This is a genomic window from Mesorhizobium sp. M0340 (assembly GCF_040321535.1).
Classification (GTDB): Bacteria; Pseudomonadota; Alphaproteobacteria; order Rhizobiales; family Rhizobiaceae; genus Mesorhizobium.
This window is the reverse complement of sequence record NZ_JAMYRR010000012.1, coordinates 1-56,299: the sequence shown is the minus strand read 5'-3', so window position 1 is coordinate 56,299 and position 56,299 is coordinate 1. Positions and strand designations below refer to the sequence as shown.

Annotated in this window: 53 protein-coding genes and 10 pseudogenes (1 of these 63 cut by a window edge); 41 read left to right on the top strand and 22 right to left on the bottom strand. The window is 60.8% G+C overall.

What is annotated here, in order from left to right:
- The 7 genes and pseudogenes from NKI79_RS18375 to NKI79_RS18345 form a co-directional block, all read left to right on the top strand.
- Positions 1–15 carry the final stretch of a YqaA family protein gene (locus tag NKI79_RS18375; RefSeq protein WP_352495700.1) on the top strand. 426 nt of this gene lie to the left of the window's left edge, so the window shows 15 of its 441 coding nt (coding positions 427–441); its start codon lies off the left edge, out of view; the stop codon is at positions 13–15.
- Between the two features lie 163 nt (positions 16–178).
- Positions 179–1,741: an ABC transporter substrate-binding protein gene (locus NKI79_RS18370; protein WP_352803300.1), complete on the top strand. Its 1,563-nt coding sequence runs from the start codon at positions 179–181 to the stop codon at positions 1,739–1,741.
- Between the two features lie 28 nt (positions 1,742–1,769).
- Positions 1,770–2,711: an ABC transporter permease gene (locus NKI79_RS18365; protein WP_352466317.1), complete on the top strand. Its 942-nt coding sequence runs from the start codon at positions 1,770–1,772 to the stop codon at positions 2,709–2,711.
- 4 nt (positions 2,712–2,715) lie between these two features.
- Complete coding sequence (locus NKI79_RS18360) at positions 2,716–3,627, top strand: ABC transporter permease (protein WP_352803297.1); 912 nt, start codon at positions 2,716–2,718, stop codon at positions 3,625–3,627.
- Positions 3,624–4,637, top strand: a complete 1,014-nt coding sequence (locus NKI79_RS18355) for an ABC transporter ATP-binding protein (protein ID WP_023722128.1) — start codon at positions 3,624–3,626, stop codon at positions 4,635–4,637. The genes NKI79_RS18360 and NKI79_RS18355 overlap by 4 nt, the downstream gene beginning before the upstream one ends.
- Positions 4,630–5,613 (top strand): oligopeptide/dipeptide ABC transporter ATP-binding protein, encoded by a 984-nt coding sequence (locus NKI79_RS18350; RefSeq protein ID WP_023722129.1) that lies wholly within the window; start codon positions 4,630–4,632, stop codon positions 5,611–5,613. Before NKI79_RS18355 ends, NKI79_RS18350 begins: the two co-directional genes overlap by 8 nt.
- A 37-nt stretch (positions 5,614–5,650) precedes the next feature.
- A pseudogene (locus tag NKI79_RS18345) lies at positions 5,651–5,755 on the top strand (YqaA family protein); the annotation flags it as partial.
- A gap of 94 nt (positions 5,756–5,849) precedes the next feature.
- Here the strand turns inward: NKI79_RS18345 and NKI79_RS18340 are convergent.
- From NKI79_RS18340 to NKI79_RS18320, 5 genes and pseudogenes are all read right to left on the bottom strand, one after another.
- A pseudogene (locus tag NKI79_RS18340) lies at positions 5,850–6,841 on the bottom strand (IS481 family transposase).
- 186 nt (positions 6,842–7,027) lie between these two features.
- The gene (locus NKI79_RS18335; RefSeq protein ID WP_023722131.1) at positions 7,028–7,801 is read right to left on the bottom strand and encodes a sulfite exporter TauE/SafE family protein; all 774 of its coding nucleotides are present in this window, start codon (positions 7,799–7,801) and stop codon (positions 7,028–7,030) included.
- A gap of 216 nt (positions 7,802–8,017) precedes the next feature.
- Positions 8,018–8,878 (bottom strand): DUF1259 domain-containing protein, encoded by an 861-nt coding sequence (locus NKI79_RS18330; protein ID WP_352803294.1) that lies wholly within the window; start codon positions 8,876–8,878, stop codon positions 8,018–8,020.
- A 66-nt stretch (positions 8,879–8,944) separates the two neighbouring features.
- On the bottom strand, positions 8,945–9,172 hold the full coding sequence (locus NKI79_RS18325) for a chromate resistance protein ChrB domain-containing protein (protein ID WP_023722133.1): 228 nt from the start codon (positions 9,170–9,172) through the stop codon (positions 8,945–8,947).
- Positions 9,169–9,414: a chromate resistance protein ChrB domain-containing protein gene (locus NKI79_RS18320; protein ID WP_023722134.1), complete on the bottom strand. Its 246-nt coding sequence runs from the start codon at positions 9,412–9,414 to the stop codon at positions 9,169–9,171. Before NKI79_RS18320 ends, NKI79_RS18325 begins: the two co-directional genes overlap by 4 nt.
- 125 nt (positions 9,415–9,539) lie before the next feature.
- Between NKI79_RS18320 and NKI79_RS18315 the strand changes: the two genes are divergently transcribed.
- The 3 genes from NKI79_RS18315 to NKI79_RS18305 all read left to right on the top strand — a co-directional run bounded on the left by NKI79_RS18315 (position 9,540) and on the right by NKI79_RS18305 (position 13,319).
- A complete protein-coding gene (locus tag NKI79_RS18315) occupies positions 9,540–10,517 on the top strand; it encodes a chromate resistance protein ChrB domain-containing protein (protein ID WP_352803291.1) in 978 nt (325 codons plus the stop codon).
- A gap of 9 nt (positions 10,518–10,526) precedes the next feature.
- Positions 10,527–11,936, top strand: a complete 1,410-nt coding sequence (gene chrA / locus NKI79_RS18310; RefSeq protein WP_352466319.1) for a chromate efflux transporter — start codon at positions 10,527–10,529, stop codon at positions 11,934–11,936.
- An 81-nt stretch (positions 11,937–12,017) separates the two neighbouring features.
- Positions 12,018–13,319, top strand: a complete 1,302-nt coding sequence (locus NKI79_RS18305) for an MFS transporter (protein ID WP_502896190.1) — start codon at positions 12,018–12,020, stop codon at positions 13,317–13,319.
- On the opposite strand, the gene NKI79_RS18300 is transcribed toward NKI79_RS18305, so the two are convergent.
- Positions 13,266–13,808 (bottom strand): hypothetical protein, encoded by a 543-nt coding sequence (locus NKI79_RS18300; protein WP_352466320.1) that lies wholly within the window; start codon positions 13,806–13,808, stop codon positions 13,266–13,268. The genes NKI79_RS18305 and NKI79_RS18300 overlap by 54 nt on opposite strands.
- 359 nt (positions 13,809–14,167) lie before the next feature.
- The gene (locus tag NKI79_RS18295) at positions 14,168–15,238 is read right to left on the bottom strand and encodes an NAD/NADP octopine/nopaline dehydrogenase family protein (protein ID WP_352803288.1); all 1,071 of its coding nucleotides are present in this window, start codon (positions 15,236–15,238) and stop codon (positions 14,168–14,170) included.
- Positions 15,239–15,557: 319 nt separating this feature from the next.
- Here NKI79_RS18295 and NKI79_RS18290 point away from each other — a divergent pair, with 319 nt between their 5' ends.
- Genes NKI79_RS18290 through NKI79_RS18255 form a run of 8 tightly spaced genes read left to right on the top strand, consistent with a single transcriptional unit; the run spans position 15,558 to position 22,164 of the window.
- The gene (locus NKI79_RS18290) at positions 15,558–16,529 is read left to right on the top strand and encodes a LysR family transcriptional regulator (protein ID WP_023679362.1); all 972 of its coding nucleotides are present in this window, start codon (positions 15,558–15,560) and stop codon (positions 16,527–16,529) included.
- Complete coding sequence (locus NKI79_RS18285; protein ID WP_352699554.1) at positions 16,526–17,989, top strand: NAD(P)-binding domain-containing protein; 1,464 nt, start codon at positions 16,526–16,528, stop codon at positions 17,987–17,989. Before NKI79_RS18290 ends, NKI79_RS18285 begins: the two co-directional genes overlap by 4 nt.
- Entirely contained in the window at positions 17,986–18,468 is a 483-nt protein-coding gene (locus NKI79_RS18280; protein WP_352622741.1) for a CMD domain-containing protein, read from the top strand. The genes NKI79_RS18285 and NKI79_RS18280 overlap by 4 nt, the downstream gene beginning before the upstream one ends.
- Positions 18,465–19,028 (top strand): peroxidase-related enzyme, encoded by a 564-nt coding sequence (locus NKI79_RS18275; protein ID WP_352803285.1) that lies wholly within the window; start codon positions 18,465–18,467, stop codon positions 19,026–19,028. Before NKI79_RS18280 ends, NKI79_RS18275 begins: the two co-directional genes overlap by 4 nt.
- Before the next feature lie 56 nt (positions 19,029–19,084).
- Positions 19,085–19,825 (top strand): amino acid ABC transporter ATP-binding protein, encoded by a 741-nt coding sequence (locus tag NKI79_RS18270; RefSeq protein WP_352803282.1) that lies wholly within the window; start codon positions 19,085–19,087, stop codon positions 19,823–19,825.
- 24 nt (positions 19,826–19,849) lie between these two features.
- Positions 19,850–20,677, top strand: coding sequence for a transporter substrate-binding domain-containing protein (locus NKI79_RS18265; protein WP_352803280.1), 828 nt, complete (start codon positions 19,850–19,852; stop codon positions 20,675–20,677).
- Between the two features lie 59 nt (positions 20,678–20,736).
- A complete protein-coding gene (locus NKI79_RS18260; protein WP_352803277.1) occupies positions 20,737–21,453 on the top strand; it encodes an amino acid ABC transporter permease in 717 nt (238 codons plus the stop codon).
- Positions 21,454–21,471: 18 nt separating this feature from the next.
- Complete coding sequence (locus NKI79_RS18255; protein ID WP_352803274.1) at positions 21,472–22,164, top strand: amino acid ABC transporter permease; 693 nt, start codon at positions 21,472–21,474, stop codon at positions 22,162–22,164.
- Positions 22,165–22,356: 192 nt separating this feature from the next.
- Here the strand turns inward: NKI79_RS18255 and NKI79_RS18250 are convergent, their stop codons facing one another.
- Positions 22,357–22,839 carry an Lrp/AsnC family transcriptional regulator gene (locus tag NKI79_RS18250; protein ID WP_352620130.1) on the bottom strand — a complete coding sequence of 161 codons (483 nt, stop codon included), beginning with the start codon at positions 22,837–22,839 and terminating at the stop codon, positions 22,357–22,359.
- Positions 22,840–23,018: 179 nt separating this feature from the next.
- Here NKI79_RS18250 and NKI79_RS18245 point away from each other — a divergent pair, with 179 nt between their 5' ends.
- Positions 23,019–24,437: an aminotransferase class V-fold PLP-dependent enzyme gene (locus NKI79_RS18245; protein WP_352803271.1), complete on the top strand. Its 1,419-nt coding sequence runs from the start codon at positions 23,019–23,021 to the stop codon at positions 24,435–24,437.
- Positions 24,424–25,275, top strand: a pseudogene (locus NKI79_RS18240) (MBL fold metallo-hydrolase); the annotation flags it as partial. The gene NKI79_RS18245 and the pseudogene NKI79_RS18240, both read left to right, overlap by 14 nt.
- Positions 25,276–25,965: 690 nt before the next feature.
- Here the strand turns inward: NKI79_RS18240 and NKI79_RS18235 are convergent.
- Positions 25,966–26,220 (bottom strand): annotated as a pseudogene (locus NKI79_RS18235) (IS5/IS1182 family transposase); the annotation flags it as partial.
- 727 nt (positions 26,221–26,947) lie between these two features.
- Here NKI79_RS18235 and NKI79_RS18230 point away from each other — a divergent pair.
- Positions 26,948–27,213 (top strand): annotated as a pseudogene (locus NKI79_RS18230) (ABC transporter permease family protein); the annotation flags it as partial.
- A gap of 378 nt (positions 27,214–27,591) precedes the next feature.
- Here the strand turns inward: NKI79_RS18230 and NKI79_RS18225 are convergent.
- Positions 27,592–28,467, bottom strand: a complete 876-nt coding sequence (locus NKI79_RS18225; RefSeq protein WP_352620153.1) for a LysR family transcriptional regulator — start codon at positions 28,465–28,467, stop codon at positions 27,592–27,594.
- Positions 28,468–28,602: 135 nt separating this feature from the next.
- On the opposite strand from NKI79_RS18225, the gene NKI79_RS18220 reads away from it, so the two are divergent.
- From NKI79_RS18220 to NKI79_RS18160, 13 genes and pseudogenes are all read left to right on the top strand, one after another.
- Positions 28,603–29,004: a DoxX family protein gene (locus NKI79_RS18220; protein ID WP_352620132.1), complete on the top strand. Its 402-nt coding sequence runs from the start codon at positions 28,603–28,605 to the stop codon at positions 29,002–29,004.
- Positions 28,976–29,709: pseudogene (locus NKI79_RS18215) on the top strand (isochorismatase family protein). The gene NKI79_RS18220 and the pseudogene NKI79_RS18215 overlap by 29 nt, the downstream one beginning before the upstream one ends.
- A gap of 197 nt (positions 29,710–29,906) precedes the next feature.
- Complete coding sequence (locus NKI79_RS18210) at positions 29,907–30,248, top strand: acetoacetate decarboxylase family protein (protein WP_352620133.1); 342 nt, start codon at positions 29,907–29,909, stop codon at positions 30,246–30,248.
- Complete coding sequence (locus tag NKI79_RS18205) at positions 30,245–30,631, top strand: acetoacetate decarboxylase family protein (RefSeq protein WP_352620134.1); 387 nt, start codon at positions 30,245–30,247, stop codon at positions 30,629–30,631. The genes NKI79_RS18210 and NKI79_RS18205 overlap by 4 nt, the downstream gene beginning before the upstream one ends.
- A 184-nt stretch (positions 30,632–30,815) precedes the next feature.
- On the top strand, positions 30,816–31,349 hold the full coding sequence (locus NKI79_RS18200) for a cupin domain-containing protein (protein WP_352620135.1): 534 nt from the start codon (positions 30,816–30,818) through the stop codon (positions 31,347–31,349).
- Between the two features lie 358 nt (positions 31,350–31,707).
- Positions 31,708–32,310: an FMN-dependent NADH-azoreductase gene (locus NKI79_RS18195; RefSeq protein WP_352620136.1), complete on the top strand. Its 603-nt coding sequence runs from the start codon at positions 31,708–31,710 to the stop codon at positions 32,308–32,310.
- 25 nt (positions 32,311–32,335) lie between these two features.
- Positions 32,336–33,262: a pirin family protein gene (locus tag NKI79_RS18190; RefSeq protein WP_352803265.1), complete on the top strand. Its 927-nt coding sequence runs from the start codon at positions 32,336–32,338 to the stop codon at positions 33,260–33,262.
- Positions 33,263–33,284: 22 nt separating this feature from the next.
- Positions 33,285–34,366: pseudogene (locus NKI79_RS18185) on the top strand (Atu2307/SP_0267 family LLM class monooxygenase).
- A complete protein-coding gene (locus NKI79_RS18180) occupies positions 34,350–35,219 on the top strand; it encodes an SDR family NAD(P)-dependent oxidoreductase (RefSeq protein WP_352620137.1) in 870 nt (289 codons plus the stop codon). The pseudogene NKI79_RS18185 and the gene NKI79_RS18180 overlap by 17 nt, the downstream one beginning before the upstream one ends.
- A 42-nt stretch (positions 35,220–35,261) precedes the next feature.
- Positions 35,262–35,720: a nuclear transport factor 2 family protein gene (locus tag NKI79_RS18175; protein ID WP_023721579.1), complete on the top strand. Its 459-nt coding sequence runs from the start codon at positions 35,262–35,264 to the stop codon at positions 35,718–35,720.
- A 65-nt stretch (positions 35,721–35,785) separates the two neighbouring features.
- Positions 35,786–36,379 carry an NADPH-dependent F420 reductase gene (locus NKI79_RS18170; protein ID WP_023721580.1) on the top strand — a complete coding sequence of 198 codons (594 nt, stop codon included), beginning with the start codon at positions 35,786–35,788 and terminating at the stop codon, positions 36,377–36,379.
- Positions 36,380–36,427: 48 nt separating this feature from the next.
- Positions 36,428–36,832, top strand: coding sequence for an ester cyclase (locus NKI79_RS18165; RefSeq protein WP_352620138.1), 405 nt, complete (start codon positions 36,428–36,430; stop codon positions 36,830–36,832).
- Positions 36,833–37,586: 754 nt separating this feature from the next.
- The gene (locus NKI79_RS18160) at positions 37,587–38,612 is read left to right on the top strand and encodes an ROK family protein (protein WP_352803263.1); all 1,026 of its coding nucleotides are present in this window, start codon (positions 37,587–37,589) and stop codon (positions 38,610–38,612) included.
- 24 nt (positions 38,613–38,636) lie between these two features.
- Here the strand turns inward: NKI79_RS18160 and NKI79_RS18155 are convergent, their stop codons facing one another.
- On the bottom strand, positions 38,637–39,713 hold the full coding sequence (locus NKI79_RS18155) for an ROK family protein (RefSeq protein WP_352755701.1): 1,077 nt from the start codon (positions 39,711–39,713) through the stop codon (positions 38,637–38,639).
- Between the two features lie 52 nt (positions 39,714–39,765).
- On the opposite strand from NKI79_RS18155, the pseudogene NKI79_RS18150 reads away from it, so the two are divergent.
- Positions 39,766–40,684 (top strand): annotated as a pseudogene (locus tag NKI79_RS18150) (aminotransferase class III-fold pyridoxal phosphate-dependent enzyme); the annotation flags it as partial.
- Here the strand turns inward: NKI79_RS18150 and NKI79_RS18145 are convergent.
- From NKI79_RS18145 to NKI79_RS18125, 5 genes are all read right to left on the bottom strand, one after another.
- Entirely contained in the window at positions 40,587–41,336 is a 750-nt protein-coding gene (locus tag NKI79_RS18145; protein WP_352803260.1) for a hypothetical protein, read from the bottom strand. The pseudogene NKI79_RS18150 and the gene NKI79_RS18145 overlap by 98 nt on opposite strands.
- Before the next feature lie 141 nt (positions 41,337–41,477).
- Positions 41,478–42,170, bottom strand: a complete 693-nt coding sequence (locus NKI79_RS18140) for a hypothetical protein (RefSeq protein ID WP_352620140.1) — start codon at positions 42,168–42,170, stop codon at positions 41,478–41,480.
- Between the two features lie 202 nt (positions 42,171–42,372).
- A complete protein-coding gene (gene speD / locus NKI79_RS18135; RefSeq protein ID WP_352620154.1) occupies positions 42,373–42,774 on the bottom strand; it encodes an adenosylmethionine decarboxylase in 402 nt (133 codons plus the stop codon).
- 88 nt (positions 42,775–42,862) lie between these two features.
- Positions 42,863–44,464 carry a methyltransferase domain-containing protein gene (locus tag NKI79_RS18130; protein ID WP_352803387.1) on the bottom strand — a complete coding sequence of 534 codons (1,602 nt, stop codon included), beginning with the start codon at positions 44,462–44,464 and terminating at the stop codon, positions 42,863–42,865.
- A gap of 16 nt (positions 44,465–44,480) precedes the next feature.
- On the bottom strand, positions 44,481–45,605 hold the full coding sequence (locus tag NKI79_RS18125) for an NAD(P)-dependent oxidoreductase (protein ID WP_352466335.1): 1,125 nt from the start codon (positions 45,603–45,605) through the stop codon (positions 44,481–44,483).
- A 143-nt stretch (positions 45,606–45,748) separates the two neighbouring features.
- Here NKI79_RS18125 and NKI79_RS18120 point away from each other — a divergent pair, with 143 nt between their 5' ends.
- Positions 45,749–46,057, top strand: coding sequence for a S46 family peptidase (locus NKI79_RS18120; RefSeq protein WP_352803257.1), 309 nt, complete (start codon positions 45,749–45,751; stop codon positions 46,055–46,057).
- 27 nt (positions 46,058–46,084) lie between these two features.
- On the opposite strand, the gene NKI79_RS18115 is transcribed toward NKI79_RS18120, so the two are convergent.
- Positions 46,085–46,276 carry a hypothetical protein gene (locus NKI79_RS18115; protein WP_084642947.1) on the bottom strand — a complete coding sequence of 64 codons (192 nt, stop codon included), beginning with the start codon at positions 46,274–46,276 and terminating at the stop codon, positions 46,085–46,087.
- 112 nt (positions 46,277–46,388) lie between these two features.
- Positions 46,389–46,538: a hypothetical protein gene (locus NKI79_RS18110; RefSeq protein ID WP_023721628.1), complete on the bottom strand. Its 150-nt coding sequence runs from the start codon at positions 46,536–46,538 to the stop codon at positions 46,389–46,391.
- A 729-nt stretch (positions 46,539–47,267) separates the two neighbouring features.
- On the opposite strand from NKI79_RS18110, the gene NKI79_RS18105 reads away from it, so the two are divergent.
- The 5 genes and pseudogenes from NKI79_RS18105 (at position 47,268) to NKI79_RS18080 (ending at position 51,650) form a co-directional block, all read left to right on the top strand.
- Positions 47,268–47,567 carry a Y4lK-related protein gene (locus NKI79_RS18105; RefSeq protein ID WP_023722911.1) on the top strand — a complete coding sequence of 100 codons (300 nt, stop codon included), beginning with the start codon at positions 47,268–47,270 and terminating at the stop codon, positions 47,565–47,567.
- Positions 47,568–48,046: 479 nt separating this feature from the next.
- Positions 48,047–48,343, top strand: a pseudogene (locus tag NKI79_RS18100) (beta/alpha barrel domain-containing protein); the annotation flags it as partial.
- 144 nt (positions 48,344–48,487) lie between these two features.
- A complete protein-coding gene (locus tag NKI79_RS18095; RefSeq protein WP_352803256.1) occupies positions 48,488–48,955 on the top strand; it encodes a hypothetical protein in 468 nt (155 codons plus the stop codon).
- A 387-nt stretch (positions 48,956–49,342) separates the two neighbouring features.
- Positions 49,343–50,551, top strand: coding sequence for a M16 family metallopeptidase (locus tag NKI79_RS33250; RefSeq protein WP_502909826.1), 1,209 nt, complete (start codon positions 49,343–49,345; stop codon positions 50,549–50,551).
- A gap of 40 nt (positions 50,552–50,591) precedes the next feature.
- Positions 50,592–51,650, top strand: a complete 1,059-nt coding sequence (locus NKI79_RS18080; RefSeq protein WP_031195349.1) for a class I SAM-dependent methyltransferase — start codon at positions 50,592–50,594, stop codon at positions 51,648–51,650.
- Positions 51,651–52,046: 396 nt separating this feature from the next.
- Here NKI79_RS18080 and NKI79_RS18075 read toward each other — a convergent pair whose 3' ends face one another.
- From NKI79_RS18075 to NKI79_RS18060, 4 genes and pseudogenes are all read right to left on the bottom strand, one after another.
- Positions 52,047–53,465: an FAD/NAD(P)-binding protein gene (locus tag NKI79_RS18075; protein ID WP_352620150.1), complete on the bottom strand. Its 1,419-nt coding sequence runs from the start codon at positions 53,463–53,465 to the stop codon at positions 52,047–52,049.
- Positions 53,462–54,637 carry an FMNH2-dependent alkanesulfonate monooxygenase gene (gene ssuD / locus NKI79_RS18070; RefSeq protein WP_352803252.1) on the bottom strand — a complete coding sequence of 392 codons (1,176 nt, stop codon included), beginning with the start codon at positions 54,635–54,637 and terminating at the stop codon, positions 53,462–53,464. Before ssuD ends, NKI79_RS18075 begins: the two co-directional genes overlap by 4 nt.
- A 33-nt stretch (positions 54,638–54,670) precedes the next feature.
- Entirely contained in the window at positions 54,671–55,918 is a 1,248-nt protein-coding gene (locus tag NKI79_RS18065; RefSeq protein ID WP_352620152.1) for an SfnB family sulfur acquisition oxidoreductase, read from the bottom strand.
- Positions 55,915–56,235, bottom strand: a pseudogene (locus tag NKI79_RS18060) (ATP-binding cassette domain-containing protein); the annotation flags it as partial. The gene NKI79_RS18065 and the pseudogene NKI79_RS18060, both read right to left, overlap by 4 nt.
- Positions 56,236–56,299: the final 64 nt, after the last annotated feature.

The window sequence follows — 56,299 nt, the reverse complement described above, 5'->3', positions numbered from 1 at the left end:
CTGAGCTGGATTTAGCGCCTGTCGAGACCCGCGCCGGCATGGCGACATCACGCGAGACGGCGCTTTCCTTTGCCAAACGCAGCGCTGCGCGCCAACTTGGATTGGCGCCGAATATGTCTATACAAATGGGAATGCATGTGTACAATCGCTACCAATCAATCAGAAATGGGGAACTGAAATGATCACTCTTGACCGCCGCAATTTCCTTGTTTCCACCGCCGGCCTTGCCTTCGCCGCTGCGCTGCCACGCACCGCCTTTTCCGAAACCAACGACACGCTGAAGATTGCCATCGCCGCGGAGACCGGCGATCTCGACCTGCTGCAGAATGTTTCAACGCTGAGCACCTACACCATCGTCTTCGATGCGCTGATCCACTACGGCCAGAACGGCGCGCTTGAGCCGGGACTTGCCACCAAATGGACCATTGCCGACGATCAGCTTTCGATCGCTTTCGATCTGCGTGAAGGCGTGACCTTCAGCGACGGCACGCCGTTCGATTCCACTGCAGCCGAATGGAACCTCAAGCGATGGATGGGGGTGAGCGACTTCTCCTGGATTGGCGTCTCCGATGCGTACGACAGCATCGTCACGGACGGACCAAACAAGCTGACGGTCAAGCTGAAGCGACCGGTGCCGGCCGCACTCCTCGAACTCACCATCGTCCGCCCAGTTCGTTTCCTGTCGCCCAAGGCAGTCGACAAGGATGGCAAGCAGACGGCGCCGATCGGAACCGGTCCATGGATCGTCGAAAAATACGATTCGAGCGGCACCAGCCTCGTTCGCAACGACAAATACTGGGGCGAGAAGCCGCTTTTCAGCCGCATGGAACTGAAGGTGGTTCCCGATGAACTCGCTCGTGCCAACGGCCTCCGCTCAGGCGACCTCGATGTCATCGGTGGCGACTGGGTGGCGACGCTATCGCCGCGCCGCGCCCGTGCGCTGGAAAGCGACGGCATGAAGGTTGTTGCCGAGCCGGGCACCGCGACGATGCTGCTCGGCTATTCGCCGACGTCGAAGATCATCGCCGACAAGGCCGTTCGCGATGCCGTCTATGCATCGGTCGACCGGGCGGCGATCGCCAAGGTCCTGTTCGAGGGCTTTGCCGACCCGGCCGCCGATCTGTTCCCGGCGAATGTGCCGTCGTCGGGCAAGCGGCATGACGTGCCGGTGCGTGACGTGGCGGCGGCCAAGAAGATACTTGCCGACGGGGGCTGGGCAGAGAGCGGCGGCGCCTGGACCAAGGCTGGCTCTCCTCTGACCATCGACTTTCTGGTTTCCGAAGAGTCCCTGCCGGGATCGCGGCGAATCGCCGAAATGATCCAGGGTCAATTGTCCGAGGTCGGTTTCCAGGTCCAAGTCTCCTCGGTGGACAATGCCACCATGCATGAACGGCGTCCGGCCTTCGACTATGATCTCGCTTTCTTCACCACCTATGGCGCTCCCTATGACCCTGACGGGACCCTTGGCAATGCCTTCGTCTCGACGGCGGACAGCGGGCCTGACGGCAAGATCTATGTCTCGGACGCGCTCGACGGCGTAGTCAAGGCTGCGCTCGAGGCGAGCGGCGCCGAACGCGACCTGAAGATGCAGGCTCTCTACGATTGGCTGCACGACAACACCGCCATCTGTCCGCTTGTCGTCAGCCAGCGGCTGTGGGCTCACAATCCGCGCGCAGAGAACTTCTCGCTTCCGGCGACTGACTACGACTTGCCGTTCAAGGCGATCACGCTGAAGGCCTGAAGACTTCGAGCCCGAGTGAGGCCTGACGATGAAACGCACGATCCTGCGACGGATGCTGCTTGCCTGCCTTTTGATCCTGGCGGCATCCGCGCTGACATTCGCCCTGGTTGCGGCGGCTCCGGGCAATGTTGCGGCGCTCATTGCCGAGCGTGCGGCAGGTCCTGGTGCTGACGCGCAAATGATCGCCAAGATCGGCAACGAGCTCGGTCTCTACGACCCGTTGCCGATCCGCTACGGACGCTGGCTTTCCGGCGCGCTGGCCGGGGATTTCGGCATCTCACTGCGAACGGGAAAGCCGATCTCGTCGGAGTTTGCCGCCCGCATCCCGATGACGGCGGCTCTGCTTGCCGGCGGCGGCGTTCTCGCCTTCATTTTCTCGATCACGCTCGGCATTGCCGGCGCCGTCAGCAACGGCGGCATGATGGACAGGTTCCTGCATGCATTTTCGCTGATCGGCGCGTCGACCCCGAACTTCTTCGTGGCGGCGCTGCTGGTCATCGCGTTTTCGGTGATGCTCGGCTGGGTGCCCACCTTCGGCACCAGCGGCTTCACCTCATGGCTTCTGCCGTGGGTGACGATCGCGCTGTTCCCGGCCTCCGTTCTCAGCCGCGTCGTTAGGGTCAACCTCCAGGAAGCGATGTCGCGGCCGTTTGCGACAACGGGCTTCGCAAAAGGCTTTACCAGAACGCAGGTGCTGCTGCGCGAGGCGCTGCCCAACATCGCCATTCCGTTCCTGACGACATTCGGGGCGCAATTCACGCTGATGATCATCGGGTCGATCGTCGTCGAGACGGTATTTGCATTGCGCGGCGTCGGTGCCTTTTTCATCGAGGCGATACGCTTCCGCGACTTCATCGGCATGCAGTCGGTGCTGCTGCTGTTTGTCGTCTTCTTCGTCATGGTCAATTTCATCGTCGACATGATTTGCATCGTCGCGGATCCGCGAATGCGCCGGGCGCGGGGAGCATGAGGCGATGAACATTTCCGCTATCAGGGACATCAAGGACTGGCCGTGGCTGGTGCTGCTCCCCGTAATCGGCGTTGTGCTGATCGGCATCTTCGCTCCTGCTATCATGCCTTACGATCCAAGTGCGCAGGACTATTCGGCGACACTGGAGGGCATGAGCTGGAACCACTGGCTCGGCACCGACTATCTCGGCCGAGACGTCTTCAGCCGCATCGTCGGTGGCGCCCGCATTTCCCTGGTGGCGATGGTGATCGTGCTTGTCGCCGCGTTGGCGATCGGGGTCACGATCGGCTCCTTCGCCGGCTATGTCGGCGGCCGTGTCGAGCTCGTCCTTATCAGCATCATCGATATTGCGCTGGCACTTCCGAGCCTGGTGATCGCGCTGGCGTTGATCGGCATTCTGGGCACCGGCTACTGGTCGATGATAACGGCGCTCACCCTGGCGTGGTGGGCGAACTATGCCCGCATGAGCCGCGCCGTCGTCACCGCCGAGCTGCAGCAGCCCTATATCGAGGCGGCCCGCGTGATGGGCGCCGGCCATCTGTGGATTTTTGTTCGCCATATCCTGCCGCATGTGCTTGCCCTCGTCGTGGTCTATGCAAGCGCCGACGCCGGCGCTCTTGTGCTGGCCATCGCCACGCTCAGCTTTCTCGGACTTGGCGTCGCACCGCCGACACCGGAATGGGGCCAGATGCTGGTCGACGGCATGAGCTACATCGAGGAGGTGCCGCGCCTCGTCGTGCTGCCCGGTCTGGCGCTGACGCTGGTCGTGGTCAGCTTTAACCTTCTGGGCGAAGCCTTCGCATTGCAAAAGGTGCCGCGGCCGGTTCGCGGCGCGACGTTGCGCAGACGCCGAAGGGCGCGCGCTCGCGAAGAAGCCGAGCGTAACGCCGTCGAAACGGGAACGACTTCAGCATGAGCGACGCTCAGCCAATCTATTCGATCGAAGATTTGGTCATCGACCTCTACGCCACCACCGTTTCTGTGCGGGCGGTGGACGGGGTGTCGTTCAACGTCCGTCCCGGAGAAACGGTCGCGGTCGTCGGCGAAAGCGGTTCGGGAAAGACCGTAATGACGCTCGGTCCGCTCGGCCTGCTGCCCGAGGGCGTGACCGTGGACATGAAGGGATCGGCGCGAGCCGACGGAAGCGAACTGCTCAGCATCGGTTCACGGCAATTGTCGGACCTGCGCGGGCGCTATTTCGGCGTGATTTTCCAGGACCCGATGAGCGCGTTGAACCCGATGCTGAAAATCGGCCCGCAGCTGGCCCGCCAGGCGCGCCGCTTCGCCGGCCTGTCGCATGAGGCCGCGCGCAAGGAAGCGGTCTCGCTTCTGGCACGCTCCGGCATTCCGGACCCCGAGGATCGCTACAACCGCTATCCTCACGAAATGTCGGGCGGCATGCTGCAACGCGCGATGATCGCGCTGGCGCTGGCGGCCCGGCCGCGCGTGCTGATCGCAGACGAGCCGACCACGGCGCTGGACGCCACGGTCCAGGCGCAAATCCTGGAGCTCATCCGTCAGATCCAGCGCGAGGATGGCATCGCGGTCGTGCTGATCACGCACGATATCGGCGTGGTCGCTTCCGTCGCCGATCGCGTCATCGTGCTTTACGCCGGCCAGGTGGCGGAGGAGGGGACGGCGATGGATGTGCTGACCCGGCCAGTCCATCCCTATACGCGCGGGCTGCTCGCATCGGTGCCGGATTTTCGCGCCGACGAACGCGCGGCGACCCGCGAGATACCTGGCCTGCCGCCAAACCAGATCAGGCTGGAACCGGGTTGCCGGTTTGCCGAGCGCTGCGAACTGGTCGAAGCCGGTTGCCGGCAGCACCGGCCGCCGCTGCAGACGATATCCGCGTCGACGAGCCCGCACCGTGTGGCTTGCCCGGTCGTGCTGAAACGAGAGGGGATCGCCGTCCATGTCTGATGCCGCGGCGATCGAGGTCAGGGGATTGAAGGTGCATTTCGCCAACCGTTCGGGTGCCGGCGCGGTGCGGGCGGTCGATGGCATAGACCTGACGGTCGCGCGTGGCGCGTTCCACGGCATCGTCGGCGAGTCCGGCTGCGGCAAGACCACGCTGGCCCGTACCATCGTCGGTTTGCAGAAGGAGAGCGAAGGCACCGTGCTGATTGGAGGAAGGAATCGCGCCGAATGGCTGAAATCGGACAGGAAGTCGTTCAGCCGCGAAGTCCAGTTCGTCTTCCAGGACCCGTTGGGGTCGATGAGCCGCCGCCAGTCCGTCTACCAGACACTGGAGGAGCCGCTGCAGATCCATCGCTTCGGTTCATCAGTCGAGCGCCGGCGCCGCATCGCCGAGCTTCTGGATCTGGTTGCGCTGCCTGAGACGGTGCTCGACCGTTTGCCAAGGTCGCTCTCGGGTGGCCAGCGGCAGCGCGTTTCGATTGCGCGCGCGCTTGCGCTGAAGCCGTCCATACTGGTCTGCGACGAACCGCTCAGCGCGCTCGACGTTTCGATCCGGGCGCAGATCGTTAACCTGTTCACGTCGCTGCAGAAGCAGCTTGGTCTGACCATTGTCATTGTCGCGCATGATCTGGCGATCGTGCGCGAGGTCTGCTCGGACGTGACGGTGATGTATCTCGGCCGCATCTCGGAAGCTGGCGTGACCCGGCCATTATTTCGCGAGCCGGCCCATCCCTACAGCCAAGCGCTGCTGTCGGCTGTTCCTTCTCCCGATCCTCGCATCGAAGCCGGGCGCCGCCGGATCATTCTCGCCGGCGATCCGCCAAGTCCCAGCGCGCCGCCTCCGGGGTGCCGGTTCAACACGCGCTGTCCGGTGGCGATCGATGTCTGCCGGGTCGAGGAACCGATGCTGCGATCGGTGCCGCATGGCGGCGTTGCAGCCTGTCATCTGGCCGATAGCGGCCGCCGCCCGGTTATCTGAAAAGATGGCGTTTCTGCCCCCAACGCGTTTCGCGAGGCTGACCGTCATTGCCGGTGTCCTGCGCGAGCTTTTTTTGCTGGTCACTGCCGCCAAGGTCGGCCGTTATCTTGTTCTTGCCGCCGTGACGCTGAGCGTCATCTGACCTCGCGAAGCTTCTCCAACCTGAGCGGGTTAGGCCCTGACTGGTTCGAAGGAGCCAGCCCAAGAGCCACGTCTGATACAGGCGGTCGGGAAGCCTAGATGTTTAGTCCCGGCATTTGCTGGAGCGGATTGAGAGTGAAGCGCTCGGGCTGGGAAGCCCATGCCTTGCAGATGAACTCGTAGGGCGTGAAGCCCTTGAGGGTCTTCAGCCTGCGGCCGAAATTGTAGGCCGCGACGAAGTCGGCAAGATGCCGACGCAGTTGGTCGTGATCGTCGTAATGGAAGCGCTTGACGGTTGCGTCCTTGATGGTCCGGTTCATTCTCTCGACCTGACCGTTGGTCCAGGGGTGCTTTGGCTTTGTGGTTCGATGTTCGATATCGTTCTTGGCACAGGCGTATTCGAAGGCATGAGCCCGGAATATCTCGCCATTTGCGATTGCCTCCTTGATCAGCGGAACGGCCGAACCGCCAGCGCCTGGCGTGGTGAACTGGATGCCGTTGTCGGTGAGAACGGTATGGATCCTGTAGGGGACGGCCGCGATCAGGCGTAGCAGAAACTCTTTGGAAATGGCTGTCGGAGCCTTCTCGTGCAGTTCGACGAAGGCGAACTTCGAGGTCGGTCGATGGCGACGAACATGTGTAGCTTGCCCTGTTCGGTTCGAACCTCCGCGATATCAATGTGGAAGAAGCCGATCGGATAGGCCTTGAACTTCTTCTTCGCCGGCCTGTCGCCCTCGACATCCGGCAATCGGCCGATGCCGTGGCGCTGCAGACAGCGGTGCAATGAAGAGCGCGTCAGATGCGGGATCGACGGCTGCAACGCGTAGAGGCAATCGTCGAGCGGCAGCAGCGTGTAGCGGCGGAAGGCCACAATAACGGCCTCTTCCTCGACAGACAGAACCGTCGATCTCGGCTCCCTGGGGCCGGTGGGCAGATCGGCGGTCGAACTCCGCTTCTTCCACTTCGCTACCGTCTTGGGGTTGACGCCATAGCGCTTCGAAAGCGACCTCAGGCTCGCTTGACTATGTTGTATCGCTCGACGGATCGCCTCTGTCGTTGTGGCGCTCCCATGCAGAACCTGGCCCATAGTGCATCCTTTGATTCGGACGACAATGATGAACCATCAAAGCCCGGGATCAAACATCTAGCCTTTCTTGACGGCGACCTTGTCAAGGGGCCGCGCGCAGTCCTTTCGCCAGCTGCTGCGCGTCGCGGGACCGGCCAACCAAGCTAAGGCACAGCGCGCGAAGGGCTTCAGCCAACGTCGACATTGTTAAGACATTCCTGTGGCCGCGCGCCAGGCCTGCACAACAAAGCTGTGCTGGTTCCAGACCATCAGCGCTCCACTGACAGCCATGAGCGCGACCACAAGGCCGCGGAACTGTCGTCCACTCAGGCGCTCGAGCCAGCGCTTGGCCAGCAGATTGGCAAGCGCAGCGCCCAAACCCGCGGCTGCGCCGTACATGGCCGCCTGACCCCCGAGCGCGCCAAGTCCGGTGAATACCGCGATCTTGACGACATCGGTCACAAACGAGTTCACCGATTTCGTGGCGACCAACGTCTCCTTCTCCGAACCGTAGTTCAGATAGAGCGAATTCAAGACGGGTCCCACCGTGCCCATCAGCGCCGACAACAGCGCGACGATCAGGCCGGCCGGGAGGAACCACCAGCGGCGGGCTCGGTAGCTCCGCTCGCGCGCCCCGCCGCGAAATTCCCAGACTGCACTGATCAGATAGATCCCTATGAGTATCTGGAGCCATTCCGCCCGACTGTTGGCGAAGAGCCAGGAGCCCGCAGCGGCACCGGCGATGGCGCCGGGCAGGTACCAACGGACGAGGCTCCAATCGATGTCGCGCCGGAAGGCCAGGGCGCGGATGGGATTGCCGATGAGCTCGGTCAAGGTGATGACCGGCGCAACCGCCGCGCTCCCTGTGATGAAAGTCACGGCGGGGATCAGCAATAGACCTCCGCCTCCGGCCGAGAGGGTGTTCAGCGTCCAGGTGAGGAACCCCGCCAACGCCAGGAGGCCTAGTCTAATCCAGTCCATCGGATCAGAACGAAGCGGGCCTCCGATCGTTCCGAACGCATCGGTTCGCAAAAACCCGGCCCGCCTTTTGAGTCTCGTGTGCGGTGGAAAGGCGATCTCCGGCGGAATGCTGGTGGCAGAAAGACGCCCTGCCAGAGAACAATTCCCGAGGCGGCGGGAAGAAGGCCGGCGATCGCTCCGAGCCGGCCGAACTCCGCCGTTGGACGGGCCACCAATCTAGCTCTTCTTGACGGCGACCTTGTCGAGGGCTGCGCGCAGGCCTTTCGCCAGCTTCTGCACATCGTCGTTCGCCCAGAAATGCATGAAGAAGAGCCGCGGCTGCTCATCGAGCATGTGGCTATGCAGTGCGGTGATCTCGATGCCGTTGTCCTGCATGGCTTTGATAACCGGATTGACCTCCTTTGCGGTCAGCACAAAATCTCCCGTGATCGCCGCCTTGCCGCCACCTGTCGATTGGAAGTTGATCGCTATTGCCGAGCCCATGGCCGCCGGCACTTCCATTCCATTTTCCTCGACCGGCTTAGCGCGCGGGATCGTGAACTGGTAGATCGCGCCATTGGCTTTGCCCTTATAACCGATGGTTTGGTCGACACCGGCTGCGTCGAAGTCGATCTGCGGAGCGGCTTGCGGCTGGGCGCCGCCTCCCATCGGTGTTTTGCTCAGCGCCAATCCGGCATGAAGCGCTGTGGCGAGCGTAACCGGGTCGCCCTGGCCGAACACGTGCATGTAGAGCGTCATCGGCTCCGCGCGCAGCAGGTGGTTGTGCACCGCGGTGATCTCGATCCCGCCTTCTTCCAACTTCTTCATGACCGGGTTCACCTCGTCCTGCGTCAGAACGATGTCGCCCATGACCATAGTCTGATTTCCCATGGGTTCGAACGCGACCCAGCCTCCGAGCGCAAAGCCGGGTTTCAGGGCCACGCCGTCGAGCGACACCTTCAGGTCCGTTCGTGGCAAGCCCACTCGATAGACGCCATCAGGCGTCTCTGCTCCGGATTTGCCGAGCGCCTTTGCGATTGTTTGCCAATCGGGTGCCGCCGATGCCGGTTGGAGCAGCGCCGACATCGCGATCAGCATTGCTCCGGTCACGAGTTTTGCATGCATGGGGTTTCTCCTTGTGATCTGCCCCCATTGCCCAATTCGTCATGCGGCTGCTGGCTTCGTGGCGGGAGGCCAGCTGTGCGTTTCCGCTTTGCGGCCCGAAGCCCACGCGTAGAGCGCGTCATAGATGACGAAGCCGTGGTTCAGCACCTCATGGTCGTCGGGCGTCAGGTCCCGCAGACCCATGGAGATCGCCAGCAACCCGGCCGATTGCGGCGTCAGGTCATGCCGGTCGGTGTCGGCACCGCGCACGATCGCGGCAATGGTCACGATCGCCGGGTGCGCTCGAGGCCGTATTTCGAGACGAAGGTGTCGACACTGCAGCCGTCGCCGACATGCGTGAATTCGACGCCGGGCACGTCATACGGCGTAGCGCCCGTCTCCTGTGCAACCCGGATCACCTGATCGGGTGGCACGAACAGGAATTCGGACTCCTTGTCGATGAAGCGGGCGATCAGCCAGGGGCAGGCAATGCGGTCGATGACCGGACGTTCGCGGGTAACCCATTTCACGGCCTTGTCTCCCTTGATTTGGCAACAAGCCCAGGCGGCCCACTGCCATAAGGAGGTCAACGCTACGCCCGAATGTGAAATGATACAAGTGTTGCATTTATTTGTGCACGTGATACGGTTCACTTATGAGTGAGGGGGAAACGACGGAACAGCGCTGGCTGCTCCTTATCCATCGGCTGCCGAGCAAGCCGGCCTATTTCCGGGTGAAGATCTGGCGGCGGCTGCAAGGCATCGGCGCGGTCGCGGTAAAAAGCACCGTCTATGCACTGCCGGCCAATGCCGAGACGCAGGAGGATTTCGAGTGGCTCCTGAAGGAGATCGTCGCGGGTGGTGGCGAGGCGATGGTGTGCGAGGCGCGTCTCGTCGACGGATTGTCGGATGCCGAGGTCCAAGCGCTCTTCGATGCGGCGCGTGATGCCGACTATGCGGAGATCGCCAAGGAAGCGCGTGGTCTCGCCGCCGAGATCGGCGCGAACGCCACGCCGGAAAAGCGTGCGGAGACACGGTCGCAGCTCGGCCGAATACGCAAGCGGCTCGCCGAGGTGGACACGATCGACTTCTTCGGCGCCACAGGTCGCCTCGCGGTCGAGGGTTTGCTCGGCGAGCTCGAGACGCATCTCGTGGAGGACCGGCCCATGACCGAGGAGTCAAAGGCGACTGAGCCGATTACTGACCTCAAGGGCCGGATCTGGGTGACACGCCGCGACGTGCACGTCGACCGGATGGCCTGCAGCTGGCTAATCCGCCGCTTCATTGATCCAGACGCCGTCATCCGCTTTGTCCCGGGCAAGAGCTATGCGGCAAAACCGGGAGAGCTGCGCTTTGATATGTTTGACGGTGAGGTCACCCATGAGGGCGACCGCTGCAGCTTCGAGGTGCTGCTCACCCGGGCCGGGCTTGACGACCCGGCGCTGCAGGCCATCGCCGAGATCGTCCATGATATCGACCTCAAGGACGGCAAGTTCGGGCGCGACGAGACGACGGGCATTGCCAGCCTAATCGCGGGCATCGCCATGACGAATAAGGGCGACGAGCAGCGGATCGCGCAGGGCGGCCCGGTCTTCGACAATCTCTACCAGTATTTCCGCCAGAAGCGCGGGTGAGGGGAACCAATGACCAGCGTCCATGCCGTCCATCCGAATGCGCTGGGGGATGAACCTTCGCATTGCATCCCCTTCCGCGAAGCAGTGCGGGTCTGGGCGCGAGTCGCTGCGTTGAGTTTTGGTGGCCCGGCCGGCCAGATCGCGGTAATGCATCGCATCCTCGTTGAGGAGAAGCGCTGGATCGGCGAGACGCGGTTCCTGCATGCGCTGAACTACTGCATGCTGCTGCCAGGACCGGAGGCCCAGCAGCTCGCCGTCTACATCGGGTGGCTCCTGCATAAAACCCGAGGCGGGCTCGTGGCCGGCACGCTGTTCGTACTGCCGGGCGTCATCGCCATCATGGCGCTGAGCTGGATCTATGCGATTTTAGGCAATGTCGGCGCGGTGCAGGCGCTTTTCTTCGGCCTGAAGGCCGCTGTCCTCGCCATCGTGCTCGAGGCGGTTATCCGGGTCGGCAAGCGAGCGCTCAAGAACAAGGTCATGACAGGCCTCGCCGCCGCCGCCTTTATCGGGCTCTTCCTGTTCCATCTCCCGTTCCCGCTCATTGTCCTGACGGCCGGAGTGATCGGGTACGTCGGCGGGCGGGCCGGGCTGGCAGCGTTCATGGCGGGCAACGGCCATGGCAAGGTCGGCGGCAAGCAGGTCGCCGACGCGGAATCGGCGCTCGGCGAAGGCATTCCTGCCCATGCTCGCCCGCCGGTCAGCTGGTCGTTGAAGATCGGAGGTGTGTTTCTGGTGCTATGGCTGGCACCTGTCCTCGGCCTTTTCGTGCTGTTCGGGTCCGGCAATGTCTTCGCCGATATCGCGGTCTTTTTCTCGAAGATGGCGGTCGTGACCTTCGGAGGCGCCTACGCCGTCCTCGCTTACGTGGCGCAGCAGGCTGTCGATACATATGGCTGGCTGAAGCCAGGCGAGATGCTGGACGGCCTCGGCATGGCGGAGACGACGCCTGGCCCCTTGATCATGGTGACGCAGTTCGTCGGGTTCATGGGCGCGTATCGAGCGCCGGGATCGCTTAATCCGCTGCTCGCTGGAACGTTGGGCGGCCTGCTCACCACCTGGGTCACCTTCACACCTTGCTTCCTCTGGATATTTGTCGGTGCGCCGTTCGTGGAAACGTTGCGCAGCAACAAGGCCTTGTCCGCCGCGCTGGCAACCATAACGGCAGCCGTGGTGGGCGTGATCCTGAACCTGGCGGTGTGGTTCGCGCTTCACGTTCTGTTTGGAGCACTGCGCGAGGTCAAAGGGTTCGGCATGACGGTCGATGTGCCCGCATTCAGCTCCGTCAACGTCCCGTCCCTCGTCCTGACATTGGGTGCGCTGCTAGCGGTGTTTCGCTTCAAGATCGGCATGCTCCCGGTGCTCGTCGGCTGTTCGATCCTCGGGCTGCTCTACGGGATGGCAACGGGAGCGATCTAACCCGTGCAGCCAGCGCCGCTTACCAGTGGTGAGGAGGCATTGTTGACGTTACAGTGGCTCGCGCACGGTTTGCGCAAAGCTATTTCGAAGCGGCGCTTCAGGCTCCTTCCTGCCGGTGCTGAGCCGACTGCTGCGAACCTGCTGATATCAAGGGGACTGCGGGCGTTCGGTGACGGTCTGGTCAGCATCCTGCTTCCCGCCTATCTGGCCACGCTCGGCTTCGACGCCTTCGAGATCGGAACCCTGTCGACGGCGACGCTCGCGGGCTCAGCCGTCCTCACCCTGGCTGTTGGGATCGTCGCGCACCGCTTCTCCCGTCGAGCGCTGCTGACCGCAGCGGCTGTCCTGATGATAGCAACGGGGGTGGTCTTCGCTGTCGTTCACGACTTCTGGCCGCTGCTTCTCATCGCGTTCGTCGGCACGCTGAACCCATCTTCAGGGGACGTCAGCGTGTTTCTACCGCTCGAACATGCGCAGCTTGCGCAGAGCGTCACCGACCGCGACCGCACGGCGCTCTTTGCGCGCTACAGCCTCATCGGCTCTCTCGCCGGCGCCGTCGGAGCGCTGGCCGCAGGAGCGCCCGACTTTCTCCGCGACGCCATCGGCCTGGAAATGAAGCAGGCCCTCCAGGCAGCTTTTCTATTTTATGCCTCACTTGGGTTGGCGGCGGTGCTCCTCTATCGGCGGCTGCCGAGTGACGCGCCTGATGCAGGCAAAGTGTCGGCACAGCCATTGCGCAGGTCTCGCTCCATCGTTCTGTCACTCGCAGCGCTCTTCAGCCTCGACGCTTTCGCAGGCGGCTTCATCGTCCAATCGTTGTTGGCCCTCTGGCTCTTTCAACGGTTCGGCCTGTCGCTGGCCGCGACCGGCGCAATCTTCTTCTGGACGGGTGTCCTTTCGGCTGCGTCCTATTTGGTCGCTGTGCGAATTTCCCAGCAGATCGGACTCATAAACACGATGGTGTTTACGCACCTTCCGTCGAGCCTCTGTCTGGTGCTCATCCCGTTCATGCCGAGCGTCGCTCCGGCTATCGCTCTTCTGCTGATTAGAAGCGCGCTGTCGCAGATGGACGTGCCGACCCGCACATCGTACGTCATGGCCGTGGTGACGCCCGAAGAGCGGGCTGCCGCGGCGAGCATCACCGCCGTCCCCCGCAGCCTCGCGGCGGCCGCCAGTCCGGTCCTCGCAGGGGCTCTCCTTGCCGTCTCCAGCTTTGGCTGGCCCCTGATCATCGCCGGTGGGCTGAAAATTATCTACGACCTTCTGCTGCTCGCGACATTTCGCAGTGTTCGCCCTCCAGAGGAGCACGGGGGCGGGAGGAATGACATGTCAGTCGGCCATGATCGAACTGGCAACGACGCGCGGGTTTCCTGGTGGCGTTGAAGGCAGGACCACCAGCCGGACAAATTGCTTACGTCCGCCGGCAACGAGGATGTAGAGACGCGAGAACTCCTCCGTATCGCGATCTTCGGCAATCTTCTCGGCATCCGTACGGGTGAAGAAACTCTTCCGAAATGCCTCTTGATCGATATCGGGAAATGCCAGCGTACACGTCTGCACCGGTTTGCCGCTCATCGTTGCCTTGGTGGTGCCGATGATGGTTCCTGCTGGCAATCCTTCCTCCGCTTCGGCCACCAGCCATGCCTCCAATGAGGTTGGATTAGCGATTGGCGCGAGTTCGGCGAAGCCTGCTTCGGCAATAAGTGTCCACCTGCGTTCGTGCGCGGTCTCTATCATGCGCTCGAAATTGGGACCCTCGGCCAGACAGGTACGGTGAAATTGTTCGACAGCCTGATCCGCATCACTGGCGGCCTGCGCCGGTGACATCGTCAGACCCAAGATGGTCCCTGCCCACGTTAGAAATCGGAACATGTCTATCTCGCGTAGCTGATTGTGGACGAACCACTTATCCTGAACGGGCTACGACACTCGTTGTTCCGGACTGTCGGCGCCTGCATGGCCGGTATCTTGATGGAGGCGCGAAGCGCCTGCGCAGTTGATGCAATGTTCAGGCATCTGGCAACTGATGGAACCATGCCGCACTGGGTTTCGATGACGGACCCTGCTACAGACCCACTCACACCGCCGGGCGGGACCATTTGATCTCGTGCTGAGTTCCTGGAGACATCTCCCGGCGCTCGCCGAGGAACCTGCATGTCGTGCTCGCCGGCAACCAGCCCCGGTGGTTTTTCGGGCACTTGGCCTATGTCCCAGTCCACTGTGGAAACTTGTTAAAATCCCTTACGGCAAAGGTTTTCGAGGTCCGCTTTTGCCATTCCCTCGAAGCCCAGCGCGGGAAGAATATCATTATCTCCCTTAAGATCGCGACCGTAAGCCGCCGAGAATATGGCAATTCCAGATTCATGGAGAATCGCTGAATTTCCGCTGATCTTCCCCAACAAAACGGTCGGCAGCAGCCCGAACGGAACGTCCTCGAGGATATAGCGGCTTTCGATGGTTGACGGGCCGAAGCCGCCGCGGCCTTGGCGATCCATCTCCTGGTTCATTTCCGAAACGGTGGCCATGGGGACGTGAAACGACAATGAAAAATGCTCTTCAACTGTGCGCACGGCAATTCCAAAACGGGCGGCGATCGCCAATCGTTCCGCGTCCAGAGCCTCGATAAAGCGGCCGACAGCCGGGGTGACGTTTCCGGCCTGGCTCCACTGTTCTCCCTTCTCCATGCGTGTGAGATTAAGAAGAGCGATCCCAAGATGGTTCTGCGGATTGAGGTTGCTGAGCGCGATAGCAAGCATGCCGTCGCGCTTGACGAAACGATCGCCGAACAAGCTCGTGCAAAGCTCGAACCCTTGGTCCTGAGCACTGAAAGGCAGCGTCGCGACATCCAGTTTCTGGCGAACGGTTGCAACATCGATTTCAGTCGGTCCGAGCTGGCGGCCGGTCACGAGCGTTGTGCCCCAGACGACGATCGGCAGGCTGACCTTGCGCTTTGCCAGTTGCTTGGAGAGATACAGCGCCCCGAAAGAACTATGCGAGCTGATGATGACCGGTACACCCTCGCTCAGATAAGGAGTGGCAGCATCCATCACCATCTTGTGGCCGTAAGCCGGCAGCGCGATCATCACCACGTCCGCATTGGCAATGGCATCTTTACAATCCTTGGCGATACGCACCGACACCGTTGCCTCGATAGCGCCCGTAGCCGTTAGCGATTCGCCGGTGGCCAGTGCCTTGGTGCGCTCTCCCGACGGCGACCAAAGCATTGGATCGTGCCCCGCCTCCGCCAAGTAGGCAGCAAGGCCGTAAGCAATTGCGCCGGCCCCCAGAATACTCACCCTCATAGGATTTCTCCTGTTCCAGTCTTTATGTATCGCAGCGCGGCGACCGCCATTGCATGCACGCCCAGCAGGCAGGCACAACTCGATCGAAACCTATCGCTTCCTTGAGCCTGGCTACCCATGAAATCGTCATCCATGGGGTTCAGCTGGAACGCGTTCGAGCCACACGGCCGAGACGGCCGGCGACGCTCTGTGGGCTTGCGAATCATTCCGACCGTACGGCGAATCACCGAGGCGTCTCCGGCCATATTATTTCCGCCTTGACATATATCAAATCCGCATGAGACGATCTTATCCATACACAACGCGCATGTAGGCGTAAATGGAAACACGAGATCTACAGGCCTTTCTTGCTGTTGCTGCCAGTGGCAGCATCACCAAGGCTGCCGAGATGCTCGGGTGTTCCCAGCCTTCGGTGACACGCACCATTCAGGATCTCGAGGCGGAGCTCGGCTTCGAATTGCTGCACCGTGTCGGTCGGCGGGTGCAGTTGTCCGAGGAGGGTGTGGCCTTCGAGGAGGAGGCGCGGCGCTTGCTGATGTCCTTCACCGAGCTAGCGGCGCGGGCCAAGATGATTGCCGCCGGCAAAGGTCGGATTCTGCAAATCGTTGCGACCTCTGCGATCGGAACTGGCTTGATCCCGACGGCTATGGCCGAGCTCAACGGTGTCGAGCTTCCAGACGAGACGCATCTCGGGCAGTTTCTCCCCTCGATCGTCGCGCAGGAAGTGCGCAGCGGACGTGCCGAGATCGGGTTTTCGAGCTTGCCGCTCGATACGCCCGGTCTGGATGTCCTGAGGCTCTATTCGGCGCCTGATGTTGCTGCCGTGCGGGAGGACGATCCGCTGGCTGAACTTGACGTCATACCGCTTTCCGCTTTTGCCGGTCGCCGCGTCGCCACATTGCTCAACCCCCTACGTTTCCAGTTGCATGTCTCCAAGGCATTGGCGGCCAGGGGCATCGACACCGGGCCAGTGATCCGGACGAATACAGCATATGGCGCGTTGCAGATCGTTCGGCGGACTGGCGTTGCGGCTGTCATCGATCCTCTCACCGCCTATGGCGTGGCCTTGCCCGGGGTCGTCATTCGCCCGATCGACGTGACCGTTCTTTTCTATTGGGGCGTTGTGGCTGCCGAGAAACGCCCCCTCCGTCCAGTCGCGCAGGCGTTGATGGATGCGGTCGAGGCGGTGGCTGAACGGTCGATCGTCGGCTTCAAGAAACTAGATCCGACCCTCGCTGGCCAATTGGTGAACGATCCTGCATCCGGCACAAATCACGGAACGGGAATATGAAGCATACCCCCGCCGCGCCAACGCCGACAGGTCTTGCTGCGCTCGAAGCACAGCTCGCGCAAGATCTCGACTTTCTCGAACTGCCCGCCAAGCCATGGGTTCCCGCGCGTTCGCACGATGGCGTGCCGGTCCGTGATGTCGTGGTGATCGGCGCCGGCATGTGCGGACTTGCTGGCACGGCAAAGCTGGTGCTGACCGGGATAACCAATGTCGTGGCCTATGATGCGGCTCCGGCCGGGTTCGAAGGACCATGGGTGACCTTTGCCCGCATGCAAACGCTCCGGTCGCCGAAAACCCTGCACGGTCCGTCGCTCGGCCTGCCGCAATTGACGTTCCGCGCCTGGTTCACGGCTCAATGGGGCATTGAGGCCTGGTGGTCGCTGGACAAAATCCCCAAGGGCCAGTGGATGGATTACCTGGTCTGGTATCGCAAGGTTCTCGGCCTGCCGGTCCGCAACAGCGTGCGGATGACCGGACTGGCACCTGTTGGAGATCTGATTGCGATCGATATAGAAGGCGCGGAAACGGGCCGGGTTCTCACCCGTCGTCTCGTTCTGGCCACCGGTCGGTCCGGTTTGGGCGGTTTTGCCGTGCCCGATTTCCTCAGCGGCATCGATCGCGCCTATTGGGCCCATTCTGCCGACGACATCGACTTCGACACGCTGAAAGGCAAGCGTGTCGCTGTCATCGGCGCTGGTGCCTCGTCCATGGACAATGCCGCAACGGCACTCGAGGCGGGAGTCGGCTCTGTTGACATGTTGATCCGGCGCAAGGAAATGCCGCGCATTAACAAGCTGACCGGCATTGGCAGCCCGGGTGTTGTACTCGGCATGCATCACTTGCCCGATGCCTGGAAGTGGAAATTCTTCGATTATACCGCCTCGACCCAGACACCGCCGCCGCGTTCATCGACACTCCGCGTGTCTCGCCACCCCAATGCTCGGTTCCTTCTTGACTGCGGCATAGTTGCGGTGAAGGAGGAGGCAGGGACCCTGCTGGTGGAAACCACGCAGGGGCCGATTCGCTACGACTTCCTGATCGCGGCAACCGGCTTTTCAAATGACTTCAGCGGCCGCCCGGAATTTGCGGCGATCGCCCCACATATCCGCACCTGGTCGGATGGCCGATATAGGCCGGATATGGGGCCGGCTCGTGCAGGCATGTCGGACGCGCCGGATCTCGGTCCCGCCTTCGAGTTTCGCGAACGCGTCCCCGGCTCCTGCCCGATGCTGGCGCATATCCACTGCTTCAACGACGCCGCCATGCTGACCCACGGCAAGGTCTCCGGCGACATCCCAGCCGTCAGCGCCGGGGCCGACCGTCTGGTCCGCGGCATTGCCGCATCGCTGTTTGCCGAAGATGTCGAAACCCACTTCGCCAATCTGATCGCTTACGACATCCCGGAACTTCTGGGGGACGAATGGGTCGATTCAACGTTGCATAAGGAGGCCGCACTGTGATCGACGCCATGGATAAGGCCGCGGGGATTTCCCCGGACGATGCTCTTTTCACCGCGCGTCGGTTTCGGCCCGAATTCGTTCAAGGGGCGGAGGAATGTCGCCTCTCAGTCCTACAGCCGGCAAACGATCAGGGGCTAGCGCCGAATTTGAGGGTTGCTCTGGCCCATCGCATGGCCGCTCTGAATGCTGATCCAGTCCTGATGGCCGAATATGATGTGCAACTGGCTCAGCTTGGTTCGACGGAGCAGCTTCTGGCCTTGGCCCGCGGGGAAAAGGATCTGGAGGAACCGTTGGCGACCATCGCCAGGCATGTCGACCTGATCACGCTGACACCGAAAAGGGCGGAGGCGAGCCACATCGCCCTGCTCGCCAAAGCCGGGTTGAACAATCCGCAGATCGTCGCGCTCTCCGAACTGATTGCCTTCATCAACTTCCAGACGCGGGTGGCGACGGGCTTAAGACTGATGAGGTCGGCATGATTTCCTCGGTGCGCCTGAAGCCGCTGAACTGGCAGCCATACATCGCGCCGGTCGAGCTGTCGGGGGCCACGCCGGAACAGCTCGATGCGATGAAGGTTACGCCCTCCGCCAAGAAAGTTTCGGAATATGTACGGACCCTTGTGCATGATCCGGAAAGCTATCTTGCCCGCACGATTCTGTTCAACGCGATCATGTATGTCGAAGGCGGGCTTGCCCGTCCCGACCGCGAACTTGGCGCATTGGGTGCCTCGATCGTCAATGGCTGCAAATTCTGCGCCGTGGTTCACGCCCGCCGCCATGCAGAGCTGACCAAGAGCGACGAAGTGGTCACCGCGCTCTACCTCGACAAACCCGAAAAGCTTGGGCTGCGCGATGCGGCGATCTACAGCTTTGCCCGCCGGCTGTCGGCGGCGCCGTCGGAAGCGACGGCAGACGATATCGCCTCGCTGCGATCCGTCGGCATGAATGATGCCGAGATCATCGACCTTATCCACGCCATAGCGATCTTCGGCTGGGCGAACCGGCTGATGCACGTTCTCGGCCATGCGGAGAGCGGGTGATGATATCACATGCGGTCAAGGCACTCCTTCCCACACTCTGAAGGGAACCAACCAGAATGCTTGAACTCAAAGATATAAAGCTGTCCTACGGAAGCACGCAGGTCCTGAACGGCGTCAATCTCTCGGTAAAGCGAGGTGACGTTGTGTCGATCATCGGCCCCAGCGGCACCGGCAAGACCACCCTGCTGAAATGCATCAACTATCTGGTTAAGCCTGCATCTGGAACCATCGCGTTCGACCAGATTCTGATGGATTACCAGCGCGCCGACAAGGCAGCCATCCAGGCGATCCGGCTCCGGACAGCGATGGTCTTTCAGCAATTCAACGTCTTCAAGAACATGACAGTCCTCCAGAACGTGATGGATCCGCTTGTCGTCGTGCAGCGCAAGTCCGCGGACGAGGCGCGTGAAATCGCGCTGCGAGAGCTTGACCGGGTCGGCCTCTCAGCGAAGCGGGACAGCTATCCGTCCCAGCTGTCGGGCGGCCAGCTCCAACGCACCGGCATCGCGCGTGCGCTGGCGGTTCGTCCCGACGTGATGCTCTTCGATGAGCCCACGTCATCGCTGGATCCTGAACTGGTCGGTGAAGTCCTGAAGGTGATCAAGGATGTCACGTCGTCCGGGATCACTTCGCTGCTTGTGACCCACGAGATGCAATTCGCAAAGAACATCTCTAACCGGATCGTCTTCATGGATCGTGGCGTGATTGCCGCCGATGGCAGTCCAACTGAGATCTTCGATGCGCCATCCAGCCCACGACTTGCTCAATTCCTGCAGTCAGAACTCGCTTTTCAATAGCTCAACAAGAAGGGAACCAAAGAAATGTCTGCAATCACATCCAGTTTCTCCCGTCGCGCTGCCCTGGCTGTTGCCGGCGGCATCGCAATTGCCCTTGCAACCGCAGGGATCAGCTATGGTCAGACCGTTCGCACGATCAAGATCGCGACGTCTGCCGAATCCAAGCCGCTGGCATGGGGCGCGATCGGCGTCGAGCCGCAAGGCTATGAGCCCGATCTTCTGAGAGCGATCAACGCAAAGCTCCCGCAGTACAAGTTTGAAATGGAAGGTGTTTCGGATATCGCGCAGGAAACCGGCCTGGCCACGGGCAAATACGACATCGCGGTCGGTGGCTACTACAAGTCGCCTGAGCGCGCCAAGCAGTTCTTCATTCCGGAAAACCCCATGGGCGCCAGCCTGATGAAGATCTACAGCAAAAAGGGCAGCGGCATCAAGGAAATGAAAGATCTGGTCGGCAAGAGGATCGTCCCGACCACGGCTGGCGGCGGAACCTACAAGTTCATCATGAACTGGCAAAAAGAAAATCCGCAATACAAGCTTGACGTGACGGCATCGAGCGCCGGAATCCCGTATCCAAACCGTTTGGATGAGGTTCAGAACGGCAAGTTCGACGCGCTGGTCCTGCCTTCAAATCTTGGTGAGCAGACCGTCATCGATGAAAAGAAGCTCGACATCGTGGCGTCCGAACCAGTCTTCACCAACAACACCTATATGCTTATTCACAAGTCAGATGAAAACAAGGTTCTGGTCGATGACGTGAACAAAGTTCTCAAGGAGTTGAAAGACGACGGTACGATCGAAAAGCTCTCGCAGAAGTGGTTTGGCGAAGGCATCGTCAAGTATATGAAATGATGCGATCTGAGTAGATATCGTCAGCGGCAAGTCTGAATTGCAAGAAGGAGTGTTTTAAAGTGGATGTTTCTGCTATGATTCCCGAGTTGCTCTCGGCATTGCCGCTGACGCTCGCTATCACGTTTACCCCCATGTTGGTCGGCTTTTGCTTGGCGCTCGTTGCGACAACATTGCGGATTCGCAGGATACCAGTGGTCAGCCACCTCACCGACCTCTACGTGTCCTATGCCCGCAGCGTTCCCGTCGTCCTCCAGTTGTTCGTCGCGTTCTACGGGCTCCCCCTATTGGTGGCCCTGTTCGGCTCCGCAGATTTCTTCTCGCCGACGATCGCTGCGATGGTCGGATTGAGCTTTTACCATGGCGGCTATCTGTCGGAAGTCCTTCGGCCCGCATACCTAGCCGTCGATCGCGGCCAGCATGATGCGGCCGACAGTCTAGGATATACCTTTCGCCAGAAGATCACCCGCATCGTGGGCCCGCAAGCGGTGCACTTCGCGTTGCCCGGCTATGGAAATTCCATCATCTACCTGATCCATAACGTTGCGCTGGTCATGTACATTGGGGCGGCCGACGTGATGGCGACCGCGCACTTGATCATGGAGCGCGACTATAACCAGTACCAGTTCGAAACATACCTCGTCCTGGCCGTCATCTATGCGCTGATGTGCCTGATTGCCTGGTTCATCGTGCACTTGTTCGAGCTTCGCTCGCCGATGCAGGCGCCCGAGGCCACGACAACAGCTCAGATCAAGAACGCGGCCATCGCCAGCGTCTGACCTAAAGGGTATTAACCCATGTTCGATACCGAAATTTTGCTCCAGGACACCCAGGAAATTCTGGGCGCCGTACCTGTAACGCTTGGAATGGCGCTGACGATTTTCGTCTTGTCGACGCTAGTCGGCAGCATTTTTGCACTCGTCGAATATAGACGAGTCCCGGTGCTGCGAGAGCTCATCATGGCTTACAAGATCGTCTTCAAGGGCGTTCCGATGGTCATCGTGATTTTCCTCGCCTATTTCGGTCTGCCCCCGGCATTCCAGTTCCTGCTCTCGTTGCTCGGGATCAACTTCAACGCCCACGAAACACCCAACTCGGTTATCCTTGTTATCGCAGTGACAGGCTGTATCGCTGCGTTCCAATCGGAGATTATAAAGGGAGCCCTGAATGCCTTTGACACAGGTCAGTCAGACGCCGCCCATTCGCTTGGCTATACGAACGGCCAATTGTTCCGACGGATTCTGTTTCCCCAGGTGGCCCTCACGGCAATTCCCGACCTGACAACCTCGATGATGGTCATCATGAAGGCGCTTTCTCTCGGATTCGCCATCGAGGTTGTCGATATCTTCGCCCAGTCCCAGTTGACCGCCGCGCTGAACTATTACTACCTCGAAGCCTTCGTGATTGCCGTCGTGATCTACATGGTGATTGCCTATATCGTCACCCAGATTGCCGACAGGCTGGAGCAAGCCCTTAGGGTGCGGACCTGAGCGAAGCGTCGTCAGGACCCGCGCATCAAGGCCGGAGGAGCTCAAGGCTCAGTTGAGGCCTGCAAACAGCTGATGGGCGAACGCTCTGCCAGACCTGCGGGCTCTTGCAAAAAAATCGACACCTCACCCTGGTGAGCCACGGCCGAAGGCTTGGCGACGATGAAGGCGAAGCGCCCTACAGCGGGCGCCGCCTCATCGCAGATTGGTCAGATCCACTGGACGATTGTTGATGATCGCTTCCATGGAAAAGAAGCCTGTCACCGTAGCCAGGTCGAAGTTCGTGATCAGTTTCTGGTAGAATGCATCGTAGCCGGACATGCCTTGTGTCACGACCTTGATCAGGTAGTCCCAATCCCCTCCGATCCGATAGAAATCGATCACCTCCGGTAGCCGTTCGACATGGGTACGGAACGCCTCACTCCACTCCTTGGAATGGTGGCGAGTGCGGACCATTACGAAAACCGTCAGATCGAGCCCCAGGGCGCGGAGATCGATACTGCTGTGAGACCCGCGGATAAGACCTAGCGACTGGAGGCGCTGGATCCGCCGCCAGCACGCATTCTGGGACAGGCCGACCCGCTCCGCCAAATCTCGCTGCGAAAGGCTTGCGTCGATCTGCACGGCCGTCAAGATCTTCATATCAAATGCATCGATTTTCACGCGATCTTCGATCATTTGACACGGTCTCGGCGCAAAATTGCAGGAAATAGGTGAATTTTCCGACCGTGGAGCAGGCTACAATCTGAGTCAATATCCGAGCCGGGAGACTGACCGTGCAAGCTGCTCATCCAACGACAAGGCAGACCGAGACCCCTCTGTCAAAGTTCCGCCAGGGGCTGAAGAAAAAGGCTGACATGACCGCCGACCTTCGGGATGGGCTTGTGGGATCGACGGCGAAAATCGTGGGTCCCTACGGGCTAAAGGACCTCGTGTACGCCGACTATGTCGCGTCAGGCCGCGCGCTCCATCAGATCGAGCGCTTTGTGCTTGACGAGGTCCTGCCGTACTACGCGAACAGCCACACAGAAGCCTCGTATTGCGGAGGCTTCATGACCCGCATGCGTCGGGAAGCGCGCGCCCTGATCGGTCAATTCTGCGGGGCCACCGAACGGCATGCTGTGATCTTCACCGGCTCCGGCGCTACGTCGGGGATCAACCGCCTCGTAAAGCTATTGGGCGTCGCTGAAGCCGTGGCAGCGGGGAAGCGCCCTCGGATCATTATCGGTCCTTATGAGCATCACTCCAACATTCTGCCCTGGCGCGAGAGCGGAGCAGAGATCATTGAAGTCGCGGAAGATCCGTCTGGCGGGCCGGACCTGTCTCACCTCAAAGACGCCCTTTCGGACCGGTCGCCAAGTCTCACGATATCCGCGATGTCCGCGGCCTCGAACGTCACGGGCATCACCAGCGATGTCGCGGCCATCACCGCGATCGTGAAGGCCGCCGGCGCAAAGATGATCTGGGATTATGCGGGCGCAGGTCCGTACCTGCCGATTTCCATGTCGCCCGCCCCTGATGCCGAGATCGACGCGATCGTTGTTTCGCCTCACAAGTTCCTCGGGGGGCCCGGCGCCTCCGGCATCTTGATCGTTCGACGCGACGGACCTTCCACGAAAACGCCGTCGTGGCCAGGTGGCGGGACGGTGAAGTTTGTCTCCCCGAAGACACACGATTACAGCGACAGCCTGGAATCGCGCGAGGAAGCCGGCACGCCCAACGTGATCGGCGACATCCGAGCTGCGCTGGCCTTCATCGTCAAGGATGCAATCGGACTTGACGCGATGACAGCGCGCAATCGCGAGCTGGCGCGGCGTGCTTTTCGCGCATGGAAAGCCCTGCCGCGGCTGGAGCTCCTCGGTCTATCGGATCCTGAGCGGCTTCCGATCTTTTCCTTCCGGGTCAAAAACGGAAAGGACGGCTACGTCCACCAGCAGTTGATCACGCGCATGCTAAGCGACCGGTTCGGAATTCAGGCGCGCGGTGGCTGCGCCTGCACCGGCCCGTATGTTCACAGACTGCTGTCGATCGACGACGAACAGTCCGAGGAAATCAGGCAAGCCATTCTCTCCGGCGACGAAATGAAAAAGCCGGGATTCACCCGGCTGAATTTCAGCGTTCTGCTGCCGGACGAGAAGGTGCAGTTCATACTCGATGCCGTGGCGCAGATTGCGTCCGACGCAACGGACTTCGAGCGTGACTACGACCTCGACCCTGGCCGGGCGATCTTTTTCCCGCGAGCCGCAGTCGAGGGCATCGCCCATGCAGCAGCCTGAAGTCGTCGGCTTCTACGATGCACGGACGGGCAGCATCCAATATGTCGTTGCATGCCCGAGTTCGCGAAGATGCGCCATCGTCGACCCGGTGCTCGATTTCGACGAAAAGTCTGGCTCGACAGCAACGACAAATGCGGACGCGATCAGCGGCTACATCCGCAATTTGAAGCTCGAGTGGATCCTGGACACCCATCCGCATGCGGATCACTTTTCGGCCGCGCGCTATCTCAAGGCGAAAACCGGCGTGCCGACAGCGATCGGCGGGCGCGTGAAGCAAGTGCAGCGGATCTGGCAACGGATCTATAACTTCTCGGATCTCCCGTGTGACGGCTCACAATGGGATCGGCTGTTTTGCGACGGCGAGACCTTCAACATCGGCGAGCTGGAAGCGCGCGTCACGCACTCGCCAGGACACACCTTGGCGTCGATAAGCTATGTCATCGGCGATGCAGCGTTCATTCACGACACACTTTTCATGCCCGATAGCGGCTCCGCCCGTGCAGATTTTCCAGGCGGCAGCGCAGCTGATCTGTGGCAGTCCATCCAGGACATTTTGAGCTTACCCGGCGAGACCCGTCTCTTTACCGGTCACGACTACAGGCCGGGAGGGCGCCAGGCTCTGTGGGAGAGTTCGGTGGCGGAGCAGAAAGAGAAAAACCAGCACGTCGCCGGTCAATCTCGGAGTGCGTTCATCAGGCTTCGAGAGGCGCGAGACAGGGCATTGCCGATGCCAAGGCTCATGTTGCATGCCCTCCAGGTCAATATTCGCGGAGGAGAGCTGCCTCAGGTCGAGGAAAATGGCCTGCGTTATCTGAAAATCCCGCTCAACGCGCTGCCGCATCGCCGGATTAGCGACGAATTGGATGGCTCTCTCCAGCAGTTCCTGCGCGCGATCGCTTCAGGATCACTGATCGGATGTACGCTCGGTCCGATTGGCTGAGGCGAGTCGATCCTCGCCACGCCCTATTGATGTACGTCCTCGGGATCAGCAATCCTCGGAAGTGATCGCGGTAAGCAATTGCAGTGGCGCGTCTGCAACACTATTATCGATCGGAGGGGATATCTCGGATGTGGGATAGGATCATAAAGCTTCGGATATCGAGCCACACCTGGGAGGTAATTCTTTTGGGGACGAAAAGCTTGAGGCGAAGCTCAAGTAGCCGATGTATGTACTGGTGATTTGGCGCGATTCCAGTCGACTAGAGCAATTTGATAGGTGCTCCAGACAGGCCGGAACTACCGAAGGCTGATCGCGGCTTTCATGTTCCTCGCGCGCAACTAAATAGCCGGATTTGGCGCTCCTAACTCGTTCCCATGGCCGGCACAGTTGACTGCGGGCGACCCGGGCAGCGATCATAGCGATCGCCCACCAAAATCACCGCTTGTTCTCCCTTAGCGCTCTTGGTGTTTCAACGCGATGCCCTCAAACATAGATGCGACCGGTCTTGCCGCATTAAGGCGCGGACGTCTAAGTTACACGACGCGAATGCCAGTCCTATCCTTTCCACATCGTCGAGCGGAGAAGAGCCACCTCAAAGCCCTTGGCCGCGCCGGAGCGCTTGATAATTTCGATGGTCCATGTGCCGAGATTGGCCAGAGCCTGCGACAGTTTTTCTCCGGCATAGGCGCCGTCGGCGAACAGATGGCGTAACCAGGGATAAAGCCGTCGAATGGAGGCGCTGACGCCGACTGCCCCATCCCTGTCCTGGATGTTAGCCGTGTGCACCGTCAGCCCGACCAAGTGTCCCTCGGTGTCGGTAATGATGTGGCGCTTGCGGCCTTTGAATCAGAGCGATGGCCCCGCCGAAGAGCGCTGGCAAGAATGACACCTGGATCAGGTCCACAATCGGGATCAGGACGACGCCGACTGCCAGCCAGACCAAGAGGTAGGGAAACATGAACAGCAAACTTGCGTGCTACCGCGGAGGCCCAATGGTCTGCTGCCAAACATGGGCCAACGGCGCCGCCAGCAGCGGGGCCATCATCCCCATCAGCATAGCGCACCACGATAACGCGACCAGCGTCAGGTCACCCCTGCAACCGCCGCTTCAGCCCTAGCCGTAAGCGCCTGCGCGAATGTTCCCCTTAAACAAAGATCAGGTGTTGTGGGAACCATCTTTGACCAGACCATAAAAGCCCAGCCCAGCAGCGTGACGGACAGCAAGGGCCGTGGCAGTCGACGAAGCAAAATCCAAATGGCACTAACGACCCGCATGTTATCGTCCTGACAGTAAATTCGTCGCTAGAAACAGAAGCTTTTTGGCACTGGGAATATCAGTTCATCGATGGCACTCACGGAGTTGCCGTGATCGGCAAACAAGGCCCGCGCGTTTCCTCGAATGGAAGGCATAAACCCCATCCGAGAATTGCCGGCGTTACAGAGAAATTTAGATGATCAACTATACTTAAAGTTAAGCTAGCTACAATAGAAATTTGAGCGGCCAGTATCCGGCACCTCCGTTTCTCACTAGGAGGTTCCACCAATTGGAGCCGCATCTGCCATCGTCGGCCAATTGTTCCGACGGATTCTGTTTCCTCAGGTGGCTCTCACGCAATTCCCGACCTGACAACCTCGATGATGGTCATCATGAAGGCGCTTTCACTCGGATTTGCCATCGAGGTCGTCGATATATTCGCCCAGTCCCAGCTGACCGCCGCGCTGAACTTCTACTACCTCGAAGCCTTCGTAATTGCCGTCGTGATCTATATGGTTATTGCCTATATCGTCACACAGATTGCCGATCGGCTGGAGCAAGCCCTTAGGGTACGGACCTGAGCGAAGCGTCGTCGGAACCCGCGCAGCAAGGGCGCGGTGGCGGCGTCTTCCTCGCCTCCGATGCCTGAAGGTTTTATCAACGGCCGTACGCTCTACGTCTACGTCTGCGGCGGCATCACCGCATCGCCGTGACATTGGACTCGCATGAGTGATGCGAAATGTAGCGTTGGGCCCCTATGTCGCCCGATTCCTGACAGCTCTTGCCATCCAAGAACTTTAGATGAAGCGGAAGATCGGCAACTGCTTTTCGTCCTGAACACTCTGGAGACGCCTGTTGCAGTGCCGGCGATACTGTCGGGAGCTGACTTGTAATCGGCGCGCCGGTGGAGGCCGCGATCAATCTCGATGCTCACGGGTGCGCCTTGGTTCGCCTTTACCCTATCCCGGCGCCGAGCCGAAATGTTGGATCATCAGTTCGGTGAGCACCCGGATTTTCCGCGCCGGGTGCTGTCCCGGCGGTCGGACGACATATATGCCGGCCTCAGGAAACTGATAGCGTGTCATCACCGGCACCAAGGCGCCGGAAGCCAAATGGTCCTCGGTCAGGAAATCCGGCAGCGCGGCGATCCCTAGGCCCGCCACTGCCGCGGCGACGAGCGCGACGCCGTTGTCCGCCTTGAACCGTCCCTGCGGGTGAGCGGTAACAGTCTTGTCTGCGTCGATAAGTTGCCAAGCTTCCGTACCCTGCAACACGGCTTGGTGCATCGGAAGGTCGTCAAGCGTCTCTGGAGCTCCATGCTCCTTGATGTAATCCGGACTCGCGACGAGCCTTCCGTGGATAGGTCCTATGCGACGCGCGATCAGGTTGGAGTCGACGAGATAGCCGACACGTACGGCGCAGTCGAAACCCTCTCCGACAAGATCGACGAAGCGATCACTGTAAGACGCATGCACGCTCAGCAGCGGGTGGCGCTTCGCAAGTTCTGCAAACACCGGCGCCAGATGTGTTGTTCCGAAGGAGAGCGGCGCTGCGATCCGCAGGCGCCCGCGTAGCTCGCCAGCGGGCAAGATGGTCTCCCGCGCGACGTCGATCTCGGTGCAGACACGGGCCGCGTGGTCGCGGAACGTGACGCCGGCTTCGGTCAGCGCGGCGCCCCGGGTGGTCCGTGCGAGAAGCTGCACACCAAGTTCCGCTTCCAGCCGGAACAGCCGCCGGCTGACGATGGATTTGGAGACCCCGAGCCGGCGGGCGGCCGGCGAGACGCCGCCAGCATCGGCCACTTCGACAAATGTTTGCAGGTCCTCAAGGTCCAACATGAGCGTTCCACTTTTCGCGACACAGCTTGGCTTGGTGTAACACTACCACATCGCCTTCTGGAACGATATGTGTGGATTGGTGGAGGCCGATGGGCCTCTGACCACCCTTTTCAGACAGCGCAGGTATCACGAATGCAAAATCAAACCACGACACTTGCGGCTGCCGGCCGTGTGCTGATCGCCGTTCTGTTTCTTCTGAGCGGCCTCGGCAAGATCGCGGCCCCCGCGATGGCACAAGGCTATATCGCCTCGGCGGGTCTTCCGGCACCGCTTCTCGGCTACCTGATCGCGATCATCGTCGAGGTCGGAGGCGGGGTGTTGCTCGTGATTGGATATCAGACACGGATCATCGCCCTGGTCCTGGCGGGCTTTAGCGTGGCGGCCGCGTTGGCGTTTCACCATGATCTCGCGGACCAGAACCAACTGATCCATTTCCTCAAGAACATCGCTATTGCCGGTGGTCTGCTTCAGGTCGCTGCCTTCGGCGCGGGCTCGTTAAGCCTGGATGCCCGCCGGACCCAGCCCGTGCATTGAAGCAAACCAGCCGATGATTTGGGACGACCGGGCATCAGCAAACCCGGTCGCGTGTCCTACTCATGCCCAGACAAAGGAAATCGTTATGAGTGAAGCCCACGGTGTCTGGACTGCGGAACAGGTCGCGCTCATCCTGATCGACTATCAGAAAGAGATGTTGGAGAACGTGAAGTCCGAGACGACACCGGACGAGATCGATCTGAACGTCCGGTTTCTGATCAGGGCCGCCAAAGCTTTCAACATCCCTGTGGTGCTGAGCACGGTCGGCGTTGAGATGGGCGTGAACGGTCCGACCCGAGCTTCGATCAGGGACGAACTGTGCGACGTCGAAGTCATCGACCGAAGCTCGATGGATGCCTGGGAAGATGCCGCATTCCGGGCCGCTGTCGAAAAGACGGGCAGAAGAGGCTGATCTTCGGCGCGCTCTACACCGAGATCTGTCTGGCATTCCCGGTCATCGACGCAATGGACGATGGCTACGAAGCCATGTTCGTCGTCGACGCGGTTGGCGGCATGTCACAGCTCGCCCACCGCACCGCGATCGAACGCCTGACGGCAGCCGGTGCGGTCCCGAATACGTCTCTCGCGCTGGTCACCGAGCTGTTCCGCGATTGGAAGTCGGCGCTCGCCGACCCGGCCCGGGACGTCATCAAGTGGTACATGCCCGAGGCTCAGAAGCTCGCAAGGCCGCAGCGTTTTCCCTGACGAGATGCGCCATGACTGGCTGCTGATGGCGAGTTGCGGGCGCCACGCAGTGATCGCCTCGCAGGCAGCCTCGGCTCTCTGAATGACGCCCCCCGGGGCTCGCTTCTCGATGCAGGCTCGGCTTGGGGACCGGAAACTTGGCGGAAGGAGCGACGTGACAATGCGTGGCAAACTGACTCGGGATCCTGGCACAAACGATGCCAGTACATACAGACCCTCTGAGTTTCACAAACGCGTCGTTCAGGGGCGTGAACCAGGTGACGTTCAGCTATCGGACGAATGCGGAGGCGGCGGCGGCGTTGCTGCCTGCCGACCTGGAAATCGAACAAGACACCAAAGTGTCGGTGACGTTCCTGTCCTACGGGTTCAGCAGCGTCGGTCCGTTCTGGGAATACATCCACATCATCCACGCGCGTTTCCGCGGCGAAGAGGTCGGATTTGTTCCGCACATCTTCATTTCGAACGAACGAGGAATGCTCGCCGGGCGGGAGAGAGAGAGGGGTATCCGAAGCTGCTGGGCGAGATCGATTTCGACATGAACCAGTCCAATGTGTACGGGCTGGTCACGGGCCGGTTGTCGCGACCGGCCGACGTTGTGCTGGCGCAAGGGATTTTCCGCCCCAGCCAATTGGTCGGCGAAATCAGTGCGGACAATCCGCAGGTCGTCAAGGCGTTCGGATTGCGGGTCATCGGCTCGGCGGTTCCCGGCGGTCCCCTGGCCGTGTGCGAATTCGTGCGGTCGGCACTGGAGTTTTACGCTGGGGAAATCTGGTCCGGGGACGGCTCGCTGATGTTTACCGGAGCTTCGGCGTTCTCTGCGGTGCATCAACTGCCGATCGCCGGAGCCGTAGAGGCTACCGCGTTTTACAATTCCGCGTTCCGGCTGCGCCGGCCCATCGAAACATATCCATTCGACGCGTGATGCAGCGCCGAAGGCGAAGACCTGTTAAGCTCGCCCCGTCGACACCCGTTTGTAGGTCTTCAAGGTCCAACATTAGCGTTCCGCGTTTCGCGACACAGCTTGACCAACAGCAGGGCTACCGCATCGCACCGTCGGAGCGATACCACTCAACATTAAGCGCCTCGCTTCCACCGGAGGAGCAGCAATGACGGAGACGAGAAGAGACGTCCTTGCGCTTAGCGCGCGTGGAGCATTGAGCGCCGCTCTGCCGTTTGATGCGGCATTCGGTCAAACTCAAGAGCTGCCAAATCAGAGAACAAATGTGGGGAGCAATCCGATGCCTGGTAGATTCGTTATCGCGAATGAAGCCCAGCTCAAGGTCGATGACTTTGGATCGTCCCGGCGGCTCAGCGATCCGCCCAGTACGGGCGCCAAGCAACTCACGGTGATCGAGGTCAATTTCGATCCGGGCAAAGGACACAGTTTCCACAAGCATCCCGACCAAGAAGAGGTGGTGCTTGTCCTTGCCGGGCAGGTCGAGCAGTGGATCGATCGTGAGAAGCGCATCCTCGGTCCCGGCGATTCCGCCTTCATCCCGGCAGATGTCGTGCACGCCTCGTTCAATACCGGCGACCAGCCCGCGAAGATCGCCGCAATCCTCGGACCCTCCGTCAGACCGACAGGGTACGAGGTGGTCGATGTCTCCAGCGATGCACCGTGGAATACGCTGCGGAAGTAAAAAGCCGCGGACGAAACGACGGATCATGCGATCCGGTTCTGGCCTTCTTGGCTTCAGTGCAGTCGATGCCGTTGGGAGACATACGAGGCGCCGCACGCGGGTGATCATGGCCGTGGGCGGGAAGCGGAAAGCGAGCGGTGACCGCGCTCGATATACCGAAGCAACAGGCAGGCGAGGCTATACGGGCATAGTCATGCAGCCTTCGGCACGCCGCTGCGGTGAATACGCAGCCGCCTCGATCTAGGTTTACGTCCGACGCAGCCGTTCCAGTTTTCGCGACACAGCTTGGCGCTGTGCGAGGCTACCGTCGCGCGCCTTTGAACAGCATCTTGGATCGGTCAGTACCAAGGAGAGTGTTATGGCAAGTATTCTGGTCCTCAACAGCAGTGTTCTTGGCGACCGGTCCGTTTCCAAAATTCTGGTCGAGGAAGCTGTTCACCGCTTGCTGGAGGCCAGCCCCGGCGCAACCGTTATTCGTCGCGACCTTGGTACCGTGCCGGTTCCGCATCTTACCACCGCCGATGTGGCGGGTGTCCGCGGCGAGCCCGCGACCGACACGGAACTCGCCGCCCGAGCTCTTTCGGACGAACTGATTGCCGAACTCCGCTCCGCGGACGCCGTCGTGATTGGCGCGCCGATGTACAATTTCAGCATCCCGACCGGCCTGCGCGCCTGGTTCGATTACGTTCTGCGTGCTGGCGAGACGTTCAGCTATTCGGAGGCGGGTCCGCAGGGGCTGCTGACCGGCAAGCGCGTCTTCGTCATCGAGTCTCGGGGCGGTCTTTACTCTGAAGGTCCCGCTCAGGCGATGGATTTCCAGGAACCCTATCTGCGGACCCTTCTGGGCTTCATCGGGCTGACCGATGTCACTTTCATCCACGCCGAGAAGATCGGCTTCGGGCCTGAAGCGCGCGAGGCTGCGCTCTCGGGTGCAATGCAGGCGCTCGCTAAAGCCGCCTGACCCACGCCACGCACAGGAGGCGGCAATGACCATTTCGAGTGCGACGGTCGACCTAGCGGTGGAAGAGGTTCTGCTTCCACCTGTTCGGGATCTTGGTGATGGCTTCAAGGTTCGTCGCGCGCTGCCGTCTGCGCAGCGCCGGACGGTCGGTCCCTTCATCTTCCTCGACCATTTCGGACCGATCGTGTTCCGCGCCGGGGCCGGCCCGGAGATCCGGCCGCATCCGCATATCGGCCTTTCGACGCTGAGCTATCTACTCGAGGGCGAGATGGTTCATCGGGACAGCGCCGGCAATGTCGAGACAATCCGGCCCGGCGACGTGAACTGGATGACGGCGGGCAGGGGCATCGTCCATTCGGAGCGTTCGCCTGCGAAATTCCAGACGCAGGGCGGGGCGATGTTCGGCCAGCAGATCTGGGTCGCCCTGCCCAAGGCCCTGGAAGAGATGGAGCCGGGTTTCTCCCATCATGCCGAAGACTTCTTGCCTGCGCTCGAAGCGGACGGAGTCTCGCTCACCATCGTTGCGGGCGAAGCTTTCGGAGAACGCTCGCCGGTGCCGGTTTATTCGGACCTGATGTATGTCGATGTCGTGCTCAAGCCCGGCGCGCGCCTGCAGGTCCCAGCCCAGCATATCGAGCGCGCGATGTTTGTCGTCTCGGGCGAGATTGAAGTCGCGGGCCAGACGGGCAGCCTCGGCGAAGCGCAGTTCGTGGTCTTCAAGCCCGGCGCCGAGATCGTGCTGCAAGCGCGCAGCGGCGCCCATCTGATGATGGTGGGCGGAGAACCCTTTCCCGAGCCGCGCCACATCTACTGGAACTTCGTCTCGAGCTCCAAGCACCGGATCGAACAGGCGAAGGACGACTGGCGGCAGGGGCGCTTTCCCGAGATCGCTGGCGAGACCGAGTTCATCCCGCTGCCTCCTGACCCATTGCGCATTGCGCCCCGCGGCTGACAACACATTGCAAGGAGGTGTTATGGAAATCGGTGTCGACAGTTTCGCGGCAATCCTCCCTGATCCGGCGACGGGCAAACTGCCTTCGGCAACCGACCGCATGGCCGATCTCCTCGAGGAGGTCGAGGTTGCCGACGACGTCGGCCTCGACGTGTTCGGCATCGGCGAGCACCACCGTGCCGAATTCCTCGATTCCGCACCCGCGATCATTCTGGCGGCCGCGGCTGCCCGCACCAAGAGTATCCGCCTCACGAGCGCCGTCACGGTCCTGAGCGCCGCCGATCCTGTGCGGGTGTTTCAGGAGTTTGCAACCCTCGACCTGATCGCGAAGGGGCGTGCCGAGATCGTCGTTGGCCGCGGTTCCTTCGGTGAGGCCTATCCATTGTTCGGCTTTCGGATGGAGGACTATGACGATCTTTTTGCGGAGAAACTCGAGCTCTTCCTCAAGCTTCGCGAGAAGACCCACCTCGCGTGGGAGGGGCGCTTCCGCCCGGCACTCACCGGGCAAGGCGTTTTCCTCCGGCCGCATCAGCAGCGCCTGCCGGTGTGGCTCGGCGTCGGAGGTACGCCGCAATCCTTCGCACGCGCCGGAACGCTCGGCCTCCCACTGATGGTCGCGATCATCGGCGGCAGCTTTGAGCGCTTCCGCCCGCTCGTCGATCTCTACCGCGAGAGCGGACTGCGCGCCGGGCACGCGCTTGAGCAACTCACAGTCGGTGCCCATGCGATGGGCTTCGTCGGAGAGACCATCGCAAAAGCCAAGGATGCCTTCTTCCCCGGCTGGGCGCATCTGACAACGACGATTGGCCGCGAACGCGGTTGGTTTGCACCGTCGCGCCAGCAGTCGAGGCGATGTGCGGCCCGGAGGGCGCCTTTCTGATCGGTGATCCGGACACCGTCGCCAGCAAGATGCTCGATGCCGACAGCGCACTCGGCGGCGTATCGAGGATCACCTTCCAAATGAGCACGGCATCCCTCGAAACCGCTGCGATGAAGCGCTCGATCGAGCTGCTCGGAACCGAAGTAGCGCCGATCGTCCGCGCGGCGCGGTCAAAGCACGGGGCACCGACTGAAAAGGAGACCTCAAATGCCGAACTCTTCTGAACACTTGAGACGCTCCGCCGCAGTCACCGGCGCTGGCGGTGGCCTTGGCCGCGACATCGCGCTCGGACTGGCGGCCAAGGGCTATACTGTTTTCGGCACGGCCATGTCCGCCGCAGAGGTCCAGGATCTGAAGGACGCCTCCGGTGGACGCGTCAGCCTGACCGTCTGCGACATGACCAAGGAACAGGCCGTGAAAGCCTGGGCTGACGACGTGTCCGACGCGCTCGGCGATGGCGCCCTCGATCTTCTGATCAACAACGCAGGGATCCTTACCCCCGGCCCGATCGAGATTTTGCCGCTCGACGCCATCCGGCGCGAATTCGACGTCAACGTGTTCGGCGCCCTCTCGGTCATGAATGCGTTCCTGCCCGCATTGAGGAAGGCGCGCGGTCGCATCGTCCAGGTGAGCACCTGGACCGCCAGCGTACCGCTCCCGTTCAATGGGCCATCAGGCGCATCGAAGGCCGCCATGGAGGTATTTGCGGCCGTCTACCGTGCCGAGCTGAAGCGCTTCGGCATCGATGTCGTGGTGGCTGCGGCAGGCAATATGAAGACTGGGGGACCGGCGAAAACGGCTGCCGCTCTAAAGCGGGTCGCGGACGATATGACCTCTGAACAGCGCGAGTTATACGGTCAAACATTCGAAACCTTCGCGAACACGCTCAACGGCATGCAGAGCAGTGGGCTCGAGTCGGCTGCGGCCGCGAAGCGTATCGTCGAACTGGCCGAACAGGTACCTGCACCGAGCCGCGCGCCGTTGGGACAGGACGCCGACGAAATGCTCCGCGCAGCTCGCGAGAAGTCCGACGCTGAACTGGATGGGCTCCGGCTTCAAGTCGCCGGCCTGAGCTAGGGCCTTCCAGCAAATCCACACTTCATAAGAAGGAGATACCCCATGCTTGAGCTCGTAGACGGCAACGACAGCCGTGCCGTTCGCAATAAGGACAACATCCTTGGCTTCTATGATCTGGTGATCAACCAGAAGAAGGCGGAAGAATATGTGCCCAAGTTCATCGCGCCGGGTTACATCCAGCACAATCCCCTGATCGCAGATGGGCCAGTCGCCCTGGCGCAGTTTTTTGGCCAGATCAACAAGGAACGCGCTCTGGCGCGCGTCGTGGTCCACAAAATCATCGCCCTCGACGACTACGTCTGGGCCCATGTGAATTTTCTGAATCTTTTCAACGACGACCCGAATGACACCGGGATCGCCGGCGTCGACATCTACAAAATGGATGCCAACGGCAAAGCGATCGAGCATTGGGACACCTTGCAGGTGGTCGGCGATCCGCAGAACTCGGCCCCGTTGATCGCGCCAAACATTCCTCGCGCCAATGCAAATGGAATGTTCTGAAAGGGAAACGGTTACGCAAAGCCGCCTCCGACCGCGAAAGCTGACGAATCAGGAAGGGCGAAAAGATGAACTACGCCATCGTTGGATCGGGAGCGATCGGCACCGCGCTCGCTCGGCGTTTCGTTGCCAACGGAATCGACATCGCCATCGCCAACTCGAAGGGCCTAAAGAGCTTGGCTGGTTTGGTTAGTGAACTTGGGCCCATCGTAAAGCCTGTGACTGCCTCCGAAGCTCTCCGGGCCGACGTCGTCATTTTGGCTATCCCTTTCGACGCAGTACAGGATGCAGTGAAGGATGTTGAATGGGACAGCCGCATCGTGGTCGACGCCACGAACGCGATCGACTTCCCGGCGTTCTCGCCGCGCGACCTCAAGGGTCGCTTGTCGACGGAGATCGTTGCTGACGCCGTCCCGGGTGCGCGTGTGGTCAAGGCCTTCAACACGCTTCCGGCCGCAATCCTCGGGGCCGACCCGGCGGTGCTCGGCGGCCGTCGTGTGCTGTTCGTCTCGGGTGACGATCCATCGGCTCGGCTCGCTGTCGTGGACCTTGTCGAGCGCCTCGGCTTCGCCGCCGTCGATCTGGGCGGTATCGCTGAAGGCGGCCGTGCGCAGCAGTTCGGCGGTGGTGTTTCCGGCCAGGAATTCGTTCAACTCGGATGACCAGCACGCGCCACGATGGCAGCGAAAGGTTGAATTGGAGAAGGCGGTATGTCCTCAAACTTAGAAGGGAACAAAGCACTGGTGCGGCGATTCTTCGCCGCCATCGAAAGCGGGAATTTCAGCGTCTTCGACGAGATCGTTACGCAGGATTATGACGACCATCTGGCTGGGCAAGGTCGGGGGCGCGAGGCGCTCAAGCAGTACTTCGCGGGGCTTCACTCAGCGTTTGCTGATCTGAAGCTACCGATTTCGGCGATCGTCGCCGAAGGCGACCAGGTTGCTGTCCTGAATGCCGTCCGCGGGACGCACAAAGGCGATTTCGCCGGTGTCAAGGCCACTGGCAGAGAGATCAATACAATGGCGTTTCGGCTCTACCGAATTGAAAATGGGCATCTCGCCGAGCATTGGGAAGTTGCGGACTTCTCGACGCTTATGCAGCAACTTCAAGGATGATCGCGGATGTCAATGGTTCGCACGGGCGTACCTGCTAGCGAGACTGTTTGATATGATGGCCGAGGCGTTTCAGGCGGTGTTGGCAGTTCTCGTGTTGCTCGCGGTGCGGACGGCAAGCTACGAAGCGAACAGAGCGAGCCGCGATTGTCCTTCGAGCTTCGCCATCTTCGTTAACAGGTCGCGGCTGCCGAGTATTGGGACTTCCGCAAGGCGGCGTTGGCGTACATGGCTACAAGCATCGGATGGCGGCCTCATTCGCTTTCGCTGATTTGAACTTTGCAGATCTCGGCCATCGTGGCCGCAGACGACCAAGTGGCAGCCTTAAACGCCTTCTCCGGCAGGCACGGAGGCGATTTCGTTGGAATATGTCCACAAACAGAAGAATCGACGCGATGGCATCTCAGCTTTGCCGTATCCAGAATGGCCACCTTGCGGAGCATTGTGAAGTCGCGGACCTTGCCAGTTGTAGGGTGAAGCACGGTGAGGGCACTCCCTCCACATCATCGGTCAGGAGGCCTAAGCTTGGCTGGGAAATTTTTGAGACAAACGAATTGCGCAGAGGCGCCGGATGTGAGGCGAAATTTTGAATGAGAATGCGCTGAGATCGTTGCTGGGCAACGCAACGTCAGCTTTCGTCACCAGCCAAATCGTGAGGGCGCTATGTGAGCGCGGGCCACTGTCGGCCGCACAGGTTGCCCGGCTCACCGGACTTGCTCGCTCTACCGTGTCAACCGCGGTGGGGGAGCTGAAGCTCTTGGAAATTGTCATTGAGGGACCTGCGACCAATAGCACCCCTAGGGCAATCGGCCGACCGGCGACCCCGCTAACGCTCAATCCGCGTGCCGGCACGTGCGTGGGCGTTCACCTCAACCAGCAGGACATCCGCCTGGCGATCGCCGATGTCTCACATTCAGTAATTTTGGAGAAAAGTATCGAAGTTGAACCGGGCTATTCGCCCCAATGCGCGGCGGCCGTCGTGAGGGACATCGTGACCGTGGCTTACGGGGTTTGCGGGCTGGACATCTCGGCCCTGCTCGGCGTCGGCGTCTCGGTCTGCGGGCCGGTCAGCCCTGGGGGCATGGTGCAGCGCGCCAACGGCATGCCAACCTGGGCGGGAGTGAACATTTCGCAGATTTTCGGCGCCGTGTTGGAGAAGCCGGTCTTCGCGGACAACGAGAGCAACTGCTCGGCGCTGGCCGAAATGATGTGGGGTGCAGCCGCCGGTTATGAAGACTTCGTCCTGTTGAAACTCGATCTCGGTGTGGGCGGCGCGATCGTTCGCAACGGCAAAGTTATCACTGGGGTCGCCGGAGGGGGCGGCGAATTCGGTCACATGAGCATCGAGCCTAATGGCGGATTGTGCCGCTGCGGCAACCGTGGATGCCTCGAAGTTCAGATTGGCGTCGATCGCTCCCTGCAAGAGATGTCGAGGCTTTATGGGCGCATCATCACTATTTACGACGTGTCGGCGATGGCGTCCCAGGGTGATGTGGGCGCGCGTCGAATGATCGAGGACATGGCGGAACAGGCCGGCCGAGGGCTCGCCCTTATCGGCACGATCATCAATCCGCCGCTCGTCATCGTCAGCGGGCGTATGACGCGAGCAGGCGACATGCTGCTCAAGCCTCTCGTTGCGGTCTACGAAAAGCACACGCTGATGAAGGCACGCGATGTGCCTTCCCCGATGCGCACCCGCGTCATGATCGGAAAGCTGGCGGAGAATGATGCGGTGCTCGGTGCCGTCGGCTTGGCGCTTCCTGGGCTAGCTGCCTTACCTTGATCATGAGAGGGTCCTCAGGCTCGCTCATCTCGCGTTGGCTTTTCGTTCAAATCCGGCCGTGCTCTCAAAGTCGAAAAACTGCTGGATGGCCAGGGCTGCTGCCCCGCGTGACCACACATTGTTGTCCCAGTCGATTTCGACCGCTGGCGGTTTCTCAAACGAGGATTCTCTGACAGTGTTCACGAGGGGGTCGACGAGCGCAGGGCCGAAGCGGACCGCCTCGCCTCCAACGATGACAACTTCCGGATCGACCAGATCGATCATTGCGGTTACCCGACGCCCGATGTCACAACCGACTTCGCGCAGATACTCTAATGCGAGCCGGTCGCACTTCGCTGCGGCCTGCTGAAGGTCGACAGGGGTCTTGGGGGAGCGCTTGCGGATCTCCTGCCAAGCGCGGACTATCGCCGGTTCCGACAAGCGTCGATCCCAGCTCAGCCGCTCCTCGGTGGCGATCGAGCCGGCGTCTTCCTTGACCGGGAATCCGATCTCGCCAGCAGCGAAACGCGCACGGCGATGGATCTGACCGTTGAAGATAAACGCCGCCCCGACGCCGGTTCCAATGATCAGCACCAGCACTGAGTTGCGCCGACGCCCGTGGCCGAACAGCTGCTGAGCTATTGCGAATGCATTGACGTCGTTGTCGACCCAGACCGGCACACTGATGCGTGATGCAATAAGTGCCGCTATCGGCACGTCCCTCCAGTCGAAGCGCTGCGATACCAGGCAAATCCCTCTGTTCACGTCGATCAGCCCGGGCATCGCCATGCCAACACCGACAAGTTTCTGACGACCTTCGCGCCTATTCCGCAGGAGTGTGGAGACGCCCTTCTGGACCGCTGCAGCGACCGTGGCCGGCTCATGGTCAGCGAGCGGCAACTCGCAAGTGCCGATCGGTTGGGTGGAGAGGTCGGTGAGCGTACCCTCTAGCCGGTGCTGCGATAGCTTGAAGCCGATGGACCAATGCCTTGCGTAATTGATACTGAGCGGTATCGGGCGACGGCCGCCACTGCTTTGCGCGCTCTTGCCTTCAACAACGATGCCTTCCTCGATCAACTCGCCCGCAACGCCAGACACTGCGGCTGGGCTGAGGCCCGTCATCGCCGCTACTTCCATGCGGCTGAGCTCGCCCTCCCGCCGTAAACAATTGAGGATGAAGGCCTCGCTCAACGGCCGCCCGCGCGACAGGGATTGGATGGATGGCGCCGACGAGCTGGTGATCAAGCTGTCCTCGCCCGATCCTTTCCGCCGGCCGCAAGGCATGAGCCTTGCCGCCTTCACCGATTTCCTGGTCGAGCAGTTCCGCGACACGGTGGCCCGGGTCGGCGCCGACAGAATCGGCGCTTTCGTTGGTGAGCCCGTGCAGGCCTCGGGCGGTGTCATCGTGCCGCCCGACGGCTATCTCAAGCGCATCCGCGAGATCTGCCGCGACAACGACATCCTCTATGTCTCCGACGAGGTGGTGACGGGCTTCGGCCGGCTTGGCCATGTCTTCGCCTCGGGCGAGGTCTTCGGCATCGATCCCGATATGATCACTTTCGCCAAGGGCGTCACCTCGGGCTATTTTCCCGCTCGGCGGCGTCATCATCTCGGAACGGCTGCTGGAACAACTGCGCCGCTCGAACCATCCCGATGCGATGTTCGGTCATGGGCTGACCTACACCAGCCACCCCGTCGGCTGTGCGGTGGCGCTGAAAAACCTCGATTTGCTGGAAGAAAGCGTGCTTGCGCATACGCAGGCGGTCGCCCCCTATTTCCAGGCGCAGCTGAAGACGCTGGAAGAGTTGCCGCTGGTCGGCGAGGTGAGGGGCTTGGGACTGATGGGCTGTGTCGAATGCGTCGCCGACCGCGAAAGCAAGGACCCGCTGCAGCTCGACAAGGATGTCGGAAAACGTATCGATGCCCATTGCTATGAGCTCGGCCTCCTGGTGCGGCCGCTGATCAACATGTGCGTGATGTCGCCGCCACTGATCATCAGCCGAGAGCAGATCGACGACACGGTGGCGATCCTGCGCGAAGGCATTTCACGGACGATGGATGATCTACGCAAAGAGGGTGCTTGGCAGGGGTGAGGTGAGCTGTACAGGCGGCATCGAAGGCCGGCATGCCATAGCCCGGGCTTGCCCGCTCGATGACATCGAAACCGCCGAGACCCCAGGCATAGCCCAGCCAGCCCTGGTAGAGGGCACCTAGCTTGGTTCGGCGCGAAGAATCGTAGGTGAGCGCGATCGACGGCTCGATGCCATGGAAGTCCGAAAGGTCGATGCCAATGGCATAGCCCAGATTGCCGTTGCCAGAGTTCTTCGGCAGATCCACCTTCGGCGTGCCGATCGCCTCCGGATCGCCGCTTTCGGAGGTCGTCGTCGTCGCCAACGTCGTCGCGGCAGGCTCCTCGGGCGCGGCCTCGCTGTCGGTCGACTGATCTGTCGTTCCTACCTCGGCCGCCGCGTCGGGAGCCTCGGCCGCGGGCGCGGCATCTCCCGTGGCATTTGCCGCCGGCGTTGCACCAGCATCATCCGTACCGGAGGCTGTTCCCGAACCCAGCGCTGCCCCGCCATTACCAAAGCCGCCGTCCGATGGTGCGCCAACATCTGGCGAAGTCCCTTGCGCCTCCTGCGCAAAGGCCGCCATCCCTGCAGAGCTTCTAATATAAGAAACAAAAGATGTATCCGCGCCGAAGACGCCTGCGGCAAGCATTGCCGCACCAACAAGCAACTTGTTCATGATTCCCCCGAGCCCAAGTTGCTTATTTCTACTCAACATCCACCAAACGGGTACGACGCCAAGTCGTCACAGAGGCAATATCCACAGGGAAATTTTCGAAAGGCACCAGTGGCACCCGTCAATCGTCTTCTGCTCAGCGAGTTAGGCAGCGTGAACAAAACTTTGCGATTGCCGCCTGCGAATCGCTGCGCTGCTCGGACTTCCCCTCCATCGTCGTATTTCAGGCGCGGCAGCAGCTGCCACCCTGCCGGCTAGAGCGCCGCTTACCGTGAAAGCCCCTGTTCGAGCTTTCCGAAGCGCACCAGATCGTTCAGCGCGGAACGGATTTGCGGCCAGGGGAATTCGGAGCATTCCTCCCAGCCTCGCCCTTACGCAATACAGCGTCGAGCTTGCCCGCCACACCAGCAAGAGTGGTGGCGGGGGGCGTTGAGAACGCTTCCAGCAGATAGTCAGCCCGCTCACCTGTGGCGCCTTGTCACCACGGGCGAGACGGGCGCGCCGGTGCTCACGCGACACCGCAACGCTGGCGGGATGGATGGCATAGGCCTCGATGTCGCGCGCCCACAGCCAACGCGCCAGCCAAAAGCCGACGCCGGCCGCCTCACAGGTGACGGCGATGCGCTTGATCGTGTGCCCGGCTTCGTCGCGCCAGCGCTGCAGCAGCTTCAACAGTGATGGTGCGGCAGCATCGATCTTCTTGAGGGGCTGGCGCTTGAGACCCGGTACGAGCGCGGCGACGAGCCACTTCGCCTTGCTCATTTCGATGACGGCGATGACCGTGTTATCCTGTTCAAGAGCGGTAAGGGACCGGCTCGCGTCAAAAGACTGCGACATGGGGTGCCTCCTTCTGATGGTGGATCCAACAGCGCCTAAGGTGCCCCACTCTCGCCGCTCGCCCCATAGCGTCTACTCCCCACTTTTACGGTGATCGAGCAGCTCTGATCTTTCTTCGCCTTGGCGGCCGCCGGGATGCAGTGCCCGAAATCACGGGCGCCTGACGCACGAGATCGACGACGCGCGATTGATGAATCGAAAATTAGCGCTCAAGCCCCTTGAGCCAACGTTCGGAGTCGATCCGATCCGGTTGAGAGTATTGGTCGGCATTGTCGGCTCTGCCGCGGGCAAGCAAATACTCGACGACACGGATCGGCTTGAACTCTTCCTTCAGAACGGCGATAGCCTCTTTGGGGCGGGCCCGGCCACACATAACCACATCTAATGCCGCATAGCTGTGCTCTGGCCAAGTATGGATACTGATGTGAGATTCCGCCAATACCAGTACGCCTGAGACACCCTCGGGTGAAAACCGATGGAAGTTTGAAAAAAGTATAGTGGCTCCAGCGGACTGTGCGCTTTTCGTAATGGCTGTTTCGATAAAAGCGGGATTGCCAAACCTGTGCCGCCGAACAGATCGACAATATAATGGGCGCCAGCGCAGATCACGCCGTTAACTGAAACAAAGCTACCTGCACCGCCTTCGCGATTGTGCGACATGCTAAAAGCTCCAAAATATCGAAGGAGATCGCTCAGCTATTTTTCTGGCCGACCCAAACGAAAATGGCGTCGTAAAGTGGGTCCCGCTGTATCTCGATACGACGGCATTCCAGCGGGGTGAGCCCCGCATTCTTCATCGCGCTGGCTATCAGTTCGATGCTCAAATACGAATTGTCGTGCCCATCCTTCTGCGCAAATGACTGCCGCCTTGCCCAATCCGCTCCGATAGTTCGGCCCGTGGGTGCAAGGTGATCAGCGATGTGCTGGAAGCAATCGTCGTACGCGTCAGCTGTCCCCGAAATCGCTAGATTACCGAAGGCAGTGATCAAGTCGTATCGGTGGCTGTCCATCCAACTTGGCCACCGCTTCAGGCAGTCGAAAATCAAGAACTCGGCAAAGCGCTCGCGAAGCTGGTTGACCGAGTGATTGGATATTTTGAAATGATCGGCTACCCAACCGTAACACTCAGGAAGCGGTTGATTGCTCCGTACGAAGTTCGCTAGCACGCTAAGGGCTTCAGGCGCGATGTCGCAGCAAGAGAGGCGATTGACTCCCTTGGTTGGGAGATACCAGAACAGCGTCGAAGTTCCAGATCCCAGATCGAGAGCATTTCCCATAACGCCCCATTCCGCCATCGCCTTCAAAATATCCTCGGCCCCTTGGCCCTTGATGAAGGGGCCGGAGAAATACTCCGTCAGATAGGTCTCAAAATAAGCTCGGACGGACGGACGCATTGGAACCAACTGCAGGTCTTTCGTTCGAAAGGCATCACGGTCGTTCTGGAACCCTCGGCCGAGTTCCCACATAACCCCGGACGGGGGGAGCTGATCGTCCCGAATGTCGGTAGTTGCGCTGAGAAGAAAAATCATTCGGGCGTCGTTCGGCTGGTACCAGTTGCGTCCGTAGTCGCCGAACACCTTTTCAACCTTCAATCCAGCATCGACGCAGAGCGCCGTGAACTCGTCGACGCAGTAAGGCCTAAGTCGAATGGTCGTCTCGGTCTCGTCGATGGCCGTCTCAGTGTCACGAATGTGTCTGAACGACACGTCGACTGTGCCGTCACAATTGTGTTGCTGCATACGATGACGAGACAACGTGAGCCTGGCGGCTAGCGGGCGCGTCCACTCAAAGCGCCAACTGCCATCAGGGGCAGTAGGATCGAAATAGTCTGGCTGGAGGTAGGCCTGTTCTGGCCTGACCTTTGCGAAAGACGATAGGTCGATCATCAATGTCCCATCGTCCGAGAGGTGCCGTCGCAGCGCTTTGAGCGACTGCCGCGCCTGGGACAAGTCTACCAACAGCTGAAATGCCTCTCGGGGCACGAGGATAAGGTCGAACCGCTCTTCGAGGTCCAACGTCCGGAGATCCCCAACGAGTGCTGACACATTGTTGAAGCCGAGTTTTTCAGCCTTTTCTGTCAGCCGTTCGACCATAGCCGGTTCGTTGTCGACAGCGACTATCGAACATCCGCTTCGAGCCAAATTAAGCGCGTTACGCCCGACCCCACACGGAATCTCAAGGACCGAGCGCGTAGAACCACCAACAAGACTGGCGAGAAAAGCATGGTCTACAGTGTCCGTATATTCGACATCGTAGTACGCGGCCCGTTCTTTATATGATATCTTATGCCGCATCGCCATGGCCGCCCCCTCACGCGGATTTCTTGGCCAATGCCTCGATCAAGGCAAAGTCGCTAATCACGTGCGGATGGATGATCTCACCGTTTTCAACAAATTTGCCCTTTTGGGAAACCGAGTCCTGGAAATCCTTAAGGAAAATCGATTTGCCGAGACTAATAAGATAACGCGTATGGTTTGTGGTTGCCCCGATCGACGCCGTCTGATGCACGTGAGCTGGCATTACGGGATCCTTGTAGTGCCAAACGCCATGCACCTTATATGGTGCCGCGCCCATCCAGGTGAATGTATGGGCCGTCGGGATGTATCCTGCTCCATAGCCGCAAGTGACGTCGATGATCATCGAGCCTTCCTTCATCTTCTTGACGAGTTCGTCTGTGAGCATCGCTGGTGTATCGTAGGTCGAAATCAAAGTCGCTCCGATCACCAGGTCGGCGTCGGGTATCTCTCGCTCCAGGGCTTCTTGCGAGACAATCAGGCATTTGACGTTCGAGGGAACGGTCGCCTCAAATCGGCGGAGGCTTTCCTCGCGGTAGCCAAAGACAACAACTTCGTTTCCGAGACCTGCGGCTGTTCGAGCAGCTGCTGCGCCGACATTTCCATGCCCGATGACGACGACTTTCGGCGGCTTCATCCCCGGTAGGGAAGCCAGCATTATGCCGAGCCCTCCCTGCGTCGATAGCAGGTGATGGGCCCCAAAGAGCACAGCCAATTTCCCGCTGATCTCGCTATCGGGCGTCATGAGCGGAAACGAACCATCTGCGGCCTGAAAGTACTCATAGCTATAGGCTGTCACCCCATGCTCGCGCAGGTGGTGCGTTAGCTCGTAGTTTTCGCCTGGGTAAAAGTATGCGCCAATATGCAGCGGGCGGCACAGGTACCGCCGTTCGGCGACGCTCGGAAACTTATATTTCAAGAGGAATGGAGAAACTGTCCAAGCCTCGTCTGTTGAAACGATTTCGCCCCCTGCCGCCTTGTAGTCCCCATCAAACGCTCCCGAGGCGGCTCCGGCATCATGCTCAACGTAAACCTTAAAACCGGCCTCGACAAACTGTCGAACACCTTGCGGAAGCATGATAACCCGCTTCTCGTTGTCGCGGGTTTCTTTCAGGATAGAGACCGAGGGTTTATCCGTCATATTGGTACTCTTCATTTCGAGATTTTGTAGAAGTGTCGCGCTAGGCCCCTGACCTGCGTCCTGGTTAGATTCGAGCTGTTTCGTCGCGTTTTAGGAATAGCGTCAGCCGCACCAGCAGACTGAGAATTCCCACCTATAACTGGATGTGGCCGCGCCACACGGGCCACTTCGGCTTTTGTCGCGCCTATGTCGCGCCTGATGGTTCCTCCCGGCCATATGCGCGCGACAACGTGCCCTACCGGCCCAAGAACTGGCTGCGCATCGCCGTTGAAGGCGCCAGGATGGACATTCTGCTGAATTTTACCTGCGGCGCTGTTTCATGGACGCGCTTGGGCACCCCATTTTCTATTGCCCGCCTCGGCTCATGCGGGGCGGGCTTCTTGGCCTTCTGGAGGATTTGCTCACCATGGTTCATAGTGGCGGCGCAACCGTCCGGTGAGCGCCTCACCTGAGGCTACATGGCGGCCGTGGAGATTGCCTCAGGAGCGGCGCCCAATCGGAAACCTTAGCACCTCCGCGTTTTGGCGTGGCTGCTTGAACTCTTCGACGGCAACCGCCTCAATTAGCAGGTCCAAGGCTTGGCGTCCCCTTCGACTCATCGGGTCATCGCCACAAAGGTAGTCATACGCTCGATCTAAATGCACTCGGGCGGCGGAAAAATCGCTTGTCATAGGACCCTCTCTAACCACCCCATTGCCGTCTACGAGGTGAAGGTCGCGCAATCGTCAATATTTACAGACAAATTTGAATTAAATCGCGGATGATCGGGGAGTAGCTAGGCCGTCACCCACGGTGACTGAACCGGCCGACATCGGCGCCGAGGTCTCGGCATTCCTCGCGCGCCTGGAGGCCGTAGTCCCCTAACATGATGCCGCCGTCCAGCCCGCCGACGATCACTCGCTGGCGCTCGGTCGGATCATAAATGCCGAGCACCCCGTTCCGAGACCACCTCTAACCGGCGTCATTCGATGCGGACGCGGAACCGGCCCGATTTTGCGGCGCAGAGCCAGAGGCGGCGAGGCGGCCGCCCAGGTCCCAGGCCGGTTGGCTCCAAATCGCGCTAGGTCGTGTAGATCAGGTTTGTACACACCACTTAGCTATACGCGGGGGGCGATAATGCCATCGAAGAACAAATGGCGCAGGTATTGGGTATCGATCCGTCGGAGCACCCAATCCCGCCCGCAACGCGGTTCGCAGCCATCTCGACCGATTGGTGGACTCCTGACTGCGGGATCTAAGGAGCTTTTCCTAGCCTATAGCTAAATGGAAAGACGCCCATCCCCTCGATTGAGCCAACCCAGACCCAACCTACTGGACTCCAGAGCGAAAAGAGCGCGTGCGGCTCGTGCGACTTGTGGGGAAAAGGAAATGGCGCCTCGGCATGACTGACTCCGACTGCCTGAGCGCCGGCTTTCAGTGCGCGCAAGGGGAGCGTTCCGGTGGCCAATGCTGCTGTTGGAACGGAGCAGGTGGGTTGTTCTAGCAACACGGTTGAGTGTCCGGGGTGCCAACAATGAACAAATGCGCAGGAACACTCGATCCGCGCCTTCTGCAGGCCTGCCTACAAGCTGTGCAAGTGCACAGGTAGCGAAGGTGCGCGCATTCAAGCACGTTTGAGCGTCGGCGCAATTTCCATGCCGACCACCAACGGAGATATCTGCGATGACCAGCAACATGCGGCTAATGAAAGCGAGCGAGATTCCCGCCTTCGTCGACAAGGTGATCGAGGCTGGCTGTGATATCTGTGCGATCGGTCACTTAGGCTATTCACTGGGCGATGTTGACGGGAAGGTACCCTGGCGCAAGGTAAAAAGAATCGTGGAAGAGTTTGGCGATCGTGATCACCTGCTACCGGAGATCGTTGCCTATCTTCGCTCGATAGGTCGGTACATAGAACTCACGTCGTCGACAAACGACGGCCGGAGACCGCACAAAACAGGCACTCGAAATTGGAACGCATAAAGGACGGGTCGGATACGATTGTCGAATCCGGCTCCTTCACCGACATGACGAGCTCGACTTCCGGACGGGTATTGACGCCAATGAGCTGTGGTTTGCCCAACAGGGCAATAACCTGGTCTTCTCGTACTGGGCACCACGGACAAGGGTCGGTCAGCCCCCCAGTGGCATTGCGATGTGCTGTCGTTTCTGACTCTGGCACCATAGTTCAACCCGATAACCGCAGTTTACTGAGAGAATCCACAACTTCGTAGCTGCGGCAGGAGAGAACCAAGCAACAGCTAGAAAACCGCCGCCGAGTTCCATAATAGCGTTATGAAATGTCCTGATCTGGCAAAATAGGAATGTCGCTCCTGCTTGTGCCTTGCCAGTCTCTCGCCTTCGAGAGCGGAGAGATTGCATCTTGACTGAAATCGCATTGAGGCCCTTGTCGAGGGTTATAGAGCGGCGGATGACGAGCGTTGCCGCCGCAAGCGTGGCTGGCGCGAGCAAGCGTAGCTCATCTCGTCAAAATCGAAGTGGAGGTCGATACGCTGATCCAGTTGGAGGAGGCACTTGGCTTCGCCCCCGACGCTATCCTGCTCGACAACATGTCGGTCGATGAGTTGCGCCACGCGGTGGCGATGGTTGCCGGGCGGGTGGTCACCGAAGCATCGGGCCGGATTACGCTCGATATGGCTGCGCAGACTGCTGCGACGGGCGTCGATCTGGTCTCCATCGGCTGGCTGACCCATAGCGCGCCGATCTTGGATATCGGACTTGATTATCGGGACTCATAATCGACTGATGGACGGCACCGGGCGGATAAGTTTTCCGGTCACCGTCAAGCGGCTAGCAGAGAAGCCGTAAAGGCCAGAAACCAGGGAACAGGATGGAAATGGACGCAACGATTTCGACGAAGACGATGCCGCCAGGTCAAGCACATGACTTGGCGCGAAATGCGCAAGAAAGGCTTTCGTGGCCAGATCGGCGTCGTCTCTGAATGGGCGCGGCGCAGACGCCTTGCTGAAAGGACCGATCAAAGCGCACTTGCCCGCACGCCTTCGGCACGAAGCATCGCCAAGCTCATGACGCTGGCGCGTGACGACCTGTCCAAATCGGACGCTGTACTGATCGGGGCAATCGAGAGCAATGTTCCTGACCTCGGTCATCGCGCGAACGCTGATCGACGACTTTCAGCAGATGATCCGATCAAAGGCGGCCGCAAAACTGGACACTCGGCTGGACGGCGCGAAGGCAAGCCTCGTCGGCTCCTTTGCAAACAGGGTCGAAAAGGACATCGCCGCAGTCCGCAACGCCATCATCTCTTCGTGGTCGAATGGCTAGACCGAAGGCCAGATCACCAAGCTCAAACTCATCAAGCGGCAAACGTACGGCCGCGCCAAGATTGATCTGCTCCAGGCGCACCTTGTCGGTGCAACTTAGGCTGTGGCCGCAGCGAGAGTGCCGAATGAGGACCCCGTTTAAGGGGTGATTCTCGTCCAAACGGTTCGGATGGGCGGTCGTCCGCCAGCAACTTCTCCTTGCTAAGTAATCCGGCATCCTCGAAGGCCTCGCGCCAGTTCGAAGCGCATTCATATCCCCCTCCGCAGCAGCACGCGCAAGCATCGTCACAAGCCCCGAGCCGCTTCGCGTTCGGCGCTGTCCAATTTCCGACAATGTCGGATACGCAACGTAGCAGGGTCAGATCTACCAGATTGCGTATAAATGGTTTTCTCATTTGGCACGGTACATGCATCATCATCCGCAAACACGTGCCCGACCAAAGAAGACGTCGCATGATCACCTCACCAAAACATACCGCCGCCGCGGAACAAATCACTTCGCCCCGAACCTTGCTTATCGTCCGTCCCGTCACCACAACCGGAGCCATCCGCTTCGTCTTCGACGGCGGCACCACGCAGGACTCGGCTGACAAGGAGGGACTGGCCAATTTGATGACCGGCCTGTTCGACGAGGGCGCCGGCGATCTCGACAGCGATGCCTTCCAGGCGACGGTTGACCATGCCGGGGCCGAGATGAGCTTCGACGCGCAGCGCGACGGCATTTATGGCAGATGCGCATGCTGCCCGAACGGAAGGACGCCGCCTTCGATCTGCTCAGGCTCGCGCCTAACAGCCCCCGCTTCGACCAGGAGCCCGTCGACCGCATCCGCGCCAAGCGGCGCAGAATCTACGGCACGCATCCTTATTCGAGGCCGGACGAGGGGCACCAAGGAGAGCCTCGCCGGCATAACGCCGGTCGATCTAGGCGCCCTCCACAAGGCCGCTTTCGTCGGTGACGGGCTGCACGTAGCGGTCGTCGGCGACATTGATGCCAAAGGCCTGAGTGAAAGGCTCCACGACTCGGTCGGCGATTTGCCTCAGAAGCAGGCGATCGCGCCGGTGGCCGATGTCGCCCCGAGCTCGGCCGGCGTAATTGGTCGCCTACGACCCGCCGCAGACTTCGCTGCAGCTTGTTTTTCCCGGCATCGGACGCAGCGACTCGGAATTCTAAGCCGCACAGCTGATAAGCAAAATACTCAGAGGCTCGCCATTTACCTCACGTCTGTTCCAGGAAGTGCGCGAAAAGCGCGGCCTTGCTTACGGTATCCATTCCAGATTGAAAGACTACCAGCATTCCAATGCGCTTGTCGTGACCACGGCGACGCGCGCCGACAGGGCGGCCGAGACGCTCGGCGGATACGCCACGTGATCAGGGGGTTGGCGGAAACAGGGCCGACAGAGGCCGAGCTAAAAGCGAGCAAGAACTATCTGATCGGCACCTATGCTACCAACAATCTGGATTCCTCCAGTTCGATTGCAGCCACGCTTGTCGGGTCTTGGCATCGGCTACACCAGCGCCGCGCCGCCCTCATCGACCGACCAAGTCGAGGCAGCGGCAAAGAAGCTGCTTTCGGCCGAACCCGCCATTATGGTGATCGGCCCGCGCGTGGACGCCAAAGGATGGGCCCGGGCTCCAATTTCGCCATTCTTCTCCCCTTGTGAGGCTTTTACCGGGAGAGATCGAGCCCAAAGGGAGATTCCGATGTCTGAAGCGAGTCAGCAAAAGTTGGACACATTCTTGGAGAAAATGGTCTGCGATCTCGGTGCGATCGCTACGGGCGCGGGAGTCTTGTTGGGAGACAAACTCGGCCTGTTCGAGGCATTGCGCGAAGGCGGCAAGATGACTGCCGCCGAACTTTCGACACGCACCGGCACCCAGGAGCGCCTTGTAACGGAATGGCTTTCCGGGCAGGCGGCTGCGGGGTATGTCGACTACGATGAAGCCAACAACAATTTCTATCTCAACGCCGAGCAGGAACTGGTGTTCGCCGATGAAAATAGCCCGGCCTTCATGGCTGGCGCATTCGAGTTCCTATCCGCGCTGTGGCTCGACGAAGAAAAGGTGAGGCAAGCGTTCCAGTCCGGCAAGGGCGTTGCATGGCACGATCATAGCGCGTGTCTGTTTCGCGGCACGGAGCGGTTCTTCCGTCCAGGCTATAATGCCAATCTGATCGACTCCTGGCTGCCGGCCCTGGAGGGCGTAGTCGAGAAGCTCGAACGCGGCGTGGAGGTCGCGGATGTCGGATGCGGTCATGGCGCATCGACGGTGCTCATGGCACGTGCTTTCCCCAATTCGCGCTTCGTCGGCTTCGATTATCACGCCCCTTCGATCGAGCGCGCCCGCAAGGCCGCCGAGGAAGCCGGCGTCGGCGCCAACACGCGCTTCGAGGTCGCGGCCGCCAAGACCTACCCCGGCACCTATGACCTCGTCGCTTTTTTCGATTGCCTTCACGACATGGGCGACCCGGCGGGCGCCGCCACCCATGTCCACGGGTCGCTCAAGCCGGATGGCACGTGGATGATCGTCGAGCCGTTCGCGCATAATCATCTAGCGGCGAACCTCAATCCCGTCGGACGCGTTTACTATGCCGCTTCCACGTTCGTGTGCACGCCCGCATCCCTGTCGCAGGAAGTCGGGCTCGGGCTTGGCGCCCAGGCCGGCGAGGCGAGGCTACGCAAGGTGGTGACCGGCGGCGGCTTCAAGCGATTCCGTCGCGCCACGGAGACGCCGTTCAACATGGTGCTGGAGGCCCGTCCCTAGCGCGGCCGTCGCTAGAAATTGCAGCTCATCGCTTTATGGTGAAGATCTCGTCAAAATCCGAACTCACAGTTATCGACAAATTTCCAGAGGCGTCACCCCCCTGACATCAGATTGGAGTTGTTAGAAGCCAACAGTAGTTGAAGGCACACGCAGCCAAGCTCGTCGCCTAGACTACTTCGGTGCTCTCAGAGAAGCCAACTCCGAAGACCGTACTCCGCTCAAACGCGCAGTCTCTCCACCTGAACTTGGGCGACTTCGGCGGCGTCGGCGACAAACGCGAAAAGCGCCAGGAGCGGCACTGCGACCAATGGCGCTTTCATAAACCTCGAAGGCGCTTTCAATCCTGGCGGTGCGTTCCGTCAGTGTCATCTGAATAGACTCATGCTAATCACAGCTTCACGACGCCTTGCGACGCAACGCCGTTTGGTATCCCAACCATTGGTGAATTTCGGCGGCGATGCGCTCGGTATGTGCGGTGACTTCGGGAATTCCCATCAGTTCGCCGACGCTGCCGCGCGCCAGTGGCCCGCTGACGAAAATGCTGTCGGTCGGGCGCCCGGATGTGCCGACCGCACGGCCTTGGCTGTCGGTCTCCAAACCAAGACCAATCGGGTCGAGCCGGACCAATCCCATCCGCGCGAGCGCCGCAATCGCCGTGTTGGTCCGCAAGATATCGGCGTGCGCCGGTCCGGTCGTCACGACCACACTGTCGAAAGCCTCGACAACGAGGCTGCGTTGGCCACGCAGCCGCTGCCTGACGCAAATGCGTCCGTCGACCTGTTCGGCGCCGACAATCGATGCGGCGCGATAGGCAAGCCTGCCCTCGGCAACGCCGCGATCAAGCACGGCCGCGATCTGTGGCGCAACGCGGAAGCGATGCACATCCCACAGCGCACGAAGATGGCGCACCACGCGGCGCTGCTCGGCGAGCGGCAAGGCCTGCCAGATGATTTGCCCCTGTCGCCGGACGGCGTCGAGCACCGGGTGCCAGCCTTCGCCCCGACGCTTGGCATCAAGGATCGTGGCCCGGATGCGCCTGAACAGTGCCGTTGCGCTGCGTGAAGGCAGGGTCGTGAAATCGCCGATCGGATCGCCACGCGAGGCTGCATGGCTGCGCGAGCGGTAGCCATGGCGCGAAAGTGCTGTGATGCTGCCGCGATGCCTCCTGCGGTCGAGAGTGGCGATGACGTCCGCCGAGGTCAGCCCGGTGCCGACGACCAGGACATGGTGGTCGCGCTCGATCGCTTCCAGTCGTTCGAGATCATAGGGATTAGCGACCAGACCGGCGGCGCCGGCTATAGCGCGCAAGGCTGGCGGTAAGGCCGGCGGCGGATGAGTCGTTGCGACAACCAATGCATCGGCCGCGAGCGTTCCGCCGTCGGCAAGGATGAGGCGATATGCGTCGCCGTTACGCTCGACCGACGCGACGGCGGATCGGACGTGCCGAATCGTCTTGCTTTGCAAAAATGGCTGAAGGTGGGATTCGACATAACGGCCGAAAACGCGACGCTGTGGATAGGCCGCGCCGTTGGTAGTGATCGCCTCGGCGTCATTCAGAACGGCGCCGGTCTGCTCCAGCCAGTCGGCAAAGTGGCTGTCCTGGCCGGAGATCAGCGTCATCCTCGAGGCCGGCACATTGATGCGGTGTGAAGGATCGGTCGTCGAATAGGCCAGACCATAGCCGAGCCTTTCGCGCGGCTCGACGACCACGATATCGGATGCACTGGCCGGGAGCAGTCGCGCCAGATGAAACGCAGTCGCCGCACCTGAAAAGCCGCCGCCGACAATCGCTATGATCGGTTCGCTGGCGCTCAAGACTGGCTCGCGCGCAGCGACGACGGGCGATGGTCGCCGGCCACCGTTTCGCCGAAGGGGCCCATGTTAACCGCCGTCGGCCGCGTCGAGATTTCGTGATCGAGCGGCAACAGCGGCAGCACCAGTTCGCCGAAGCGATGGGCTTCCTCCAGATGCGGATAGCCGGACAGGATGAAGGTATGGATGCCGATGCGCCGGTATTCGTCGATGCGCTCCGCCACCGTCGCCGCATCGCCGACCAGAGCGGTGCCGGCGCCGCCGCGCACCAGGCCGACACCGGCCCACAGATTCGGACTGATTTCGAGTTTGTCGCGACGGCCGCCATGCAGCCGGCTCATGCGCGACTGGCCGACGGAATCCATGCGCGCGAAAACCTTCTGCGCCTCGGCGATCGTCTTGTCGTCCAGGCGGCTGATCAGGCGGTCGGCATCGGCCCAGGCTTCGTCATTGGTTTCGCGAACGATGACATGCAGCCTGATGCCGAAACTCACCTGGCGTCCGGCCTTCTCGGCAAGGCCGCGCACATGGTCGACCTTGGCGGCGACGTCAGCCGGCGGTTCGCCCCAGGTGAGGTATTTGTCGATCTGCTCGGCGGCGACCGCATTGGCCGCCTCCGACGAGCCACCGAAATACAGCGGCGGATGCGGGGTCTGCACAGGCGGGAACAGCAGCTTTCCGTCCTCGATGCGGAAGTGCTTGCCTTCGAAGGCAATGGTCTCGCCGCGCAGCACGGCCTTGTAGATATCGAGAAACTCCCGCGTCACCTCATAGCGCTCGTCATGGCTGAGGAAGATGCCGTCGCCCTTGTTCTCGACCGGGTCACCGCCGGTGACCACGTTGATAAGCAGGCGCCCGCCGGAAATGCGGTCGAGCGTCGAGGTCATCCGCGCGGCAAGCGTCGGCGATTGCAGGCCCGGCCGCACCGCAACGAGGAAGCGGAGCCGCTGCGTCAACGGCGCCAGCGCCGACGCCACGACCCAGCTGTCCTCGCAGCTTCGGCCGGTCGGCAGCAGCGCGCCGTAATAGCCGATGGCGTCGGCGGCCTTGGCGACCTGGGTCAGATAGGGCAGGTCGACCGCCCTGCCCCCCTCGGAGGTGCCGAGATAGCGGCTGTCGCCATGGGTCGGGAGAAACCACAGGACCTTGATCCTGTCGGGGATGGCAGTGCTCATGAACAGTCCTTTGTGACTTTACGGCGTTCTCGCTCAGCTCCAGGCGTGGAGCGGCGGATTGACGTCGTTCAGGTAATAGTTGCCGAGGATCGCGTATTTCCAGCGCACCGGATCGTGCAGCGTGTGGGTTCGGGCGTTGCGCCAGTGCCGGTCGAGATTGTGCTCGGCCAGTGTGGATCGCGTGCCGGCGAGTTCGAACAGTTTGTTGGTGGCCTTGATGGCGATCTCGGTGGTGAGGATCTTGGATTCGGCAACCGCGATCTGCGCTTCCGCGACGGTCTTATCGTTCGGATCGGCCACGGCGCGGTCGACCGCCAGCCCTGCCTTGTCCAGAACGGCCTGCGCCGCATTGGCCCGCAGGCGAAGGTCACCGACGGCCTGGATAGTGTAGGGATCCTGCCAGGCATGATCGACGCCGCTGTCGATCCACGCGCGCGACTTGGTGCGCACGAAGCTGACGGTTTCGTCGATCGCCGCGTTGGCGATGCCGAGATCGACAGCAGCCTGGATGATCTGGAAGATGGCGCCGTCGGCCGTCGCCCGGTCATAGCCCTTGTAGCCGGGGACGAGATGCGTCTTCGGCACTTTCACATTGTCGAGCAGGACTGTGCCGGACAGCGTCGTCTTCTGGCCGAAGCTCGACCAGTCGTCGATGACCGTCAGTCCGGGCGCGCCGCGATCGGCGATGGCATACCAGGCCCGGCCCTCGTCATCGAGCGCCACGATCGGCACCAGATGGGCGAGCAGCGCGCCGCTTGAATAGAATTTCTGGCCATTGACCACGACGTGGTCGCCAGCGTCGACGAATTTGGTCTCAAAATCGGCCGCCCGCTTGGAGCCGAATTCCGAGAACGCGTTGCCGAACCGCGTGCCGGACAGAACTTCGGCGAAGAGCAACTGCTTCTGGGCCTCGTCAGAGACGGTGCGGATGGCGGCGACGACGCCGAGATGGTTCTGCGGAATCTGGCCGAGCGACGGATCGGCCGCCGAGATGATGGTGATCACCTTCGACAGCGTCACATAGGAGAGTTCCGGTCCGCCATAGGCCTTCGGCACGTTGATCGACCACAGGCCGCTCTGCGAAAACGCATCGAGCTCTTCCTTCGGCCAGATGCGCTCGCGGTCCCGCCTGGAGGCGTCCTTGGCGAAGTCTGCGGCCAGTTTTTCCGCCACAGCGATCGCCTCGGCATCGGTCTTGATGACATGCGCTCTGGCCGACGGACGCTCGACCGGAGGGACGGCGCTGCGAGTATCGGACGGCTGCTTCGATTGGATGGTCATGCTGCGGTCTCCTGGGGAAAATGTTGCGATGGAAGCGGCGTGCCGCCGAGATAGTAGGTCTTGATGTCGTCGCGCTGGCGCAGGTCGGCGGCCGACCCTTCCAGCACGCTCTTTCCGTTTTCGAGCACGGTGGCGCGGTCGGCATATTTCAGCGCCACTGCCGAATTCTGCTCGGCGACAAGGATCGAAAGATCTTCGTCCCGATTGAGCCGCTTCAAAGCGCTGAAAATCTCGTCGACGATCAGCGGCGCCAGCCCCATCGAAGGCTCGTCCAGCACGAAGATCCTATGGGGATGGAAGGCGACCAGCGCTCTGCCAGAGTGAAGTCGCCAAACATCACCTGGAGGTCAGCATGCAAGCCAACACCACCAAAGCCCCGGC

Bases quoted from the DNA above. Each gene is read 5' to 3' on its own strand.
- NKI79_RS18115 (WP_084642947.1), bottom strand. From the start codon at position 46,276: ATGACAAGCGATTTTTCCGCCGCCCGAGTGCATTTAGATCGAGCGTAT.
- NKI79_RS18210 (WP_352620133.1), top strand. From the start codon at position 29,907: ATGCCAGTACATACAGACCCTCTGAGTTTCACAAACGCGTCGTTCAGG.
- NKI79_RS18315 (WP_352803291.1), top strand. From the start codon at position 9,540: ATGAGTGAGGGGGAAACGACGGAACAGCGCTGGCTGCTCCTTATCCAT.
- NKI79_RS33250 (WP_502909826.1), top strand. From the start codon at position 49,343: ATGATCACCTCACCAAAACATACCGCCGCCGCGGAACAAATCACTTCG.
- ssuD (WP_352803252.1), bottom strand. From the start codon at position 54,637: ATGAGCACTGCCATCCCCGACAGGATCAAGGTCCTGTGGTTTCTCCCG.
- NKI79_RS18105 (WP_023722911.1), top strand. From the start codon at position 47,268: ATGACCAGCAACATGCGGCTAATGAAAGCGAGCGAGATTCCCGCCTTC.
- NKI79_RS18365 (WP_352466317.1), top strand. From the start codon at position 1,770: ATGAAACGCACGATCCTGCGACGGATGCTGCTTGCCTGCCTTTTGATC.
- NKI79_RS18370 (WP_352803300.1), top strand. From the start codon at position 179: ATGATCACTCTTGACCGCCGCAATTTCCTTGTTTCCACCGCCGGCCTT.
- NKI79_RS18290 (WP_023679362.1), top strand. From the start codon at position 15,558: ATGGAAACACGAGATCTACAGGCCTTTCTTGCTGTTGCTGCCAGTGGC.
- NKI79_RS18165 (WP_352620138.1), top strand. From the start codon at position 36,428: ATGTCCTCAAACTTAGAAGGGAACAAAGCACTGGTGCGGCGATTCTTC.
- NKI79_RS18360 (WP_352803297.1), top strand. From the start codon at position 2,716: ATGAACATTTCCGCTATCAGGGACATCAAGGACTGGCCGTGGCTGGTG.
- NKI79_RS18285 (WP_352699554.1), top strand. From the start codon at position 16,526: ATGAAGCATACCCCCGCCGCGCCAACGCCGACAGGTCTTGCTGCGCTC.
- NKI79_RS18130 (WP_352803387.1), bottom strand. From the start codon at position 44,464: ATGCGGCATAAGATATCATATAAAGAACGGGCCGCGTACTACGATGTC.
- NKI79_RS18140 (WP_352620140.1), bottom strand. From the start codon at position 42,170: ATGTCGCAGTCTTTTGACGCGAGCCGGTCCCTTACCGCTCTTGAACAG.
- NKI79_RS18350 (WP_023722129.1), top strand. From the start codon at position 4,630: ATGTCTGATGCCGCGGCGATCGAGGTCAGGGGATTGAAGGTGCATTTC.
- NKI79_RS18265 (WP_352803280.1), top strand. From the start codon at position 19,850: ATGTCTGCAATCACATCCAGTTTCTCCCGTCGCGCTGCCCTGGCTGTT.
- NKI79_RS18170 (WP_023721580.1), top strand. From the start codon at position 35,786: ATGAACTACGCCATCGTTGGATCGGGAGCGATCGGCACCGCGCTCGCT.
- NKI79_RS18335 (WP_023722131.1), bottom strand. From the start codon at position 7,801: ATGGACTGGATTAGACTAGGCCTCCTGGCGTTGGCGGGGTTCCTCACC.
- NKI79_RS18175 (WP_023721579.1), top strand. From the start codon at position 35,262: ATGCTTGAGCTCGTAGACGGCAACGACAGCCGTGCCGTTCGCAATAAG.
- NKI79_RS18190 (WP_352803265.1), top strand. From the start codon at position 32,336: ATGACCATTTCGAGTGCGACGGTCGACCTAGCGGTGGAAGAGGTTCTG.
- NKI79_RS18300 (WP_352466320.1), bottom strand. From the start codon at position 13,808: ATGTTCCGATTTCTAACGTGGGCAGGGACCATCTTGGGTCTGACGATG.
- NKI79_RS18355 (WP_023722128.1), top strand. From the start codon at position 3,624: ATGAGCGACGCTCAGCCAATCTATTCGATCGAAGATTTGGTCATCGAC.
- NKI79_RS18195 (WP_352620136.1), top strand. From the start codon at position 31,708: ATGGCAAGTATTCTGGTCCTCAACAGCAGTGTTCTTGGCGACCGGTCC.
- NKI79_RS18200 (WP_352620135.1), top strand. From the start codon at position 30,816: ATGACGGAGACGAGAAGAGACGTCCTTGCGCTTAGCGCGCGTGGAGCA.
- NKI79_RS18270 (WP_352803282.1), top strand. From the start codon at position 19,085: ATGCTTGAACTCAAAGATATAAAGCTGTCCTACGGAAGCACGCAGGTC.
- NKI79_RS18155 (WP_352755701.1), bottom strand. From the start codon at position 39,713: ATGACGGGCCTCAGCCCAGCCGCAGTGTCTGGCGTTGCGGGCGAGTTG.
- NKI79_RS18145 (WP_352803260.1), bottom strand. From the start codon at position 41,336: ATGAACAAGTTGCTTGTTGGTGCGGCAATGCTTGCCGCAGGCGTCTTC.
- NKI79_RS18120 (WP_352803257.1), top strand. From the start codon at position 45,749: ATGTGGCCGCGCCACACGGGCCACTTCGGCTTTTGTCGCGCCTATGTC.
- NKI79_RS18275 (WP_352803285.1), top strand. From the start codon at position 18,465: ATGATTTCCTCGGTGCGCCTGAAGCCGCTGAACTGGCAGCCATACATC.
- NKI79_RS18250 (WP_352620130.1), bottom strand. From the start codon at position 22,839: ATGATCGAAGATCGCGTGAAAATCGATGCATTTGATATGAAGATCTTG.
- NKI79_RS18125 (WP_352466335.1), bottom strand. From the start codon at position 45,605: ATGACGGATAAACCCTCGGTCTCTATCCTGAAAGAAACCCGCGACAAC.
- chrA (WP_352466319.1), top strand. From the start codon at position 10,527: ATGACCAGCGTCCATGCCGTCCATCCGAATGCGCTGGGGGATGAACCT.
- NKI79_RS18205 (WP_352620134.1), top strand. From the start codon at position 30,245: ATGAACCAGTCCAATGTGTACGGGCTGGTCACGGGCCGGTTGTCGCGA.
- NKI79_RS18245 (WP_352803271.1), top strand. From the start codon at position 23,019: ATGACCGCCGACCTTCGGGATGGGCTTGTGGGATCGACGGCGAAAATC.
- NKI79_RS18255 (WP_352803274.1), top strand. From the start codon at position 21,472: ATGTTCGATACCGAAATTTTGCTCCAGGACACCCAGGAAATTCTGGGC.
- NKI79_RS18220 (WP_352620132.1), top strand. From the start codon at position 28,603: ATGCAAAATCAAACCACGACACTTGCGGCTGCCGGCCGTGTGCTGATC.
- NKI79_RS18080 (WP_031195349.1), top strand. From the start codon at position 50,592: ATGTCTGAAGCGAGTCAGCAAAAGTTGGACACATTCTTGGAGAAAATG.
- NKI79_RS18095 (WP_352803256.1), top strand. From the start codon at position 48,488: ATGACTTGGCGCGAAATGCGCAAGAAAGGCTTTCGTGGCCAGATCGGC.
- NKI79_RS18330 (WP_352803294.1), bottom strand. From the start codon at position 8,878: ATGCTGATCGCGATGTCGGCGCTGCTCCAACCGGCATCGGCGGCACCC.
- NKI79_RS18295 (WP_352803288.1), bottom strand. From the start codon at position 15,238: ATGAGGGTGAGTATTCTGGGGGCCGGCGCAATTGCTTACGGCCTTGCT.
- NKI79_RS18180 (WP_352620137.1), top strand. From the start codon at position 34,350: ATGCCGAACTCTTCTGAACACTTGAGACGCTCCGCCGCAGTCACCGGC.
- NKI79_RS18065 (WP_352620152.1), bottom strand. From the start codon at position 55,918: ATGACCATCCAATCGAAGCAGCCGTCCGATACTCGCAGCGCCGTCCCT.